Source organism: Cytobacillus sp., assembly GCF_032154635.1.
Lineage (GTDB): Bacteria > Bacillota > Bacilli > Bacillales > Cytobacillaceae > Cytobacillus.
This window is the reverse complement of sequence record NZ_JALDXW010000014.1, coordinates 55,650-113,320: the sequence shown is the minus strand read 5'-3', so window position 1 is coordinate 113,320 and position 57,671 is coordinate 55,650. Positions and strand designations below refer to the sequence as shown.

Genomic DNA, 57,671 nt, shown 5'->3' with positions numbered 1-57,671 from the left:
TTGAAGAATATTTAGAGCAGATTTCTTATTCATTGTCTCTTTTCTTAAAGGATTTAAACGGGATAACGTGGTTTGAAGAACATGATGGGGAAAGAACACTTGTGATTATGCCGCGAATGGTTGAAGATATTATGAGAGAAGAAGTCTTTTCGCAGAAGAAACCTTTCATTTTCTCTTCAGCTACCTTATCAGAAAATAAATCATTTGATTATATGGCAAAAAGCCTTGGGATTGACAATTACTTATCTTTTTCTGTTTCCTCTCCATTCGAATATGAGGAGAACATGGTCATTTCCATGCCAAGTTTTTCAGAAAATGATGCAGCAGCTAAAATGCAATATGTCCAGGAGCAAATTGAAAAATCAGAAGGAAGAGCATTGGTGTTATTTACAAATAAACAAGAGCTGCAAAGCTTTAAAAAGTATATAACTGGAAAGACAAAACTTTCTTTATACTTTGAAGGGGATGCAGAAATTAGCACATTAGTATCCAATTTTCAAAATGAGGAGCACTCTGTTCTTTGTTCTGTTCATCTATGGGAAGGGTTGGATATTCCAGGAAGATCACTAGAAAATGTGATTCTATTTGCATTGCCTTTTCCGCCTCATGATCCGGTTTTTACAGCAAAGCGAGAAAGTGTGAAAGATTCTTTTAAAGAAGTTGATTTGCCCTATATGCTCCTTCGCTTAAGACAAGGAATTGGCCGATTAATTCGAACGCATGAGGACAAAGGAACCGTTCATATTTTAATGAGGGACAATGAAAATCAAGAAGTAATTGAGTTAGTGAAAAGTGTTCTGCCTACTGCATTGTCGATGAAATAAGAAAATCCCCTCATTGTGAGGGGATTTTTAATTAACGTCCAATTTGTTTTAATCCATCCGGAGTCATTTTTTCAGGTGACCAGGCAGGATCCCATACGAGATTAACCTCTACCTTCAAGATTTCCTCCATCTCTTCAAGACAGTATCTTACACCGCTTGTAATGCTGTCATGCAAGGGACATCCAGGTGTTGTTAATGTCATTGTAATGTAAACAGAATCTTCTTCAGGAAACTCGATATCATAAATTAATCCTAAATCAACAACATTTATATTAAGTTCAGGATCCATTACTCTTTTTAAATTTTTTAGTACTTTTTCCTTTAATGTCATGATTAACCCTCCTATTTAGTAACTACTTTAGCAATAGCAAAACAGAATAAGAAGCAAGCGATTGTAAATAATAGCTGACCAGTAATGAATACTGCTTTGCTGCCGATGAAAAGAGAAAGAGCTACACCAAAGATTCCGACTACTAGACATACAAATACAGGTGTAGATGCACGATCATTAACCATATCCTTAAGTGCGGGAACATCCTTTTTTCCAATTTCCTTACTGTACTTTGCTGTCCACCATAAAAAGGGGACAATTTTATATAAGTAGCCAATGATACTAAAGGCAATCCAAAAGAAAAGATACATCATTAATAAAGGGCCAACCACTTTTGAGAAAACACCGGTTAGTGCTGTAATAAACGCAGCCAAGTGAATCAACCCGCCGCATAAAATGGCAGTCAGTGCAAAGGTAAACGAGCGGTCAAGCTTCTTTTTTACCCTTTTCTTTAGGATGATTGAAATATGATAAATAAATATCGCAAAACCAATAAGCTGCAGCAATAGACCAAATGTCAATGTAACATTAGACTCGGTAAAGAAGGAGACAATTGCAACAAGTAATCCTCCAGCATAAAACGGATAAACCAACTTCGCTGGCTTCATGCTATACCCATGGGATAGCGAGAACATCGGCACCATTTTATATGAAAAGCCAAAGATTAGCATCGTAAACCAGCCAGCCGTTCCAAGCAGTAAATGGCTTTTAAAGATCGCAAAATAATAATCGGCAGCTGCACCTGATTTCATACTATAAAGCATGGTGATACCGAGACCAATGGTTAAAAGCAGACAAACTAATGCGGTGCCAACATATAAGGTTAAAATAGTTGGCCTTGCTTGTTTACGCAAGGTCATAAACATCTGAAATAGGAACATGAGTATCCCAATTAATGTAATGATTCCCGGAATGAGCGCGTTTTGTGGATCATGAAACAAGAAATGCGCAAAAGCAAAAGTTCCGATTGCAGTCACACCAAATTGAATAAAGCCAAATGTTTCATTCCAAATGGGGGTCAGAAAAGCAACGGGAACGAGCTGGTACATGGCTCCCATCGCAATCATTAGCGCCCAGCCTAAAATGAACAAATGAGCTGCCGACCAGATGCCTGGGACACGGAATTGGCTATCCATTAAAAAATCACTTTGAAACAAGAGTAAAATCTGAGATGCCATCAAAGCGGCCATGCTGACAAAAATAAAAGAAAATGGGAGTTTGATATTTGTCTCATTGGCAGAAGCTGAGGGAACCATTTTCATCACCTTCTTTATTTAGTTATCTCAATTAAATAACTTCCATCTTCCCGTTCAGATGTTTTATGTTTGTATCCTTTTTCATCTAATTGTTCATATAAAAACATCGGTCTTCGGTCATTAATAATTGATAATGTCCCGCCGGCGGGCAAAGATTCCAGTGCATCAAGCGTCCTCATCATTGGCTGGGGGGGTTCTAGCCCTCGATTATCTAGAATCATAGTTACTACCCTCTCTTCGTAAAAGTAACTTTCCAATGTTTTTTCTCTATTTCTTCAGCTTCATGCTCAAACCCTTTTGCTTTCAAAACAGTAAATAGGGGAGCAGGCTTAAAGGGAGCGTGTAGGATAAAAACATCTCCTTTTTCCAATCCATTTATTGCCTGCATGATCTTTTGAAAAGGCTCTAATTTGTTTTTTATATCTTCCCTAACATCTAGTTCAATTACTTTATTTGCCATTTTCACTCTCTCCTTCACATATAAAATAGGTAATTATAAAATTTCTTGTTTAAGACCGTCTCGATTAACTAGAAAGAATCCCTCTTCGTCTGTTAACAAGAAATCCTTTTTCCTTAATTGGCTGATTGTTCGACTCACGGTTTCCCTTGAAGTTCCTATCATATTTGCTAGCTCACGATTGGTGAAATGAGTAGTGATTTTATATAAATCATCCAATTTCATTCCATTAGTTTTGCATAGCCTGAGAAACAACATAATAATTTGCTCATACGTATTATGAAGAATTTGTTCTTCCAGCCGATTTTGTAAATCGACAATCTTTTCCCCTAATACCTTGAATAACTTAATGCAAAGCAATGGGTTGGAAAGAAGGATTCTTTCAAAATCCTCAATGGGGATTGTTATTAATTGTGCTTCTTCTATCACTTCCGCATGTGCTGGATAGTTCCCTTGTCTAAAAAAGCCGGCGTGAGGGAACATTTCTCCGGCTTCTAAAACAGAAACAATTTGCTCTCTGCCTGATGTATCTGTTTTATAAATCTTTATTTTTCCTGAATGGATGAAGAACACGCGATCAAGCGGATCCCCCTGCATGAATACATACAATTTATGCTTGTATAGACGGGTTTGGGCTATATCTATAATATGTGAAAGCTCCTCTTTCTCTAAATCTTTAAATAGAGGAACAGCTTTGAGGCGTTTTTCAATATCCTCAATTCTCAATTAGTTCACCTTCTTACAATTTTCTATCTTAATATGAACCAAGTGTAGCATGATATTTTGGGAGAATAAGTGACCTGAATCATAGGAAATAAATATTTTGATTCTCATTCTCAACTAAGAATAAGCAAAAAAAGAAATCCACACTTAAGTGGATTCCTTTTCTTCCGCGCAATCAAAACAGAGTGTTTGTTGCTTTTCCGTATGGATACCATTGAAAAAACCATCGATACAATAGAGGTCCTTCCCGCATAAGTCACAATTACTTACGAGCTCTCTCAAAATGATCACTCCATTCGTTCTTGTAAAGCTGCTTTTCTTTTAAAATAAATGAACATCCAAATGCTGTTAGCAAATAATAGGCAGGCAGCAATAACAAATCCAGTACCAAATGAAACAGATAGAATGCCTGTTAATGATGACCCCGCAACAACACCTAGTGAGAAAAATGCGTAAAACAGCCCAAAAGCTTTTCCTCTTTTTTTCTCATCCGTTTGTTCAACAAGCATAGCGGATATAGAAGGAAATAAAAAGGCAAAGCCAGCACCGTATAAAATCATACAAATGAATAGAAATGGAAGGGAAGCCGCTTTGCTTAATAGAATAAGAGCAGCACCAATGATTGTCATACCTAGAACCATCGTATGGTGATGCTGATATTTATCAAATAGCCGATTGGTCGGCAACCCAAAAATTAATATGGCAGTAACTCCAAATGTACTTAGCAGCATCCCGCTAAAATGTGTCCCATAGTTGAGTGATTCAACCTGTAAAGGCAGCATGTAAGCTAAGACGCCTTGTGCGAACATTAGAGAAAAAGCACCAATGAAGCAAAAGACTATCGGAGTCTTCAAAATGGAAAACACCGTATGAAAAGAAGATTCGTCTTTTCTGTTTATTGACACAGATCGATTGGGCAAAACGAATGCTGAACAGATAGCAATCAGGAGCATCACACCGGCGATAATAATAAATACCCATTCAATATTGTATTTGGATGCGACAATTCCTCCAAAAGCTGGGCCGATAATAGCAGATACACCAACTGCAACACCAGAAACGGCCATTGATTTCCCTTGCTTTTTTTCCGTTCCTCTATTTGCAAGTACAGTAAATGCAGCTGGTACAAGAAATCCGCTAAACAAACCATGAAAGAATCTTACAATCATTAACTGGCCAGGTGTAGTAACGATTGTATAAAGAAGCAAAATGGCTGCAGTTAGGGAAAAGCCGAATAGTAAAACCCTCTTCCCTCCTTGCTTATCAATCCAATAACCGGCCAAAATATTACCAAACATATTTGAGAATGAGTACATACCGACAATTAAGCCAATGAAAGCGGGTGATGCACCTAAGCTTTTAGCAAAAGGACTCATGATCGGCAATTGGGAGAACATATCGAAAAAAGAAACCAATACAATAATTAAAATAAATTGTTTCATATAACTAATCTCTTCCTATTATATAAATTTCCTTATCTCTATTATAACTGTTTCAAAAAAATAATACGACGATTGTCCCTAACAAGCTAATATTTTAGCTGTGGGGGAAATATCATAGGCTAAATGTGACCCCTCTCACTAATAGATTTCCGGTAATTATATAAAATGAGGTTATTAAAAAAGATTAGGGGGAAAGAAACATGAAAGAATTTGCTCAAACAATCCATGCACCTGATTATCCGCCGAGAGAAAAACATCCAACGATTTTTAAAGCATTCGATTCATTGCAATCAGGCGAGTGTATGCAATTAATCAATGATCACGACCCTAGACCGTTACAATACCAATTTATGATGGAAAGAGAAGATCGATTTACTTGGGAGTATCTTGAAGAAGGTCCTGATACTTGGAGAGTAGCCATTGGAAAAAAATAAGCATATGATTCATTATATGGAACGAAAGAGGACAACAGATAAAAGGCTGTTGTCTTTTTCCATTTTTCAAAAGAATATGATAATATAAAAGAGCGTAAATGAAAATGAGGGGGAACATGAATGAGCGAGACTGTAAAACTAGTAGAAAAAGAGTTTTTGGATTACGTGAAAAAGATGGAAGCATATAAAGAAGCTCTCGGATTAATTTATTGGGATTTACGGACAGGGGCTCCAAAACAAGGGGTGGAACAACGCTCAGAAGTTATTGGCATGTTATCCACTGATGTCTTTAAAATGTCTACATCAGAAGAAATGGAATCATACATAGCAGAATTAAGCAGCAATGAATCAATTCTATCTGAGATTACAAAGAAAACATTGCTTGAATGTAAAAAGGAATATGATCTCAATAAGAAAATTCCTGCTGAAGAGTATAAGGAATATGTCATTCTTCAGTCAAAAGCCGAAAGTGTTTGGGAAGAAGCAAAAGCAATATCTGATTTTGATATGTTTCGCCCATATCTTGAGAAGCTTGTAGCAATGACAAAGCGTTTTATTCAGTACTGGGGCTATAAAGAAAATAAATACAATACATTATTAGATATGTATGAACCTGGTGTAACGGTGGAAGTGCTTGATAAGGTATTTGGACAATTAAGAGAAAAAATTGTACCGCTTGTACATAAAATTTCACAATCAGAGCATAAATTAGAAACAGATTTTTTATTTGAGCATTTTCCAAAAGAAAAACAGCGTGACTTTAGTTTGAAAATTCTTGAACAAATGGGCTACAACTTTAATGCTGGCCGCCTAGATGAAACAGTCCATCCATTTGCAACGGGGCTAAATCCTGGAGATGTCCGTGTAACAACCAAATATGACGAAAACGACTTCCGGACTGCCGTATTTGGTACGATTCATGAAGGCGGTCATGCATTATATGAACAGAATATCTCAACGGATTTAATTGGCACACCATTATGTGATGGAACCTCAATGGGAATCCATGAATCACAATCCCTATTCTATGAAAACTTCGTTGGACGGCATTACTCTTTCTGGAAAAAGAATTATGACTTACTAAAAGAGCACTCTACAGGGCAGTTTGATGAAGTTAGCCTAGATGATTTTTACAAGGCAATAAATGAATCGAAGCCTTCTCTCATTCGGATTGAAGCAGATGAATTAACCTATCCACTTCATATTATTATTCGTTATGAAATTGAAAAGGGCTTGTTTAATGATGAAATTGAAGTGAAGGATCTTCCTGAAATTTGGAATAAGAAATATGAACAATACTTAGGTATTAAGCCAGAAAATGATGGGCAGGGTGTTCTGCAGGATGTTCACTGGTCAGGCGGAAGCTTTGGATATTTCCCTTCCTATGCATTAGGGTATATGTATGCGGCACAGTTGAAGAATGCCATGCTGCAAGACATACCAAACTATGATCATCTTTTAGAAGAAGGAAATTTGCTGCCAATTAAAGAGTGGTTTACTGATCATATTCATAAATATGGAAAAATGAAAAAACCGCTTGATATTTTAAAAGAGGTGACCGGTGAAGAATTAAACGCAAACTATTTAATTGATTATTTGTATGAAAAATATAGCGATGTATATCAATTAAACTAACATCGATGAAGGGGATGACTTTTGTCATCCTCTTCCATCATATATGGAGAGAATGTCTTGAAGAAAATTTTGCCTTATATCATGATTGCAACTGGAGCAAGCCTTTGGGGAATGATTGCTGTCTTTGTTAAGGGATTGGGAGCATATAACTTTACAGCAATGGAAATTGTGGCCATTCGAGTGATCTTTGCTGCGTTTTTTTTGCTTATTATAGGTATGGTCCGCTATCCGAAGGAGATGAAACTGAAACAAATGAAAGATGTCAGGCTGTTTGTCGGGACTGGCATCTTGAGTATAGTCTTTTTTAATTTTTGTTATTTTACAACTATTAGTCAAATGAATATTTCTGTTGCAGTAATTCTTCTTTATACATCACCTGCCTTTGTAACAGTCCTTTCCTTTATTTTTCTAAAAGAAAGCTTAACTGTAACGAAGATTACCGCTGTGGCAGGGACCATTATTGGCTGTATTTTAATTGCGGGGATAACGATGGGAGAGAGCAATATTACTGTTATCGGAATTATCACTGGATTAGGGTCAGGACTTGGGTATGCATTGTACACGATATTTGGTAAGTTTGCCCTGAAAAAATACGAGCCATTCACGATCACACTTTATACGTTTCTTATCGCGGCAATTGCACTTATTCCGGTAACTAAGCTTTGGACTAAGCTTGATCTATTATTGGATATAAATGTTTTAATGTATGGGGTGGGCTTAGGGTTAATTCCCACTGTACTAGCTTATTTCTTATATACTTGGGGACTTGAGAAGACAGAGGGAAGCAAGGCAGCTATTATTGCCACAGTAGAACCAGTTGTTGCAACCATTTTAGGCGTATTCCTATATGGGGAAAAGCTTGGGATTTTTCAGATGATTGGTGCTCTATTAATTTTGGGATCTGTATTAATTGTTAATATCTCATTCAGAAAAAAGGGCTTGAATCAAAGTGGAAAAACGGATATGACACAGTAAAAAACACTCCGATCCATTAATCGGAGTGTTTGATTTTACCAAAGTTTAAAGCCTTTTGAACCCGGAGGTGCATTTTGAATTAAATCAATAAATGGAACTGTGTATGCAAATAAGATTAGAAGAACTGTAATGCCAATCCAAAGCTTCCAGTTTTCGAACACCATTGGTGCTTTTTCTGCAGGGTTTGCTGCTTCACCAACCGGGAACTCTTGTTCTCCTTTAGGAGCAAAGAATGCTAGATTGATAAAGATGTACAGCATGAGAATGATACCAATGAATAGGATAGATCCGCCAACTGCTTGGGCAATTTGGTAAGGAATCCATTCAGCAGCTTGTGCTGCCCCACCATATTCAGAGAAAGCAGAACGACGTGGTGCACCAAGTAAACCTGCAGCATGCATAGCTGAAGACATGAATGTCATCCCGACAGTCCATGTAATCCCTTGGATAATCGCTAATTTATTCATTTTTTTCGTTAAAACTCGACCGGTTAAATGCGGGATTAGCCAATAAGCTACACCAAAGAATGTTAACACAACAGCTGTTGCAACAGTTAAGTGGAAGTGTCCAGTTACCCAAATCGTATTATGAACAACTTGGTTCATTTGATGCGATGCGTTAACGATTCCACCTGCTCCAGCAGGAATGAATGCAAGCATCCCGATGAATGGTACGACAAAACGAGCGTCACCCCAAGGAAGTTTTTTTATCCATCCAAATAGACCTTTTGCTCCTTTAGAACGTCCAAAACTTTCAAAAGTAGCAAATAAAGAAAATGCAGTCATCAAGGAAGGAATAATAACTAAGAATGTTAAGATAACTTGGATAAATTTCCAAGCAGGATCAATTCCTGGTTCTAACAATTGGTGGTGAATTCCAACCGGAATTGAAAATAGCAGGAATAGGATGAATGACAAACGAGCTAATGAATCAGAGAAAATTTTCCCGCCGATAATCTTAGGAATAATCGCATACCAAGCCATATATGCTGGCAATAGCCAGAAGTAAACAAGCGGATGGCCAAAATACCAGAATAACGTACGACTTACACCAACATTGACAGTTTCAACGAGACCTAAAGACCAAGGCAATAATTGTAATAGAACAGTGGCAGCCACACCAATTGTTGCGACGATCCACATAAATGTATTAACAAGCGCCATAAATGTTAATAATGGACTTTGTTTGCCTGGGTTCTTTTTTCTCCATTCTACATATTTCATGATGATGACAGCACCGTCAATCCAGCTGCCAACAACCACTAGCGTTAATCCAATATAGTAAAGAGCGTGAGCTTGTAATGGAGCATAAAAAGTATAAAGGACAGAAGCTTCATTTAGAAGAATCATTACTGCAGCAATGACTGTACCAAGTGTCATTACCCAGAAACCAATCCAGCCGGTTACACGCTGTCGGTTCGTAAGTGTTCCTGATGTTTTGCTTACTGCAGAAATTTGGAATCCCATAATAAAGAAAGTAGTTAAAACAAGTCCTAAAACAACACCATGTACGGTTAGAATTTGATAATATCCGATTCCAGCAGGGAGTTCGAACTTTCCAGAACGAACTAAAACTTGTAAAAGTCCTGCAAGGCCACCTATTGCTAATGCAATGAAAGCAACATAAAAATGTGCCATTGCCAATTTGCCATCTCGGCGGTCAACTTTAAGTTTTATTGCATCGGTAAGCATTATTTAACCACCTCAATTTTCGAAGTCATCATATGGTGTCCGACACCGCAATATTCATTACATAATATGAGGTATTCTCCCTCTTTATCAAACGTCGCAATGTGTTCACTAATATAGCCTGGCTCTAACATCATATTAATATTTGTACCAGCTACTTCAAATCCATGGATGACATCCTTAGTTGTAGCAATAACCTTTACCTTAGCGCCAAGCGGAACTTCAACGGCTCCTGGACTATAAGAAAAAGCTGAAGCAACAAATACTAATTCATAATCCCAATCTTTACCTTCAACCTTTTTTAGTCCTGGCTCATTGAATGGTGCAGTAGTATCCACCTTCTCAGGATCAATGGTCGCTAAGCAGCTTGGCGGCTGATTGCCAAGATAGAATGCGCTGACACCAATTACGGTTAAAAATACAAGCAGCATCGCTACACCAAAAGTGAGCCAAATCTTTTCAAACTTATGCATATGCATGGCTTTTTTCTCCTTTCAGCTTCTTAAAACCGACTTAAGAATAATGAGTAAACGCCTACCCAAGTAATTACTAGGAATAATCCTAATAAGAAAACGGAAGTTAACGTTCCTTTTAATGAAGAGCTATCCTCTACCTCAGTTTTCGTTTCTGTTTTGTTACTAAGTTCCGTTTTCGCCATTTTCTTTCACTCCCTTCGGAAATTTGAAAAAAGTAAATGATTACAATTTCATAATACAAGACAATCGCAAAGAATCTACAGTGTTATTGGGATTTCACAAAATGTTCATTCCTAACTTAATTACTATGTTAATAGTGAAAAGTTGATTTTTCAGTGATAAATATCACGTCTAGAGTGTGATAAATGTGAAGAAATTGTGAAGCTTTTTATGGTAACTTGACAAGGTTTTTCAATGGACAGAATATTTCGTTTAGTCAACTAAGAGTCACTCTGCAAGGAGGAAACTGGAAAAAACGAACGTTTCCATTTTTTTTTGTAATATAGTTCGTTTTGTATTTTGCGAAACTATTGATTTTTTAATAGAGGGTGGTATAATAACTTTATTAATTTAATAGTCTTTCACTCATATAATCGCGGGGATATGGCCTGCAAGTTTCTACCGAGTTACCGTAAATAACTTGACTATGAGTGAGCAATGAAAAGAGATTTTATTGTCGCTTTCTCTCCATTCACTTTACTTTGTAAAGCCTGAAGGACATTGCTTCACTCATTTATGATGTGAATGCATAGTCCCTCAGGCTTTTTTTATATTCAAATAACCTGAAGGAATCATTAGAGGAGGAAACAAACAACATGGATTTACTTATTCAAACGATTAAAGAGGAAGGAATGGTCCTGTCAGATTCGGTATTAAAAGTGGATTCCTTTCTAAATCACCAAATTAACCCTCAACTAATGTTTGAGATCGGGAAGGAATTTGCAAACCGGTTTAAAAAGGATGGGATTACAAAAATCGTAACTCTTGAGTCTTCTGGGATCGCTCCATCCGTTATGACGGGCTTACAATTAGGCATTCCAGTCATCTTTGCTCGTAAAAAGAAATCACTAACATTAGTAAATGATTTATTAACAGCAGAAGTTTATTCATTTACAAAGCAGGAATCAAACGAAATATCCGTGTCGAAAAAATATTTAGATGAAAATGACCGTGTTCTTATCATTGATGATTTTCTTGCTAACGGCCAAGCTGCGATCGGATTAGCAGATATTGTAAAACAGGCAAATGCAAAAATTGCTGGAATTGGAATCGTTATTGAGAAAGGCTTCCAAGATGGCGGCACACTTTTACGGGAACAAGGATACAGAGTTGAATCGTTAGCAACCATTTATTCATTAAATGATGGGAAAGTGACTTTTAGCGTGGATAAAACAGAGGAGGCAGTAAGATGAAACAGCATCCATTTAAAATTGCTTCATTAGGTATCCAGCATGTATTAGCTATGTATGCAGGAGCTGTTATCGTTCCGTTAATTATTGGGGGAGCACTTGGATTGTCTGGGGAACAGCTGACTTACCTCGTTTCAATCGATATTATGACAAGTGGCTTGGCAACCATTCTTCAAGTGTGGAGAAATAAATATTTTGGCATCGGCCTTCCGATTGTTCTCGGATGTACCTTTACTGCGGTAGCTCCGATTATTGCGATTGGTAATTCTTACGGGATCTCAGCAATTTATGGGGCTATTATTGTATCAGGTATTTTTGTCGTTTTAATTGGAAAATACTTTGGAAAGCTTGTTCGATTTTTCCCTCCGGTTGTAACGGGTTCTGTTGTCACAATTATTGGGATCACGCTTGTTCCAGTTGCTATGAATAATATGGCAGGCGGCCAGGGAAGCTCAGACTTTGGTTCATTGTCTAACATCGGTCTTGCATTTGGCACGTTAGTATTCATCGTTCTTCTTTTCCGTTTTTCGAAAGGATTTATTCGTTCCATTTCAATATTAATTGGGTTAATTGCTGGTACAATTGTTGCTTTCTTTATGGGGAAGGTTGATTTTAGTGCTGTTGGAGATGCTTCATGGCTGCATGTGGCAAAGCCATTTTATTTCGGAATGCCTACTTTTGAAATTACACCAATCATTACAATGATTCTTGTAGCCATGGTAAGCTTAGTTGAGTCCTCTGGAGTGTATTTTGCACTAGGGGACATATGCGGAAAGAAAATTGAAGAAAAAGATCTTGTTAAAGGGTACCGTGCAGAAGGGTTAGCGAGTATTATTGGCGGGATATTCAACTCATTCCCTTACACAACCTATTCACAAAACGTGGGTCTTATCCAAATCTCAGGTGTAAGAACGAACAATGTCATTTATACTGCTGCTGGAATGTTAATATTGCTCGGGTTTGTTCCAAAGATCGGCGCTCTCACAACGGTTATTCCTCCGTCTGTTCTAGGTGGTGCAATGATCGCAATGTTTGGGATGGTTGTTGCTTCAGGGATTAAAATGCTGAGCAAGGTAGAATTTGCCTCACAGGAAAACTTATTAATTATTGCTTGTTCAGTAGGTATGGGGCTTGGGGTCTCTGTTGTACCTGGCTTATTTTCACAGCTTCCAGAAAACATTCGTATCTTAACGGAGAATGGAATCGTCGCAGGAAGTTTGACTGCTATCTTGTTAAATATCTTATTTAATGAATTAAAATTAAAACAAAAAAAGGCTGAAATCATTGAGGAGCCGAAAGCTTCTTAAATAAAGAATTAGTATTCACACATTCATAAAAAGAGAAATATGATAGCTAATAATTCTCATGCAGGATGTGGAATAACATGATGGAGAAATATTATTGTGATAACTGCAGGCTAATATATAATGAAAAAGGAAATTGCACCGCTTGCGGTACGCGAGTGAAAAACAAATTAGTCATTCAAGTGCATAATCAAAGCAACTCGAAATAATAATTAAGCACCGGAGTAATCCGGTGTTTTTTATAATTGGAATAATGACTGTTTGGGAGGAGGAAGCTCGTGTACTCTAAATAATCGGAAAACATTCTATATGAAAAATAATGTATGCTTTTTGAGTCAAAATAAAGTGGAAATATAAAGGGATTGTCGTATAGAAGAGATCTATGAGGCGAGAAGAGGTAGAAATGGAAGGAGATTGTCTCATAGAAAAAATCCGTACAGATAACGGTGAGGAAACCACACCGTTATCTGTACGGATTTTATTTTAGCTTCCTTCTATCATAAGGACAATCATTAGTTCTCCAACATTTTGAATTTGAACAGGTAACTTTAAGGCTTTTGAAAAGCCATAAACTTTCGCTCCGCCAACTAGTACAGTTGGTGGGGTAATATCCATTTCAAATCCTTTATCAGAAATAAAAGTAGAAAGATTGCCAGCGATCATATTTCCAAGTTCCCCTGAAAAAGATTCTAGCATTTCTCCCTCGAGTGCCATCCCAAACATTGCTTCGCCAATTTTACCAAAAATAAGTGAATCGCCATCAATAATAATTCTGCCTCTTACATCGCCTGTCATCCCGATCAATACGCCAATAGAATGCTGCGTGAAAGGTTGTGTAAATAAGGATGGTTTATCTACAGTGATTTCTAACGGCAATATAGATTTAACAGCTTGAATCGTGCCGTTCAAAATATCTGTTACACTTTTTGTATTTGTTGTCACACCGCATTCCTCCATCAAAGAGCTATTTTTTAATTTTAACATATTTGTCGAATGATAGATGCAAAGATTATTAAAAAATAATTCGGCTTTTGAGAAATAATGATAAGCATGACTGGAAGATATTTGTTAATGATGACATACTGAAAAAATCCTATAATGGATTATGCACAACAACTCCTTCAAAACAATCGGCTTCCTCCATAAAAGAGGAAGCTTTTTTTTGCATAAATTTTTAAAACGTGGAAAAAATATCCTTAACTATTAAAGGGAGAGGGTATTAATGCCATCAATTGTTTCGATAGGGGAGGCTATACCAAAGCATATCTTAAAACAGGATGAGGTTATGGATTTTGCCAAAGACCTATTTTCAAAAACCTTTAGAGATATCGATCGATTATTAACCGTGTTTCATAATGGTCAAATCGAAAAAAGGCATTTTGTAAAAGGGATGGAATGGTTTAGAAAAGATCGATCATTTAAAGAAAGAAATGATGCATACATACATGGGGCAGTCGAGTTAGGGATTGAAGCTATTGAGAATTGTTTAAAATGCAGTCGATTTCTTAAAAATGATATAGCTCCCAGTGAAATTGATGCGATCTTTTTTATATCAAGTTCAGGTTTGGCTACGCCAAGTATTGAAGCGAGAATTATGAATAAGCTTCCTTTTTTACCGCAAACAAAAAGAATTCCAATTTGGGGTTTAGGCTGTGCAGGTGGGGCATCGGGGCTTTCCCGAGCTTACGAATACTGCCTAGCCTTTCCCCAAGCAAAAGTATTAGTGCTTACTATAGAATTATGCAGCTTGACCTTTCAAAGAAATGACCGCTCCAAAAGTAATTTAATTGGTACGTCCCTTTTTGCGGATGGGGTGGCATGTGCACTTGTATTTGGTGATCATACGGACAAGGCTTCCATTCGAGTACTAGAATCTAGTCCTTCAATCATTGCCACGCAGTCGACGCTTTTGCCCAATTCCTTGGACATTATGGGGTGGGAAGTGAAGGATGAAGGGTTATATGTTGTATTTTCTAAAGACATCCCATCCGTAGTTAAAGGCTGGCTAAGGCCAAACGTTGAGTCCTTTTTATCCGAACAGATGATGAGGATCGAAGACATCCAGCATTTCATTGCCCATCCCGGGGGAAAGAAAGTGATTGAAGCATACATTCAATCATTAGGAATCGATCCTTCAATGGCCCATACATCACATGATGTCTTAAAAGAATACGGAAACATGTCTTCAACTACTATTCTATATGTATTGAAAAGATTTATGGAGAAGGGACGTGCTGGTGATTATGGTCTTGCCACAGCACTTGGACCAGGATTTAGCTCAGAGCTGCTCTTATTGAAATGGGAGGCATAATGGATGTTGTTTATAATTTTTGTTTTCCTTTTAATTGGCCAAAGGGGAATTGAATTATTGCTTGCTAAACGAAATGAGCACCGCATGAAACAAAAGGGGGCAATCGAGTTTGGGCAATCACATTATCCGTTTATTGTAGCTGTCCATAGTATATTTTTTGTTTCCTTGATTATAGAATGGGTACTTGTACCTGGTGATTTATCGCCATATTGGCCAATTTTTCTTTCTCTCTTTTTAATTGCTCAGTATGGAAGACTATGGGTTCTGATGTCGCTGGGGACATACTGGAATACGAAAATTATTGTCTTGCCAGAAGCAGATATTGTAAAAAAGGGACCTTACCGATATGTAAAGCATCCAAATTATATCATCGTTATGATTGAGCTGATTGTCATTCCACTCCTTTTTCAAGCCTATTGGACGGCCATATTATTTCCTATTCTTAATGCTGCTGTCCTATGTATCCGCATTCCAGCAGAGGAAAGGGCGTTAAAGTCATTAACTAAATATAAAGAGGCGTTTGCGAAAAACGCTCCTCAAGTTAATGATGTTAAAAAAGTGTGACAATTTAACGTTTATATTGATAATGATTATCGTTCGTGATAAAATCTAACTGAAGATAAAAATAGTTCTCATTTCTATTTTAAAAGGAAGGTGTTGTTACATATGATAGCGATATTTATTGCAGGCACAGTAACCGCCTACGCTCTAGTGATGAAACATGTATTGAATAATGTTGTGAAGCCGCATACTCGATAATTTGATAGGATAGATGAAAACCAGGTGCCCCCCTGGTTTTTTATTTTGATTAAATTGCCTAGCTTCAGATCACCTCTCGCTTTTCTAATTTCTAGCTTCAGTCGCCATCGGCTCGAGGTCACAAGCCAAACCGTCAAGGAGGTTAAAGAGCAACCTCCCTGCCGGTTCGTCTTGTGCTTGTCGCCGATAAGCAGGGCCTTTCACTTTTCTAATTAAACATAGGAATTATTAGAAAAATCATTTAAAATAGATAGTAAATTATATGAGCAAGGGGATACGATTTCATGGTTCAAAAGGTATTACAGCTAGATGCAACGGAACTTATGAGTAAAATAACAGCTTTATATGAGTATTTTGATAAAAATGGGGATAAAAAGACGGCAGAACGGGCAAGAGATTTAGCTTTGAAGCTCTATAAACAGGAATATTCGATTGCTTTTTGCGGACATTTTTCTGCGGGGAAATCAAGTATGATTAATCAAATCATTGGTGAAAATTTACTTCCATCCAGTCCGATTCCAACAAGTGCAAATCTAGTGAAAATCAAATCGGGCGACAGTTACGCAAAAGTGATTTTTAAAGATGGGAAGCCACGAATCTATCCGGCTCCATATGATTATGAACAAGTAAAATCTTATTGTAAGGACGGCGATCAAATACATTCAATTGAAATTAGCTATGCGAACACAAGTCTCCCGAAGGATGCCGTTATTATGGACACACCGGGCATTGATTCAACAGATGATGCACACCGAATTGCAACAGAGTCTGCCCTACACCTTGCGGATCTCGTATTTTATGTAATGGATTATAATCATGTTCAGTCTGAACTAAACTTTCTCTTTACAAAAGAATTAACTACGGCAGGGAAAGACGTTTATTTAATCATTAATCAGATTGATAAACATCGTGACGATGAATTAAGCTTTGATGAGTTTAAGGCAAGTGTACGTGATTCATTTGCTTCATGGGGAGTAAGCCCAGCAAGAATTTTTTACACCTCTTTAAAGGAACTTTCACATGATGAAAATGAGTTCACTAGCTTACAGCGCTTTATCGAAGAAACGATTGCGAAAAGAAAATTATTGCTTCCAGATTCTGTTATGCAGTCACTAAAAAAATTAACAGAAGAACATCTCATTTTTTTAGAGGAAAAACAATGGGAAAATAGGGATAAATACGAAGAAATTCTAGCTGAACTAACTTCTGAAGAAAGAAGCTTATTGCCAGAAAAATTGAAATCGCTTAGAAATACACTAGCTGAAATGACAGCAATGGTTTCAACTATTGAAAATGGTCTTAATAATAAGGTAGATGAAGTACTAAAGAATGCCTACTTAATGCCCTCCCAAACGAGAGAGCTCGCGAAAGCCTATATCGAATCACGTCAATCCAATTTTAAAGTTGGCCTTTTCTTTTCCAAACAAAAGACTGAACAGGAAAGAGAATCGCGTTTGAAGCAATTTCATAAAGGCTTTTTAGAAAATATCCAGTCACAGCTTGATTGGCATTTAAAAGAACTATATTTAAATGAAATGAAACAATTTAATATACATGATCCTGAACTATTGGCAAAAGCACAAAGCTTTCAGATAGACATACCAGAATCGTTGATGATTCTTGCCGTGAAGGACGGGGCTATGCTGTCGGGGGACTATGTTCTTCAGTATACAAATGAAGTGGCTGAGCTTGTTAAAAAGCTGGCAAAGGATAGCTTATTGCCATTGAAAGCATTATTTCTAGATGTTTTGCAGTCAAAACAAGAGCAAGGGAAGAAAAAGCTGGAAAAAGAATTCGAACAATTAAAAGTATATGCGGATGCATGGGAAGGTTTAACGAATATAAAGGAAATGCATAGAAAATCAAAGAAACAAATCTCTGATTTTCTAGCCGGCTATTTTCAAATGGAGCAACTGAAAGATAAAACAGAACAATTATTAACTAGAGAAACAGAAGAAGCGGAAATTGTTTATCAAATGAAGGAATCGGACGTAGATGCTGGAAATGATGAGAAGGTTAGTTATGAAGAGGCTGATGTATTAGTAAAAGATAAAAAAGAGCTGGAGCAATCTACTGTACATTCGTTAATAGAGAAACTAAACTTTACTGCAAATAAAGTCCAAACGGTTCCAGGCTTTAAAAAAATGGCAGAGGAGTTAGTGCAAAAAGCGGAAAGACTTCAGAATAAGCAATTTACAGTCGCTTTATTTGGAGCTTTTAGTGCAGGGAAATCTTCTTTTGCCAATGCGTTAATAGGTGAAAAGGTTCTTCCAGTTTCGCCAAATCCAACAACCGCAGCAATTAATAAAATTATGCCGATCAATGGGCAATATGGGCATGGAGCTGTGTTAGTAAAGGTAAAGGATTCACAAATCTTATTTGACGATGTGAGCCGATCACTTAAATTATTTGATATGGCTGCTATCGATTTTGATGATGCATTAAAAAAGATAGCTAAAGTTATGAATGGAAAAAAAGACTTTGAAGCAAATGAAAAGACACATTTTGCATTCTTACAAGCATTTTTGCGAGGGTTTGAAGCATTCCGTCACACACTTGGAACAACTGTAGAAACCGATCTAGACCAATTAAAGGATTATGTCGCAATCGAGGAAAAATCTTGTTTTGTAGAAATGATCGAAGTGTATTATGACTGTGCGCTCACTCGACAGGGAATCACGCTCGTAGACACACCTGGGGCAGATTCGATTAATGCCCGCCATACAGGCGTTGCTTTTGATTATATTAAAAATTCTGATGCGATCCTTTTTGTTACTTATTATAACCATGCATTTTCAAAGGCAGATCGTGAGTTTCTTATTCAGCTTGGACGGGTAAAGGATTCATTTGAGCTGGATAAAATGTTTTTCATTGTGAATGCGATTGATTTAGCTACTAATGAGGAAGAATGTGATTCGGTACTTGAGTATGTGAGAGAACAGCTTGTCCAATATGGAATTCGGCAGCCAAATCTTTTTGGCCTATCTAGTCTTCAAGCATTGTCAGAAAAGCTGAATCAAAAGGAAGCAGCCGAGTCGAAATTGGATATGTTTGAAGAAAGCTTTTATTCATTTATAACAAATGAATTGATGGAAATATCCGTAACTTCTGCTGAGATGGAATGGCAGCGTGTGGTAGATCAGCTTAGAAACTTTATCCAATCGTCCCAAGAAGATAATGAAAGTAAGATTCAGAAACGAAATCATTTAGAAAATGAGCAGAACAAGATTAAACATATGATTCGCAATCAAGATGAAACAATTCTTTCACAAAGGCTGACACAAGAAGCAGATGAACTCGTCTTTTATATTAGGCAGCGTGTTTTTTTACGATTTACTGATTTTGTCAAAGAAGCATTTAATCCAGCTCTTCTAAAAGAAGATGGAAGAAATTTAAAAAAAGCGCTGCAAACGGCACTCACTGATTTTCTGCAAAGCTTTGGTTTTGACTTTGCTCAAGAGCTAAGAGCTACTACTGTGCGAATGGAAGTATATATTGGAAAACTTCTAAAGGAGGCACAAGAAAGACTGATTTCCTCTATTGAGGAAATGAATCCGGAACTCAAGTTTAGTCCGTTTGAAGTGAAAAAGCTTGAGGGGATCGATTTTGAAACTGCTTTTCAAAATGAAGATCAAGCCCAATTTAAAAAAGCACTTGCTCACTTTAAAAATCCGAAGTCCTTTTTTGAAAAGAATGAACGCAAAATTTTAAGTGATGAACTAGAACAAAATATGCAGGAGCCATCAGCAGCTTATTTACAAACGCAAAGTACAAGATTAAAGGAATATTATCAGACAATGCTGAAGGAAGAATTTGCACGTTTTCTAGCTGTTCATATAGACCAGGCAGATGAATATTACAATGGTTTGTTAGCTGTTTTAAGGGATGACTTCCCAATTGATCAGCTAAAAGCAATGGAAAAGGATATTGTGGGCAAAGGGTGAGACAATGAATATTGAAGCCTTTCATGCATGTGCAACCTGTATTCACTTCCAAGCGGAAAAAACTAAAAAAGGAATGCGCTATTTTTGTAAGCGTTTAGGCTATGAAACACGGCCGAATTATCGATTTAATTGCTGGACACCGAAAAAAAATGTACAAGAATTAATCAAGAAGCGAATGGAGGAGAATAAGGAATGAATCCTTTTATTGAGAAAGAATGGCTGTTAGAGCACCTAGACGATAAAAATATTCGAATTGCCGATTGCCGCTATAATCTGGGAGTATCTGAGGAAGGGTATGACTCATACGTAATGGATCATATTCCGGGAGCAGTATACTTCCATTTATCAAAGGATTTATCGGGTCCTATTGCTGCACATGGCGGCAGACATCCTTTACCAGTAATAGAAGATTTAGAGGAAACATTTAGTCTCGCTGGAATTTCTGAAGAAACAACTGTCATCGCATACGATGGAGGGGAAAGTTCATATGCAGCTCGCCTATGGTGGCTGTTGCATTATCTTGGCCATGAAAAGGTGTATATTTTGAATGGAGGATATAAAGCCTGGAAAGATGCTGGCTTCCAAACAAATGATACGATTCCAACCTACAAAAAGACAGCGTTCAAGGTACGCTTGAATAATGAAATAATTGCTTCACAGGAAGAGGTAAGGAAAGCTGTCAAAGCAAAAAACCAAGAAACAGTAATTATTGACTCAAGAGAAAACAAACGCTATTTAGGCATTGAGGAGCCGATTGATAAAAAATGCGGTCATATTCCGGGAGCCATTAATAAATTCTGGATGGAAGGCTTTGAAGATGGGCGCATCAAATCAATTGATGAACAAGAGAAAAGATTTAAAGAAATAGATAAAGAGAAGCAAGTGATTGTTTATTGTGGTTCTGGAGTAACAGCAACACCAAATTTCATCGCACTAAAGATGGCAGGCTATAACAATGTTAAACTATACGCAGGAAGCTTCAGCGATTGGATCTCTTATGAAGAAAATGAAGTGGAAACCGGAGAGAATGATTAAATAAGACTTTTATCAGCAATCCAAAATGTAAAAGTTTACATTCTTAAACTAAGGATTCCCATGTTATAATAGGTCCATTGAAAATAAAGGACATGGGAGAGAAGAAATTGATTAATGAAAACAAACCTTCATTCATGCTTGTAGACGGAATGGCTTTATTATTTAGAGCTTATTTTGCCACTGCTGTTACAGGGCAGTTTATGATTAATTCAAAAGGGATCCCTACTAATGGGGTATACGGCTTTGTGAAACATTTTCTAACCGCCATTTCCACGTTCAACCCATCCCATGTTGCCGTTTGCTGGGATATGGGAAGTAAAACGTTTAGGACTGATATGTATGATGGATATAAAGCAAATCGTCCGGATGCTCCCGTTGAATTGATTCCGCAATTCGATCTTGTGAAGGAAATGGTTGACGCCTTCGACGTGCCTAATATCGGGCTGGCAGGCTATGAAGCAGATGATTGTATTGGAACGATTGCCAAAGGTGTAGCTGGAGATGCAAGTGTTAGAATCTTAACGGGAGACCAAGATATTTTGCAGCTGATTGACGAACATATTACCGTTGCTTTATTGCAAAAAGGCTATGGGAACTATTTAGTCCATACAAAAGATTCCTTTTTTGAAGCAAAGGGGATTTATCCCAGACAAATGATTGATTTAAAAGCATTTATGGGGGATTCAAGCGATAATTATCCAGGAGTGAAAGGCATCGGAGAAAAAACAGCTCTGAAGCTTTTACAGGAATACGAGCATATAGAAGGAGTTCTGGCCAATCTAGAACTACTGACTAAGGGGCAAAGGCAGAAAATCGAACAGGATCTTGATATGCTGCATTTAAGTCGTCAACTTGCAGAAATTAAATGCGATGTTCCTATTCAATATGATATAAATGATGCCATTTTCCAATTTAATCGCGATAAAGTAGTAGGTAAATTTGAGGAAATTGAATTCCGTGGACTTCATCGTTTTCTTGATATGAAAGAATATGCATAAAAAATTTCTGTGCTGTCTCAATTTGAGACAGCACTTTTTCGCTTAGTATTTTTCTTTTTTGCTGCATTTTCCAGTTTGCTTTTTGGTTCTTCAGCAAATTCAGCATCCTGCCCATAACCTTGAGGGGTCACTCCTGGTGCCTTTGTTCCACGATTTCTGTTTTTGCGATTACTCATTCGTTATCCCTCCTAATTTTTTTCCTGCAAGTAATAGTATTTCCTAACAGAATAATATCACTCCATTTTCTTCACACTAAAAGCAGAGGTGAAGTGATTATGAATAAAGGGGTTTACATTGCTTTATTTAGTATAGGATTGGCTCAAGGGTTAAAAATTCCAATCCACTTTATTAAGAAAAAAGAATTTCGCCCAGAATTGTTTTTTCAGACAGGAGGGATGCCGAGCTCTCACTCTGCGGGAGTAGCTTCATTAACTATATTTATAGCATTAAAACGTGGATTGCCGACGATTGATTTTGCTCTTTCACTTATTTACGGATTAATTGTCATGTATGATGCACAGGGAATTAGAAGACAAACAGGAGAATTAACATTAAAAGTGAACAGCATGGGCGAATTAATAGAGAAAATCCATAAAGATGAGGCAGTTGAATTTAAAGAAGAAAAGCCAAAAAAGCTGAAAGAAATGCTTGGTCACCAGCCGGCAGAAGTAATAGGCGGAGCCTTGCTAGGAGTTGTATCGGGAATAATCGGCCATAAATTAACAAAAAATAATAGATAATTGACAAAATTTACGATAAAATAAATAGGGCTTTGGGAGTAAGGGGAGAGGGATGATATGTCTTTACGAACAGTGGAAGAATATATACAGTTTTTGCATGGAAAAGGATTTCAGCTTCAAGAAGATGCAATTGGGTTTATTCAATTTGGCAAACAATACACAAATGCTTCGGACGAACTAACTAATACAGCGATTGAATTAACATTAAAGGCACAAAAAACGTTTGATGGAAGCTTCTATGTTTCGTTGCTTGAAATGCTTGTATCTAATCAGATTAAAACTCGGCCCGAAGCAATACGATATGTTAGAGAAAAAGAATTGATTTCTATTTAAAAAGGCGTGCTGATCACACGCCTTCTTTTATATAGCTTCATTCTGCTTCTTTTTTAAAAGCTGCTGTGTCTTTTTTAATGGGACTTCTGCAAAAATCATTCCTGAGAAGATGAGAAGACAGCCAATGATAGCACTATATGAAAGTCGTTCATTTGCCCAAAGAAAAGCTATTCCAGCTGCAAAAACAGGTTCCATTGCAAAAATAAGGGCAACTCTCGTCGGTGTTGTGAACTTTTGGAATCTTGTTTGTGCAAAAAACGCAAGCGCTGTTGCAAAAACAGAAGTAATTATTAATGCAGTCAATACTTTCCCTTGAAAAATCACATCAGGATTCATTGCCTGTCTCCAGTCTTCGGTAAAAAAAGCAGACATAATCGACAGGAAGGAAACCGTTGTAATTTGAATGACTGTTAATAGCAGTGATGGGAAATTGCTGCTGTATTTCCCAGTAAAGATGATATGCATGGCAAATCCAATCGCACAAATAAATACAAGTCCATCACCAATATTTAATCCAACCCGATCGGTCATCGTTAGTAAATATAAACCAATTGTAGCAATGGATACACCGATTACTGCATTCATTCCCGGCTTACTTTTTAATAAAAGGTATGAAAATAATGGGACTAAAACTACGCTAAGTCCTGTGATAAAGCCAGCTTTAGATGATGTAGTATGCAAAAGCCCCATTGTTTGAAAAGCATAGCCGATAAAAAGCCAGATCCCTATAATAATTCCAGAAATCACTATTTTCCAGTTTAATTGTTTTAGCTGCTCTTTTTCAAAAATGAGAAGCCAAGTGAGGAGTAAAATGGCAGCAATTAAAAATCTTAATCCATTAAAAGAATGAGGCTCTAAAAAGGCAATAGCGTTTTGGACAATGACAAATGTGGCTCCCCAAATAAAAGCAACAAGCAATAGGCTTGCATCTGCAAAAAAAACGTTTTTTTTCAAATCTAGTATTCTCCTTCTGTCTAGTTTAATCGTATGGCGGCTCTAGCAAGTTCATCAGCTTTATTTTCGCTGCTAGGAACCCATTTAATGAAAAATAAATCCAATTGCTTGCTTAAGTCTAAAGCTTTTTCTAAAAGAGGGGCATATATTTTATTTTTTACATATTCCCTTTCAATTGCTTGGTTCACAGCTTGGGAATCCGTTCGTAACGAAACAACCTTATAATTATTTTTTACACAGATTTCTAGCGCTAAAATTAAGGCATGAAATTCTGCAGCATGATTTTCCATTTCTCCAAGTGGAAAGGAGAATTTTTCTGCTTTGCCATCATATTTTATAAAAATGCCAGCACCGCTTGGGCCAGGATTGCCAGCACTTGCTCCATCGATATATACCTCAACCAATAGGGACTCCTCCAATAATTAATTTAGGTTCATCTTTCCTTTTATCATAAGGCATATCAGGGTAAGATAAAAACAGTTTATCATAAGAAAGGCTGAAAAAAATGAAATATAAAATAGAATGGAAATATAAACTAAAAGGAACAGAAGGAACAATTTTTACATCTGAGTGGCTTGAAGGTGAGCTGGCTATACAAATAGGCGAAGATCTTGAAAAAAGCGGAAAGGCAGCCCAGTTAATCTATCATGATGAGCGTGGCACAACCTGGATTACAAAGGAAATGAAAAAGCTGTTAGAGGAAATTGAAGAGGATCCACATGACTTAACCGTTTACTTTGATGGCGGATTTAATAAAAAGACTTTCCAAGCGGGGTTAGGAGCAGTCATTTATTATAAGCAAGGAAAAAAGAAATACCGTATTCGCGCAAATGAGCTATTTGATGAAATTGAAAATAATAGTGAAGCAGAGTATGCTGCTATGTATTATACTGTTAACTTGCTTGAAGAAATGGGTGTCCACCATATGACTTGTGAATTCAAAGGGGATGCACAAGGTGTTTTAATGCAGCTAAAAGGAGATTGGCCATGCTATGAAGAGAACTTAAATCGCTGGCTTGATCGAATTGAGGAAAAGTTGAAAGTACTCAAGGTAGATGCGAAGTTTACCCCCATCCCAAGAACAGAAAATAAAGAAGCGGATAAGCTTGCTACCCAGGCACTTGAAGGAAAAGTGATTAATAGTAAAATGCAAATTATTTAAGCGGGTGAGAAGTGAAAGGATGGTGTCACAAATTGAAACGAAAGCAATTATTTAATGAAGTTGAGGAAATGTTGAACAATTATTGTAATGGGTGTTTTCTTTATAAGCATCATAAGACCGATAAAGGGCGTTTGTACGCACATAGATTCTGCATTACAAAATGTACAGTTGGAGAGAAGATTAAGGAAATTGGCAGTAAGCTGTCTTGAAAATAAATAAAGGCTGGCAAGGATGCCAGCCTGATTATTTATTAGATTAAAGTTTTACAACGTTTGCAGCTTGTGGTCCGCGGTTGCCTTCAACGATTTCGAAAGAAACTTCTTGACCTTCTTCTAAAGATTTGAAGCCTTCACCAGTAATAGCTGTGAAGTGTACGAATACATCGTCTCCGCCTTCAACTTCGATAAAACCAAAACCTTTTTCGTTATTGAACCATTTTACTTTACCGTTTTGCATGTAACTTTTCCTCCTAAACCTTTCAAGACACGTTAAAGGTGTCTTAGATGAATATTATCACTCAACATCCTACACAACAGATATTTTCTAGAAATAGCGGAAATATATTCTGTTAAATGATGCCTTTAATATACACGATACTTTACTATCAGTCAAGGAGTTTCACATGATTTTCACAAAAAACTATTAAAAATTCTAAATATTATAAATTTAATTTCTTCACTCGATTTATTTATTGTTCATAATTATTAAATTTTTTCATAACTATTATTAATTATACTCTTTTAAATCAAGAGGGTGAAGCAATGTATCGATTTTCTATTGGCAGTCAGGAATGGATTTTGAGATTTTCACCGCATATTGAAATTGAGCCAGAAATAAAACAGGCAATTATAAGTACAATTCTCCAGCTTGGAAGTGAGCTTCAAACTTACTCACACGGCGAATCTTTTGTAATCATAAATGATTACGTTGGCATTATTGTCTTTAATGTAGAAAAAATCCCTTCTTTCATATTAACAGTCTCCAATATTGTCAATGAGGAAAATTGGTACATTCAAAAAAAACTAACGCTAAAAAAATATAAGAGCTAGAATGTTAAAATCGGCAAATTGCCGATTTTTTTATTTTAGAATAATCCCCTTTTTTAAGGACATGATTTTATATGTGGATATTGTTTTGGAATAAGGGGCTGATTAACTTATAGGGGTGTGAAAAATTGGGTTTTTTAAATAAATTTTTTGGCGGAACAAATAACAAGGAGGAACAAACAATGACAAATGTAAAGCTAGCAGTAATCTACTATAGTTCAGGGGGAACAAATCATCAATTAGCAAAATGGGCTGAGGAAGGTGCGAAAGAAGCAGGTACAGATGTCAAAGTATTAAAAATTCCTGAAACTGCACCACTAGCTGCTATTGAATCCAATCCTGCCTGGAAAGCTCATTCGGAAGCGACTAAGGATGTGCCGGAAGTAACTTTGAATGATCTAGAGTGGGCAGATGCGATTATCTTCAGTGTTCCGACCCGTTTTGGGAATATAGCTTCTCAAGTTCAAGCTTTTATAGATACTACTGGCGGCTTATGGTTCCATGGGAAGCTTGCTAATAAAGTAGTAAGTGCGATGAGCTCAGCTCAAAACCCGCATGGAGGTCAAGAGGCTACGATTTTATCGCTTTATACTACCATGTATCATTGGGGGGCAATTGTTGCTGCACCAGGTTTTACAGATCCAGTCACATTTGCTGCTGGCGGGAATCCTTATGGAACAAGTGTAACAGTAGGGCAGGACGGAAAGATGATTGAAGATGTTCAGGCAGCAGTCAAACATCAGGCAAGGCGCACAGTCACCGTTGCAGAATGGGTGAAAAAAGGGAATCAATAATTGAAAATAATTAAATATGTAATAAACAAAAAATCGGTGAAAACCGATTTTTTTAGTTTGTCTAATCTTAAAGTGTTGCATTAGGTAAACTTTTATAGTTTAATATAAAACAAATGGATATATATAAAATATGTGCACTTATGTAAAAAACGTGCATACACTCATCTAAGAAGCTGAAACAAAATCTTAAAAAAGGGAGAGGGAAAGGATGAAAAAAATAGTAGGAATTTTTCTTGTTATCTCTTTGATCTTTGTTAGCGCTTGTGCGAAACAAAATGTTAATAAAGGCAATGATGACGGGAAAATTATTGTAACAACTACGATTGGGCAAATTGCTGATGCGGTTAAAAATATCGGCGGAGAGAAGGTGATCGTAAATAGCTTGATGGGACCAGGTACGGACCCACATTTATATAAAGCTACGCAAGGCGATATTGCTAAGCTAGAGAAGGCCGATATTATTTTCTACAGCGGGTTATATCTTGAAGGAAAAATGTTGGATGTATTGGAGCGAATAAACACAACGAAACCAACGTATGCCATTGCAGAAGCAATTGATAAAGAAAAATTATTGTCTGCCAGTGGAGGCAGCTATGCATATGACCCGCACGTATGGTTTGATATTAACTTATGGAAAGAAGCGTTAGAGGTAGTAAAAACGAGTTTAATTGAGAGGGACCCAGATAATAAAGACTATTATGAGGAAAATACGAAAAAGTATTTTAAACAGCTTGATGAGTTAAGGGCATATGCTGTAGAAGAAATGGCGCAAATTCCCGATGAGCAAAGAGTGCTTGTCACAGCCCATGATGCATTTGGATACTTTGGCAAAGCTTTTGATATGGAAGTAATGGGGCTGCAAGGTTTAAGTACGGATTCAGAATATGGACTTGGTGATGTCCAGAATTTAGTAGATACATTGGTTAAGAGAAATATTAAGGCTGTGTTTATTGAATCAAGTATTTCTGAACGATCAATCAATGCAGTTATTGAAGGGGCAAAGCAGAAAGGGCATGAAGTGAAAATCGGCGGGGAATTATTCTCAGATGCAATGGGCGAAGAAGGGACGGAAGAAGGGACTTATATTGGGATGTATAAACATAATGTGAAGACCATATCAGACGCAATAAAATAGGAGGGGTTCATAATGAAGCCTGTTGTTGTAGAGAATTTGACAGTTGCTTATCAAAAAAAACCAGTATTATCAAATGTCAGCTTTGCAGTGCCAGAAGGTCAGTTAATTGGAATTATTGGACCGAATGGTGCTGGGAAATCCACTCTAATTAAAGCGATTCTTGGACTAATTCCTAAAGCGGCAGGGGCTGTAAAGATTTATGAAAAAAAATACCGTGCAAAAGATAGAGTTGTTGGCTATGTTCCGCAAAGAGGTTCTGTAGACTGGGATTTTCCAACGAATGCACTTGATGTTGTCCTGATGGGAAGATATGGCCATATCGGCTGGTTTAAGCGGCCTGGAAAGAAGGATATAGCAATTGCGCTAGAATGCTTAAGAAAGGTAGGAATGGAGGAGTTTGCAGGCAGACAAATTAGCCAATTATCTGGGGGGCAGCAGCAACGGGTCTTTCTTGCGCGGGCACTTGCCCAGGATGCAAAGGTATACTTCATGGATGAACCGTTCGTAGGGGTAGATGCAGCTACAGAAAGAGCCATTATAGAATTATTAAATGAGTTGAAAAGGCAAGGGAAAACCGTTCTTGTAGTTCATCATGATTTGCAGACGGTAAAAGAATATTTTGATCATGTTATTTTGTTGAATGTTAATACCATTGCTGCTGGAGCAACCGAGAAAGTGTTTACTCTTGAAAATCTGCATCGTACGTATGGCGGAAAATTGTCTTTTTTGGAAAAAGACCAATTGGTCGTAGAACAAAAATGAGGTGTTTATGATGAACGACCTTTTAAAAATGATTATGTTTGATGCAAATACGCAATGGGTTCTACTAGGAACAGTGCTGCTGGGAGTGGCGAGTGGGGTTCTTGGCAGTATTGCTCTCCTCCGAAAACAGAGCTTAATTGGAGATGCCGTGGCACATGCTGCATTGCCAGGAATATGCATGGCTTTCTTGCTTACGGGGGAAAAATCGTTACTTGTCCTTTTATTAGGAGCAACGATAACAGGGCTTTTAGCCGCTTATTGTATTCAATATATTATTTCATCTTCTATTATAAAAGAAGATGCTGCTATATGCTTAGTATTATCAGTATTTTTTGGCTTCGGGATTGTCTTGTTGACAAGGGTAGCGCAATCATCTTCCGGCAATAAAAGTGGGTTAAATGATTTTATATTTGGTCAGGCAGCTTCGCTTGTCGGAAATGATGTCAAACTAATGGCAGGTGCAGCAGCTGTTTTGATATTTGTAACAGCCTTGATTTTTAAGGAATTGAAAGTCCTAACTTTTGACCCAGCATTTGCAAAAGGACTTGGCTTACCAACGGGTTTTCTTAATTTTCTTTTCTTATCCTTATTAGTTGCTGCTGTTGTCATTGGTATTCAAGCTGTTGGGGTTATTCTAATGGCTGCCCTTTTAATCACACCAGCGATTGCTGCACGTTATTGGACGAATTCATTGAGTAAAATGATTGTCATATCTGGTATTTTTGGAGCTGTATCGGGAATGTCAGGAACATTCCTAAGTACACTAGGTCAAGGGCTGCCAACAGGTCCGTTTATAGTTGTAACAGCAACTGCATTATTTCTTATATCCATGCTATTTGCTCCCGAAAGAGGATTAGTAACAAAGTGGATAAAAAGAATGGTGAATAATAAGCAGCTTAGAAATAATAAGTTATTGCATAGTGAAAAAAGGAGCGGTTATCATGAGCTATGAGGCATGGATACTAATTGTTGGTTCCTTGGCAGGTATTACGTGCGGAATTACCGGCTGCTTTTTGATTTTGCGCAAGCTTTCTATGCTAGCCGATGCAATTAGCCACACAGTTTTGCTTGGAATTGTTCTCGCATTTATTGTCAGTCAAAGTATGAGCGGGATTTATATGCTAGTCGGTGCAGCTATTGTAGGTCTGCTAACTGCTGTATGCGTACAGATGCTTCATCATGCTGGAATACAGGAGGATGCTTCAATTGGGGTGGTGTTCACCTTTCTGTTTGCAGTTGGGGTTATCCTAATAACCATGTTCGCTGATGATGTTCACCTTGATGTAGACCATGCACTAATGGGGGAAATAACTTTTGTTCCTTGGGATTTAGTTCAATGGGGCTTCCTTCCAGAGCTCCCAAAGGCTTTTCTTATGCTATCAACTGTTCTAATTATTAATTTAGTTGTGATTGGATTTTTTTATAAAGAATTGAAGCTGACTTCATTTGATCCGCAAATGGCTGCGGCAATCGGAATACCTGTCTTGTTTATCCATTACTTGTTAATGGGCTTGGTATCTATTACAACAGTGGCATCCTTTGATAGTGTAGGAGCCATTCTAGTTGTCGCGATGCTGATTGCACCTGGTGCATCTGCTTATTTACTTACTGACAGATTAAGTATAATGCTCCTTTTAAGTGCATTATTAGGAGTTGCAGCAGCTGTGATCGGCTATTATCTTGCCAGCTGGCTCGACGTCTCCATATCAGGTAGTATGGCAACAATTAATGGAATCATCTTTGCTCTAGTATTCTTTTTCTCTCCAACTAAAGGGCTTATATCAAAGAAATTTTCAATGAAAAGGTTAAAAGTGGATTAAGTGTTAGCTCCTCGTTATGTTAATGGGGAGCTTTATTTTTTACGCTATATTTTTCCTAGTCCTTTCCTGATAAATTGAGTAGAATTAAAATAAGTATGTAATCTAGTAAACTGGAAGTGAGCAAAACAATGAAACTCATTATTGCAGAGAAGCCTGACCAGGGGCTGACTCTTGCTTCTATTTTTAAAATAAAGAAGCATCAAGGGTTTGTTGAAATTTTCCCCAATGATGTATTTCCTGAAGGTGCTTATGTCACATGGGCTGTAGGTCATCTTTGTCAGCTTGTTGCACCGGAAAATTATAATTCCCAGTGGAAAAAGTGGTCGTTGTCTACTTTACCGATTATTCCATCTCAATTTGAATATGAAGTCACGAAAGATAAAACGAAGCAATTTGCAGTCATTAAAAAGCTTATAGACAATCCCTCTCTGACAGAAGTCATTCATGCAGGGGATGCAGGGCGAGAAGGAGAGCTGATTATTCGTAATATCCTTCGAATGACGAAATCAAGGCTGCCAATGAAAAGATTATGGATATCTTCATTAACACCGAAGGCAATCAAGGAAGGATTTCTTTCCTTATTAAATGAATCAGATACTCGAAACCTCTATTATGAGGCGTATACGAGAGCTTGCGCTGATTGGGTTGTCGGAATGAATGCGTCAAGACTGTACAGTCTTCTTCTTCAGCAGCAAGGCTTCTCTGATGTTTTTTCAGTAGGAAGAGTGCAGACACCGACTCTTGCCCTAATTGTCAAACGAGAATTGGAGATTCAAAGCTTTATTTCTGAGCCTTTCTGGGAGGTACAAGCTAGATTTAATATTGATGGGAAGAAATATATAGGAAAATGGGAAAAGGATGGGGAAACAAGAATTAAGACGAAGGAGCTTGCCGAAAAGATTGCGCACTTTTGTGAGAAAAAAGCAGCAGAGGTCACAGATGTAAAGGCAGAGAAAAAAGAATTTCTCCCACCGATGCTATATAACTTATCTGCACTCCAAGCTGAGGCAAATCGCCGTTTCAAACTCCCGCCCAAGAAAACGCTTGATGTATTGCAAAAGCTATACCAAAAAGGAATAGTTTCTTATCCCCGTTCTGATTCCAGGCATGTAACCCAGGGTGAGGCAGAAATGTTTCCTGAAACATTAAATAAAATAGCCGCGATCGATGAATACAAAACACTCTTTCCTTTGCCGAGTCCCTCTCTGATGGATAATAAGCGATATGTGAATGACAAGAAAGTGACGGATCACTACGCAATCATCCCAACAGAACAAGTGCCTAATCTGAATAAGCTTTCACCAGATGAGAAGATTCTTTATGACCTCATTGTAAGGAGCCTTATTGCTGCTCATTATGGAAAGGCAGTAACCGAGTATACGACTGTCACCACTCTTGTGGATGGGAGGGCAGGATTTTTATCTAAAGGAAAAGTTCAGCTTGAAGAAGGCTGGCGTAAGGTGATCCCACCGTTTGAAAAGGACAAGGAGCCAACTCTTCCTGCGGTACAAGTAGGAGAAACCGGAAATGTCCTGAAGGCGGAAGTGAAAGAAAGCAAGACACAGCCGCCAAAAAGGTATACAGAAGGTCAGCTTATTACACTGATGAAAACGGCAGGAAAACATATAGAGGATAAAGAGTTGGAAAAGGTGCTAATGAAAACAGAGGGGCTTGGTACTGAAGCAACACGGGCAGGAATTATAACGATGTTAAAGGATCGCAAGTATATTGATATAAAAAAGAATCTTGTGTATGCTACACCGAAAGCAAAAATATTAATTGGAGCAATTGGATCAGAGATCCTTGCTTCCCCTGAAATGACTGCAAAATGGGAGAAGCGGCTAAAAGATATTTCTGAAGGAGAAGCATCACCGAAACAATTTATGGAACAAACGAATAAAATGATATCACATCTCATTGAAGTATCTGTGAAAAATGCAGGGGCTTGGGCTTTTGATGAGGAGGATAAAAACAGTTTTACCCCTGCGAAATCTAAATTTAAACGGCCAGCTCAATTAGGGAAATGTAAGCAATGTGATGGACAGGTTGTTGACAAAGGCAGCTTTTATGGCTGTTCACATTACAGTAAAACAAAATGTAGCTTTACAATCTCCAAAAAAATTCTGGGTAAATCAATTACTCAAAAAATTGTCAAACAGCTTTTAAAAGAAAATGAGACAGATATGATTGAGGGTTTTTCAAATAAGGATAAATCATTTTCAGCGAAATTAACTTGGGATGATCATGAGCAGAAACTAAAGTTTATTTTCCCAAATAAATAGACACCCTTCCTTCTATAATAGATAACCTTGTCTCGCTTACTCTTATATAGTAAACTTTTACTTGACTGTCTTCATAAAATGGAATGATTGATAAAAATGGAACTAACAGAGACCTTCAGCACGGTTCCTATGGGAGGGTTTGGGATGCCAACACCTAGTATGGAAGATTATATTGAACAAATATATATATTGATTGAAGAGAAAGGGTATGCCCGTGTATCTGATATCGCAGAAAACCTTTCCGTTCATCCCTCCTCTGTAACGAAAATGGTTCAAAAGCTCGATAAAGATGAATATCTAGTTTATGAAAAATACAGAGGATTGATTTTGACTCCAAAAGGAAAGAAAATTGGCAAGCGTCTTGTATATCGCCATGAATTGCTTGAGCAGCTTCTTCGCTTAATTGGGGTGAAGGAAGAAAATATATATGAAGATGTAGAAGGAATTGAGCATCATTTAAGCTGGGATGCAATAGATCGAGTAGGGGATCTCGTTCAATTTTTCGAAGAGGATGAAAGCAGGATTGATGCCTTAAGAGAAGTTCAAAGAAATAATGAAGAAATAGAAGAGGGTCCATAAAATGGACCCTCTTAGTATACATTTGGCAATTCATCAAATGAGGATGTGAAGTTTGGCGTAAGATAGGGAGTGCCATCCTGTCCTTCTTCTATAGTTACTCCGGTTATTATCCCATCTTCTGCTTCTTTCAATGCTTTTCGGTAAGAAATCATTCTCCCCTCTGAAGTTTGAAAAGAAATGATTTCTCCTAGATAGTTGCGATGAACAGCGACTAATTGTTCCCCAAACATATGATCACTCCTTTCTTAGTCATGTTTAAGTTTCTGATCTTTCAATCTACATTTTCATTGTTGCACCATCTTCTTCTCTTTAATCAAAGGGATATTGACTTTTCTTGGCGAAAATATATAACCTGAAACTTTCTAGGCGAGTACACGTATTATTAATGGTGAAAGAAAAGCGAGGGATAGAATGAGCGAATTTAATTGGAGTGAAGAAGCAGAAAAACAATGGGATGAGCGTTCATCTGGTTGGAATTCAATGAGTAAGGAAATGTGGGAATCAGGAAGCCGGAAAGAGATCGCTCCGTTTTTCGCAAAGCATGTAGCGCCTAATGGAGTGGTTTGTGATCTTGGCTGTGGAGATGGGTATGGATCCTTTAAACTGGCAGAATTAGGTTATTTAGTAACCGGGATGGATGTTTCAGAGGAAATGATACATAAAGCGAGAGGAACAAATGAAGGGAATACAGCTCGATTTATTAAGGGAGATATGTCAAATTTGCCCTTTGAGAAAGACTCTTTTGATGCGATATTAGCCATTAATTCACTTGAATGGACAGAAGATCCGCTTAAGGTGTTAAAGGAAATTCAGCGGATTGTGAGGCCTGGGGGATTTGCTTGTATTGGCATACTTGGTCCTACTGCAGCCCCTAGAATAAATAGTTACCGACGTCTATATAATGAAAAAGTAATTTGCAATACGATGATGCCATGGGAATTAGTTAAGCTTGCTGAAGAAAATGGCTGGGGAAATGTTGATAGCTTAGGGGTATATAAGCGGGGGACAGACCAGATGCCTATTGGATCATTATCTACAGAACTAAGGCAAGCCCTCTCATTTATGTGGGTTTCCATGCTAAGAAATAATAAATAAGAAAGGTTGGAATAAGATGAGTCGTTATTCGATTGGAGATTTTGTAAATCAAACACAGCAGCAAGATAAAGGAGAAGGGCTATTTGAACTAGAATCTCCGCGGATTCTTGAAATCAATTTAACGAACCAAATATGGACAAAAGCTGGCGCGATGATTTCTTACCGTGGAAATATTAAATTTGAACGAGAAGGTATTCTCGAACACGGCTTAGGAAAATTATTTAAAAAAGCATTAACAGGCGAAGGAACAGCATTAATGAAAGCAACAGGCAATGGAAAGCTTTATGTTGCCGACCAAGGGAAAAAAATATCGATCTTAAATCTGCAGGGAGAATCCATATTTGTTAATGGCAATGACTTACTTGCTTTTGAACCATCGATTAATTGGGATATTAAGCTTATGAGAAAGGTGGCTGGCATGCTTTCTGGCGGATTATTTAACGTGCGTCTTGAGGGAAGAGGGATGATTGCCATCACATCCCACTATGAACCGCTTACTCTGCTAGTTACACCAGACAACCCGGTGTTTACAGATCCAAATGCTACTGTCGCATGGTCTGGAAATCTGCAGCCTGAATTCGTGACAGATATCTCTTTTAAAACCTTCCTAGGAAGAGGCAGCGGCGAATCTGTACAAATGAAATTCTCCGGGAATGGATTTGTTGTTGTCCAGCCATTTGAGGAAGTATATTATTCCGAACAATCATAAATGGTTAATCGCAGCAGTCTGGTCCATGAAAGTTAAGGCCAGTTATTGGGTATAAACCTTAAAGCAGGAACCGTCTACTAAAGAAAACGGAGAATTATATAGTTATAGAATGGCTCATAGTCTGCAATGAGCCATTTTTTTGTTTTGAGTAGCTAGTTATAAGCAATCCTGCTAGCACACTAAGAATTGACCGCCTAGCAATTTTTCAAGAGTAAACGAGTCCGAATTGCTTTCGCGTTCTTTTCCTTCCTTATCTCGTGTCAACATAGGTCTTGAACCCCGCTAGCATTAACCTTAATTATTTTCACTCATCTGGATACCTTTGTATAGTTAATCTCCAATATTATATCCAAATAAAAAACACACGAGATTTCTAAAGTGAAATGACGTGTGTTCCAAAACAATTTTAATAGTTAACCTTTGTTGTAAACTAATTTAGCAGTTTTTCTAGCTTTTTTTCGGGGTCTTAATCCCATTCAAACGGCGTTTCTTGGTATACGTAATAATTCAGCCAATTCGAGAATAAAAGGTGGGCGTGTGATCGCCATTTATTCGAAGGCTTTTTCGTAGGATCATCATTCGGAAAATAATGCTGTGGAAGAATGTTTAGTCCTTTTTCCAAATCTCGTCTATATTCTTCTGCTAATGTACTAGCTTCATATTCTAAATGCCCAGTGATCATTATTTGCTTGCCATCATTCGCACTCATTATAAATGGGCCTGCTTCTTCAGAAGAAGAAAGTAATTTGACAGTTGGATTCGCTTTCAGCTGCTCGATAAAAATATCTGTGTTTCTTGAATGAGGGGCTAAATAGACATCATCAAACCCTCTTAATAGTTTTTCTGACCTGTCGTCAATATGGTGCCAGAAAACACCTGTGCATTTTTGCGGAAGTTCATATTTCATTATGCCGAAGTGATGATACAACGCTGCTTGCGCCCCCCAGCAAATATGAAGAGTCGATGTTACATTGTTTTTCGTCCAATCCATAATTTCGGTAAGCTCTTTCCAATAATCCACCTCTTCAAATTTAAGCAGTTCGATCGGTGCTCCAGTGATGATCATTCCATCATATTTCCGTTGCTTTATCTCAGCGAAGGTTGTGTAGAATTGATCTAAATGCAGTGAGCTTGTATTTTTCGATTCATGAGAAGCTGCTTTCAGAAACGAGATATTTACTTGCAGAGGGGTATTTCCTAACAGTCTTAATAGATGTGCCTCAGTCTTCTCCTTCTCCGGCATTAAATTTAAGATAAGGATATTGAGCGGGCGAATATCTTGTGTTAATGCACGATCCTCATCCATAACGAATATATTTTCTTTTTCTAATATTTCTCTTGCTGGAAGCAGCTTTGGAATTTTTATTGGCAATTCATCATCCCCTTTTAGAAAATTCAATTAAATTCATTATAAAGACGATTAATCCTTGCCGCAATCATATGTTTAAAAAATCACAAAATTGACTATCTACTAATATGGGATGGAATGGTACAATGTAGAAGTAGGGAAAACGTTTTCAATAATTGAATGCTTAGGGGGATATTTATGAATGTAAAACCTGTTGTTAAATCAGACATTGAAATCGCTCAACAATCATTTATGAAACCAATTACGGAGGTCGCAGAAAAAATCGGCCTTCATGAGGATGATCTCGAATTATTTGGAAAATATAAAGCAAAATTATCAACAGAAGCTTTGAAAAAGCTTGAAACAAAAAAGAGCGGGAAAATTATCCTTGTAACTTCAATTAATCCGACACCAGCTGGAGAAGGAAAATCAACCGTAACCGTTGGATTAGGAGATGCCTTTACGAAAATCGGCAAGAAAGCAATTATTGCTATGCGTGAACCATCACTTGGACCAACGATGGGTGTGAAAGGCGGTGCAACAGGTGGGGGATACTCGCAAGTTCTGCCGATGGAGGATATTAATTTACATTTCACAGGAGACCTTCATGCGATAACGACTGCCAATAATGCACTTGCAGCTTTCATTGATAATCATTTTCAGCAGGGAAACGAACTTGGAATTGATCAGCGCCGGATAGTATGGAAGCGTGCCCTTGATATGAACGATCGTGCATTAAGAAAGGTAGTCATCGGCTTAGGCGGACCAATGCAAGGGGTTCCTCGTGAAGACGGTTTCGATATTACGGTAGCTTCCGAAATTATGGCCGTATTATGTTTATCAACCGATCTTCAAGATTTGAAAAAGCGTCTTGGCCAAATGGTCATTGCTTACAACTACAATAAGCAGCCTGTTACAGTAGAAGATCTAGGTGTTCAAGGGGCATTAACCATGCTGTTAAAAGAGGCAGTTAAACCGAACTTAGTACAAACCATTGAACACACGCCTGCATTCATTCATGGAGGTCCATTTGCAAATATTGCCCATGGATGTAACAGTGTTATTGCTACAAAAACAGCTTCAAAGCTTGCTGATTTTGTTGTAACTGAAGGCGGCTTCGGCGCTGATTTAGGAGCGGAAAAGTTCCTCCATATTAAAGCTAGAAGTGCAGGGATTAAACCAGAAGCGGTTGTCATTGTTGCAACCATTCGTGCATTAAAAATGCATGGTGGCGTCCCGAAAACCGAGCTTGGCCGAGAAGATGTACAAGCTCTTTCAATAGGATTTGCCAACTTAAAGAAGCATATTGAAACAATTGAAAGCTTCGGCTTGCCATTTGTTGTTGCTGTTAATAAGTTCATTACAGATACAGACCAGGAGGTTCGCACATTAATGGATCTTTGCGACCAAGGAAATATTCCTGTATCTTTAACTGAAGTTTGGGAAAAAGGCGGGGAAGGCGGAGTGGATCTCGCAAACAAGCTGCTTGAGGTGATTGATAAGAAAAAGTCAAACTTCCAGCCGTTATATGATCTTTCCGATTCACTAGAAAATAAAATTCTTATGATTGCCCAAAAGGTTTATGGAGCAGAAAAAGTCGAATTCTCATCAAAAGCGAAAAAACAGCTCAAGGATTTCGATAGCTTTGGCTGGAGCCACTTACCAATCTGTATGGCTAAAACGCAGTATTCTTTATCTGACGACCCGACAAAGCTTGGCCGGCCAACAGGATTTACCATTACGATTCGCGAATTTAAGCCTTCCATTGGAGCTGGATTCATCGTTGCTCTAACTGGAGATGTTATGACAATGCCCGGCTTGCCTAAATTGCCAGCAGCACTAAGGATGGATGTGGATGAAAACGGCAATGCTATTGGATTATTTTAATAGGTTTTCTTGAATGTTTGATCCAACTGCATTTGAAAATATGAAGGTCGTTGTTGATGGTGCGATATATGATGAGGATTTATCCGGTGGGATCAAAATTATTGATCGAAATGATTTTTTGAACACAGCAAAGCTTTCTCGAAAATATGAAGTTTCATTTACTTCACAAGCGGACAACAGTGTTGTTTGCACATTTATTATGGAGGCAGGATTAGAGAATTTGGCCGCAGAGCTTTTGCCAACTGCTCATTCGGAGTTTCTTTCAGGGTGTCAACTGTTTGTGAAGTTTTCTTTTATACATCCGAATGAACGCTCATACTTTCAAGCGATTGAAAGATGTCTTAAAAATATTTGGGGTCCGGAACGGACAATTAGTCAGTCTGCCTGTTTTAATCCTTTTGATGAGGGAAATACGATAAAGAATGAGACAATTATTTTATTTAACCGCTTAGTTTACGAAGATCAAATGGATGATATTCTAACCATGGTTGAGTACATGATTGTTAGTTTAGAAAAATTAAGAACAATAATATAACTATGTAAAACTCTGTCTATACACGATATCAGGCAGAGTTTTTTTATAAATAGTGATGAAGATTCAAAATTATCTTTACATTCAAACGAACAGCTTTTACGATATAGAAGAATGTGGAAAACATTCAAATAAATTAAAGGAGGAGAAGGAAATGGGCAAAGTGAAAACAAAAGGTAAGGGTATCGATAGGAAAAGGAATGAAGTAACCTAGTTAAGGAGGAACAAAAGGATGAGCGGAATGACGAATACAATTATCATCGAGGAATACCGGGAGGAATATGCACTCGCAATTGCGAAAATGTGGAACCTTAGCCGTGACAGCTGGGGTGGGGATACAAGGGTTCATACGGAGGAATCGGTCAAAACAAAGGAAGCGAATGCAGGGAATATTGCTTTATATTTAGCTATTGATGGGGAAGAGATTGTGGGCTATTGCAGCTTGTCTGAATATAAGGAGGATGTAGGCTCCTTGTACATCCCGTTGCTAAATGTCAGACCTGATTATCACGGCAAGAAGATCGGTAAAATGCTTGTTATGAAAGCGGTTGAAAAAACAATTGAGCTTGGCTGGCCAAGGGTTGACCTCTACACATGGCCGGGGAATGTAAAAGCTGTACCTCTGTATAAGAAATGCGGATTTTTTTGGGAGGATCGCGATGATACAACCCATTTGATGAACTTTATTCCAGCGGTTATCAATACCCCCCTATTAAAGCCAGTTTTTGCAAAAATAGATTGGTATGATGCAAGTATAAGAGAAATAGAAGTTAAACCGGACGGATTGAAGGAAAATGGCTTTACCTTTTATGAATACGAATGGAAAGATCAACAGAAGAATGTACGTGTTAGGTTTGAACGTAGTGGAAGGGGAATTAGCCTCATTGAAACAGATGATTATCTTCTCGAGCTAAAAATGGCTGACCATGAAGTAATCGAAGAAATGCCCCAAAAAGTTGAATTGCTATTCGTAAACAAAACGGCTAATCCAGTCATGCTAAAAGTCGACGGGAACGATCATGAGCGTACGGTGTCTGCTTTTAAGGATGAACTATTAGTAGAGAAGCGGGCAGTGCTCACAGATCAAGTGATTTTTAAAACAGGGGAAGAACCAAGTGAGTGGAAAACACACCCGTTTTTCTCTGTAAATGTATCAATTAACGGCGAAGAATGTGAATTAAGGCTTGGTGTGAAACCAAAACAGCCAGCTAAGCTGAATGTAAAAACGGATGGGAATTTGAGCTTCCTAGGCGAGAAAAAAGTGATTGAGCTAGAAGTAGAAAACAGTCTAAAGCAAGATGCTGTTTTTGAAATAGTTTTTTCCCGGGATGAACATGTCGAATTAGAAAAGAGAATTTTCTCTGTTTCTTTAGAAGCAAATGAAAGAAAACTTGTTGCGACTCCATTGGTTGTGAAGAAATTAGGTTATTACCAGCCTCATATAGCAATTACAGCAAAAATAGAGAATGGTTCAGAGTATACCTTCGAAAATAACTTAGTTGGAATTGCTCTGAAAGGCTTTGGTGAAAAATTTGGCGGGGAAACGAAGGATTTTTGGCATATTTATAATGGCGGCTACCAAGTGAATATACGAAAACGAGATTATTTAATAACTGCTGGAAGAAATCAACAAATGAACCAGCCATTTGCATTTTTTGTGCCCAAGCTCGGCAAGCCTTATTCAACAGAATTTTCTAAGCAAAAACCGGTAGCGGTGAAGTGGTATTTCAATGATGCTGCGATGATCTTTAAAATGGTCTTTCACTCTACTGAATTTACTGGAGTCACTCTCACTCTCTATACAGCCCTCTATGGGGATGGAATTGTGAAGAAGTGGGTTGAGGTGGAGAATGACAGCAAAGAAACGATCCACCAGCTTTACTTAAATCAATCACTCTATCACGAGAAAAGTCATGCGTATTTCCCGCTTGAAAAAGATGTCATTGAGTTCTCTGAAATTAAAGCTGTCGATTTCGGCGATATTCATTCTCATTGTTTAACAGGGAATTGGTATTTTACAGAGGATCATGGAGAGCCGATTGGTTTATGCTGGCCAACAGAATGTAAGGCGAATTTCGAAGGCTGGCAATTTTACTTAGAGTTTGAACTTGGGCCCATACAGCCAAATGAGTGTAAACGACTGGAACCATGTTATTTATCTATTGGAGCGTTTCGAACATGGCAAGAGCAAAAGGCATTTGCAAATAAGCTGTCGAATGTGGAGCATTCCCAATCTATTAGCGAAAAATCATTAAAATTAGAGAATAATAATCCAGTTGTGTACACAGATCAGCTAGCTTTAGAACTTCAGACCTCACGTACAAGTTTCATTAACGGACCTATTGAGCTGTTCATAAATGGCGAATCGAAACTATCTGCGCAAATTTCATCAGCGGATGAGAGAACAACATATCAAGCTTTGATCCCGGTAATTGATGCTCAGCCAATCTCGATAGTAACGGGGAACATACAAAGTGATAGTACAACAACAAACTTAAATCAATTAATAATTGTTCCGAGAGGGAAAGTGGAAGCCTATACTGAAGCAGGACAAGGCATCAATTCCTATATTTTAGATAATGGCATTATTCGTATCAAAGCGGCACCAGAATTTTATCCAGGCTTATATTCACTCGTCTATCATGAGAATGAATGGTTTGATACTTCCTTTCCTGAGAAAGTCGCAAAGGGATGGTGGAATCCTTGGGCAGGCGGAATGAAAACATCCCCTGCACAGCTAAATACGTTTTCTTTAATGAAAGAATACACAACAGCTGAATTTATGGATATTGAAGATAAGCATGGGAATCAGTGGAGGACTATTGCCCTGCACACGAAAATAAACAATCATCCGATCTGGAAGGGACTCCAATATACACAGTATTTTGCTCTCCTTCCTGGTGTGCCAGTTCTTGCCTACTTTGTTAAAATTGTTGAATCTGGCGGCAAGTCATTGTTGTCAGAGACATTGGAAACGGACCTTTTTCTAACTGGAGAGTCTTTAAAGGATTTATCTGTCATTTCTAATTTCAACGACAAAAAAATAAATGTAGGGATAGAAGAACAAGGCATAAATATGAAAAATGTAAGCTTTATCTCCTCAGAAAAAAGAAGAGAAAAACTTTATCATATTGAGGGAGAAGAAAATGATATCTTTGAAGGATATATGAATAAAGATGCGTTCGAAATCATTCTCACCCAGGAAATAAAGGAAACAACAAAACCGGGGTATATCTTATTTGATCAACGAGAGATTTCGAAATCGACCCTTATAAATCTAAGGCGGATTGTATTTTAAAGGAGACAATATGAAGATTATCGATGCACATGTCCATTTTTCGAACATCCAATCCTTTCACCAAACTGCTAAAGAGCTTTCATTTGTCGACTATTCTTTCGATGGATTTGTAAAGGAATATAACGAGGCAAATGTTGCTTTAAGCATAGCGATGGGGGTAACGGAAACGAGTGGAATGGGCTTTCCAGATTATGATGCAGCAACACCGATGGGGATTGACCTGGCTCGCGCCATTCCAGAAAAAATGGTCTATTGTCCCGGGATCAATCCTTATGATTTAAATGAACGGACATTTGAAAAGCTCGAGCTTGAAATTCAAAATCCACGTGCTGTTGGGATTAAAATTTATTTAGGCTATTACCCTTTTTATGCGTATGATGAGGTTTACGAGCCTGTTTATGCACTAGCGCAAAAATATCAGCTGCCTATTGTATTCCATACAGGAGATACGTATTCAGAAAGAGGCCTGTTGAAATATGCACATCCATTAACGATTGATGAGGTAGCAGTGAAGCATCGCAAGATAAAGTTTATGATGGCTCATTTTGGTGATCCATGGACACTTACAGGAGCTGAGCTTATATATAAAAACTCCAATGTGTATGCAGACCTTTCGGGATTAATCGTTGGAACAGAAAAGGAATTGAAAAAACATAGTGAAAGCAGGTTTTTAGATCATTTAAGGCATGCACTTGTTTTTTCTGATTCATATGATAAGCTGCTTTTCGGTACGGATTGGCCGCTGGCACCAATTGGTCCATACATTCAATTTATTAAAGCGCTAATACCTGAACAGTATCATGAGGATGTTTTTTACAATACTGCAATAAAGGTATTCCCAAAGATTAAGCCGTTTTTATCATAAGCAATATATGCTGGAGACTGGCATTTTTTCGCCAGTCTCCAGATGTTTAAATAGCGATTCATACATATTAATTAAACAGAAAAGAGGTAAAGATTTTGACAAAAATCGCATGGGTTATAGATAGTACAGCATTTATTGATGAGGAATTAATCAACCACCCTCATGTGTATCCCATTCCAATTACGATTTTACTTGATGAAAAGGAGTATACAGAAGGAGTAGATATTACACCATCTGAGCTCTATGAAAAATTGAAAACGTTAAAAACTCCACCGAAAACATCGCAGCCATCGATTGGCGCGTTTCATGAATTATTTGAGCGAATGAAAGAGAAATACGAGATTGTTATTGCCGTGTTGCTTTCAAGTAAATTAAGTGGAACCGTCTCTTCAAGCGAGCAGGCTGCACAGCTGGTTGATATCCCAGTTCTAACCATTGATTCAAAAATATTAACTTACCCACTAACAAGAATTTTGAAAAAAGGATTGGAGCTGGCAGATTCAGGTTTTGAACCAGGTGAGATCAAACGCAAGTTAGAAGAGTTAAGTGATACAAGTGAAACGTACGTATTGATAGGCAGCTTAGAACAGCTGCATAGAAGCGGAAGAATGTCGGGGGTGCAATTCTTCCTTGGAAGTATGCTCAATGTAAAGCCGATAATTTCTATTGAAGATGGTGCTTTGAGTGTGAAAGAAAAAACAAGAAGTGAACGAAAGGCGAAGGATAAAATTATTCAGCTTCTCCGTCATGCTCATGAAAAAAAGCCATTGAAGGAAGCATACATTTTATATGGATTACATGAGGAGGAAGCGCTAAAGTGGAAGGAGGAACTCGTACAGGAATTTCCTGCTATTAAATTTGGGCACTATCCACTCGGTGCCGCAATCGGGGTACATGCTGGAGAAAATACATTGGGGATCAATTGGTTTAATGGGTTGGATTAAGATGGAAAATTACTCGTAGTTTTGTCGAAAAATCGATAGATTTAGATTTTCGTAGATATATCACTGAATTTCGTAGATATAATATAAATTTCGAAGATAAATTAGTTGTTTTCGCAGAAAAATGTAAAAGGTGCTGATAAAGCACTTTTTCTTTTGCTTATTTTTCTTACAGTCCTTCTCTTCATGGTAAAATAAATCTGGACTGAAAAAGGATGGTGCTTATAATGAAAAAAGAAATGATTAATAAAACGGAAAGTTTTGTGAAAGAAGTACTTGGAGAAGACAGTACCGGACATGATTGGTATCATATAGAACGCGTAAGAAAAAATGCTTTATATATAGCGGAAAAAGAAAACAAGGGAGACCGATTTATTATTGAAATGGCAGCACTGTTGCATGATATTCCTGATGAAAAGCTGAACGAATCGAAAAAAGCTGGCGAAAAGAAACTAATGGATTTCCTCGAATTATTGACACTCGAAAAAGATTCTCAAGAGAAAATTGTTGAAATCATACATTCCATCTCTTTTAAAGGCGGAAGAAAAGCGGAATTATTAAGTGTGGAAGCCGAAATTGTTCAGGATGCAGACCGATTAGATGCAATAGGAGCGATTGGGATTGGACGGACCTTCGCTTACGGTGGAAAAAAAGGTCATCTTCTTTACGATCCATTGATTAAAGTTAGAGAAGAAATGACTGAAAAAGAATACCGCATTGGAAAGTCATCAACAATCCATCACTTTTATGAGAAGCTGCTAAAGCTAAAAGATCTCCTTAATACGGATACAGCTAGGGAAATGGCTTCGAGCCGGCATCAATTTATGGAGCAATTTCTTGAGCAATTTTATAGAGAATGGAATGGTCAGATATGAAAATGCTTTCAGTTGAACATGTTACAAAAACATATGGTGAAAAAGAACTTTTTAATGATATTTCCTTTACGATTTCTGAAAAGGACAGGGTAGGACTTATCGGTGTAAATGGAACAGGTAAGTCCTCCTTATTAAAGATAGTTGCTGGCGTAGATCTTCCGGACATGGGTGAAATTATTTCTCCAAAAGACTACACAATCGCCTACTCAGCCCAGCAGCCGGATTTAAATCCTGAATTAACTGTTTTGGCACAGGTATTTGCAGGGGATGCACCAGTTCTTGTTTTGCTTCGAGAATATGAAGAGACGCTGCTGGAATTAAATAAAACACCTGATAATCAAATGATACAAGAGAAGCTTTTCGAGCAGCAAAAGAAAATGGATGCTTTGAACGCTTGGGATGCAAGCACAAATGCAAAATCGATTTTAACGAAGCTGGGCATTGAAAGTTTTGATAAAAAAATTGGGGAGCTTTCAGGTGGACAAAAGAAAAGAGTCGCCCTTGCTCAATCGCTTATCCAGTCACCTGATTTGCTGATCCTTGATGAGCCGACAAACCATCTTGATTATGAATCCGTTAAGTGGCTTGAAGAATACTTAGGTCGTTATCAAGGCGCCCTCTTACTTGTTACCCATGATCGTTATTTCCTTGACCGTGTAACCAATCGGATGTTTGAACTGGATGGTGGGAACTTGTATAGCTATAAAGGAAACTACGGTGCCTTCCTTGAAGCAAAAGCAATCCGTGAAGAAAACGAGGCGGCAACGATTGAAAAAAGAAAAAATCTCTATCGAAGAGAGCTAGAGTGGATTCGCAGAGGTGCGAAAGCAAGAACGACAAAACAAAAAGCGCGAATCCAGCGCTTCGATCAATTAGATGATCAGCTTGCATCTGTGAAACAATCAGAAAAGCTGGATATGTCATTAAACGCCAGCCGGCTTGGGAAGCAAGTTTTTGAATTAAAGGATGCCTCGAAGAAATATGAGGATCAGATCATTTTAAATTCATTCAGTCTCCTAGTGAAGCCAGGAGATCGAATCGGCATAATTGGAAAAAACGGAACAGGAAAGTCTACTCTTCTAAATATTCTTGCTGGAAAAATCCCATTAGATTCTGGAGAACGAATCATCGGTCAGACAGTGAAGATCGCTTACTACACACAAGAAAGCGAAGATATGGATGAGAATAAGCGGATGATTGAGTATTTGAAGGAAACTGCACAGGTTGTTGAAACCTCAGACGGGAAAACGATTTCCGCTGCCCAAATGCTTGAACGCTTTTTATTTCCTTCCTTTACGCATGGAACCCCGATCCGTAAGCTTTCAGGCGGGGAGCAGCGCCGCCTGTATTTATTAAAAATATTAATGACAGAACCAAATGTTCTCCTGTTTGATGAACCAACAAATAATCTGGATACACAAACATTGACTGTGCTTGAGGATTATCTTGAAGATTTCCCTGGAGTAGTCATTACTGTATCTCATGATCGCTATTTCCTAGATAAGGTGGCTGATCAGCTCCTTGTCTTGCAAGGGCAGGGACAAATTGACTCGTTCTTTGGCAATTACAGCGAATATCTTGAAAAAGAAAATGAAAAACCTATCGTGCAAATAAAGACCACTGCCCCTGCAAAGAAAGAACAGGAAAAACCAAAGAAAAAAAAGCTAAGCTATAACGAACAGCGAGAATGGGAAGGAATTGAAGATAATATAGCAAATACAGAAACACGGCTTGAGGAAATTGCTGCAGAAATGAACAATACAGGCAGTGATTTCGAAAAAGCAAGAGCGTTGATGGAGGAAGAAGCCGCTCTAAATGAACAATTGGAACATTTGATTGAGAGATGGAGCTATCTTTCAGAAATAGCTGAGCAATGAATTTTCCGTAGCCTGCCCTTTATGGGCAGGCTATTTTTATACTGGAAGCGCATCTTATGATTCAAAACATCTATTATGTTAAAATGATTTTAGTTATTACTGTGACAATATTGTAAAGGGTGAAAAACTGTGAAGATAAATGCAATTGAGCCAACTCCAAGTCCAAATACGATGAAGGTTATTTTGAATGAAGAGCTGCCAATGGGAAAAAGCAATAATTATAAAAAAGAAAATCGGGAAGATGCACCTAAAGTTATTCAAGATATTCTTGAAATAGAAGGGGTGAAGGGTGTTTACCATGTAGCGGATTTCTTAGCAGTAGAAAGAAATGCAAAATATGATTGGAAGGATCTTCTGCCACAAGTGAGAAATGCTTTCGGCGAAGACGCGGAGACAGCAAATGAAAGTCATTCCGCAGTCAATGAACACTTTGGTGAAATCAAAGTGTTTGTCCAAAAGTATAAAAACATTCCAATGCAAGTGAAACTGACTGATGGGATTGAGGAACGGCGCTTCGGATTGCCTGAAGCCTTTATGAAGGCATTGGCAGCAGCCCAGCTTGAAGGAGATAACGTGGTTTTAGTTCGAAAATGGGTTGAGGTTGGCGTTCGGTATGGCGACTTTGAACAAATTGGTCATGATGTAGTTGAAGAATTAATTGCAGCCTATCCTGAAAGCAGATTACAACTGCTTATAGATCAGGCAATCAATCCAGATCATAAACAGGAGAAACAAAGCAGGCAGCTTCTGAAACTTACACTTGAGGATTTAGATCAATCGGATTGGCGGGATCGCTATCAAAAACTTGAACAAATGGATGATCCAGAACTTGAGGATTTACCTGTTTTAGCAAAAGCATTAGAAGATGAAAAAGCATCAATAAGAAGACTGGCAACCGTATACTTAGGCATGATTGAAGATCCAAAAGTTCTCCCATTGTTATATAAAGCTTTGAAGGATAAGACGGTTACTGTAAGAAGAACAGCCGGTGATTGCTTATCAGATCTTGGCTTTAAAGAAGCGATGCCTGCCATGATAGAGGCTTTGAAGGATACGAGCAAGCTAGTGCGCTGGCGGGCGGCGATGTTCCTCTATGAAGTAGGAGATGATGATGCCATCCCTGCATTAAAAGCAGCAGAAAATGACTCTGAATTTGAGGTAAGCATGCAAATTAAGCTTGCGATTGAAAGAATTGAGCAAGGAGAGGAAGCAAAAGGCTCCGTTTGGAAGCAAATGACGGAATCTAGAAAGAAATAAGCGCTATTTTTTGTGATAAAATAAATAATCTTGCAAAAACTGAACTTAAATTTGAATATCTACACTTTTATCTAACGAATAGGCGCTATCGCTCAAAATGCAGCATAGCGTCTTTCTTATTTTAAAAATAAAATAATTTTATGAAAATTATTGCAATTCAAACGAAAAAGGACTATATTGGAAAGAAATTATTTTTGGGGGGAATCATCGATGTCGAAAGATTTAAGAATTCGCAGTCATGTAATCAGTGATGATGAGAAAAGAGCGCCTAACCGGGCAATGCTCCGGGCGGTAGGATTTACAGATGAGGATTTTCAAAAGCCAATGATCGGAATTGCGAGCACTTGGAGTGAGGTAACACCATGTAATATACATATTGATGAACTGGCGGTACAAGCAAAGAAAGGAGCAAGGGAGGCTGGGGGTGCCCCATTAATTTTTAATACCATTACAGTTTCAGACGGAATTTCAATGGGGACCGAGGGAATGCGGTATTCCCTTCCTAGCCGTGATTTAATTGCGGATTCAATTGAAACGGTTGTAGGCGGTGAATCATTGGATGGATTTGTAGCAATCGGGGGCTGTGACAAAAACATGCCAGGCTGTATGATGGCAATTGCAAGAATGAACTTGCCTGCTGTTTTCGTTTATGGTGGCACGATTAAACCTGGGAAGCTGCATGACAAAGACATCGACATCGTTTCCGTCTTTGAGGGAGTTGGGCAATTCAATGGGGGCGCAATCAATAAAGATGAGCTAACAAAAATTGAATGCCATGCTTGTCCAGGTTCAGGCTCTTGTGGCGGAATGTATACGGCAAACACGATGGCAAGTGCCATAGAAGCACTTGGGATGAGCTTACCAGGCAGCTCATCGAATCCAGCCGAAACAGATGAAAAGCGAAATGATTGCGTAAAAGCTGGTAAAGCAGTTTATAAACTGCTAGAAAATGATATTCGCCCGCGTGATATTCTAACGAAAAAAGCGTTTGAAAACGCAATAACAGTCGTAATGGCACTTGGCGGCTCAACAAATGCGATTCTTCATTTAATGGCGATTGCCCATGCGGCAGAGGTTGATCTGTCGCTGGATGATTTCAACCGATTGCAGAAAACCGTTCCGCATATTGCTGATTTAAAACCGAGCGGCAAATATGTGATGCAGGATCTCTTCGAAGTTGGCGGGGTACAAGCAGTCATGAAGCTGCTATTAAGAGAAGGCTTGCTTCATGGGGATTGCTTGACGGTTACAGGCAAGACTTTAGCTGAAAACCTTGCAGGTGCTGCTGATTTAAACGAAGGTCAAAAGGTTATCTACCCGCTTCACAAGCCATTAAGAGAAAATGGACCGTTAGTTGTTCTTAAGGGGAATCTTGCACCATCTGGGGCGGTTGCTAAAGTTTCGGGATTAAAAGTAACGCGCATGACTGGTCCAGCAAAAGTTTTTGATGATGAGGAATCAGCCACTGCTGCAGTTATGAACGGTGAGATTCATGCTGGAGATGTGCTCGTTATCCGTTATGAAGGACCAAAGGGCGGACCGGGCATGCCGGAAATGCTATCGATTTCAGGGATTTTAGTAGGAAAAGGATTAGGAGAAAGCGTTGCTTTATTAACGGATGGCCGTTTCTCTGGGGGGTCACATGGGTTTGTAATTGGTCATATTGCGCCAGAAGCACAAGTTGGCGGACCGATTGCATTAATCGAGAATGGAGATTTAATAACAATTGATAGCGAGTCTCAGGAACTATCTGTTGATTTAACTGAGGAAGAACTTGCTAGAAGAAAAGAAAACTGGATGGCTCCTCCTTTACTCTCTAGAGGAACCTTGGCAAAATATGCGAGACTTGTTTCCTGTGCATCGAGAGGTGCGGTGACAGATTACTTTGAAGAAGCAGAAGAGAAAACAAAACAGAATGTTTAATCGCTTCCTTTTGCAAAATAGCCATAGATTATAGTATGCTTACAATACCAATGTTGTAATGGAGGCTGATTGAATATGTCTATGGCATATGAGGAATATATGAAGCAAATGGTCCAACCGATGAGACAAGAGCTTGTGAATGCAGGATTTAATGAATTACTCACTGCAGACGAAGTAGAAGAATTTATGGAAAAAGCTGAGGGTACGACGCTTGTCGTTGTTAACTCTGTCTGCGGCTGTGCAGCAGGACTTGCACGTCCAGCAGCAACGCAAGCTGTTTTAAGAACAGAAAAGAAACCAGATCATTTAGTCACTGTATTTGCAGGGCAAGATAAAGAAGCTACTGCGAAAATGAGAGAGTACTTCGTTGGTTATGAGCCATCTTCTCCGTCTATGGCTTTATTAAAAGGGAAGGAAGTCGTCCATTTTATCCACCGTCATGATATTGAAGATCATCCGATGGAAGCTATTATGGAAAACTTGCTTGCTGCATTTGAAGCACATAATGAATGAGAATAAGAAAAGCGCATGCGCCCTGGTCACCGCCGTGCAATCTGGAAGGACAGGTTCTTCGATAAAGGAAATACGGTGAGCGAGAGTGAACCGATGATGGCGCAATCGTTGCGGAGGTGGCCTGAAGTTGATAGGCAATAGGATGCTTGCGCTAGGCAATTCTCTAACTCTAAAGTTATACTTTCTTGTCTTTGAACCAAAGGATGTCTGATGACGTCCTTTGGTTTTTTCGTAATGCGAAGGAAAAGGAGAAAACATTACTATGATTATTACGACAGCAGGCAGAACAAATGAAGAAATGACCAGGGCAGCAATCAAAGTGGCTCAAGATTTAGGTGGCCGATTTGTTCAAAGAAAGAAGCGTTCTGTTCAATTGATTCAGCAAGTTGAGGAGGAAGATTGTATCGTTGTAGGGAAAGAGAGGCTTGAGCTCTATCCGATGGAAGATTCAGAACCTTTCTTTTTCCATCCTAATTCTGCCATGTTTAGGGTGAAGCGACTGATGAAGGGGGAGAATGATCCGTTTGTGGATGCAGCTGGCCTATATGCGGGCAAAACACTTCTTGACTGTACGTTAGGGCTTGCGTCTGACAGCATTGTTGCGAGCTTTATCGTTGGAAAGAAAGGAAAAGTGACCGGTATAGAAGGGAATCCGTATTTAGGGTATATCGTGAAAAACGGGCTGCATTCATGGACGTCTGGGATCTCGGAATTGGATCTGGCTATGAAAAGAATACGAGTAATAAATAAATTATCCTTGCCATTCTTAAAGAGTATTCCTGACCAATCCTATGACTGTGTATACTTTGATCCGATGTTTGAGGACAATACTCTTGAATCGGATGGCATAAAAGCATTAAAACGTTTTGCTATATACGAGGATTTGACTGACCAACTGATTAAAGAAGCCAAGAGAGTAGCTAAGGAGAGGGTTGTTCTAAAAGATCATTACCTAAGTTCTCGGTTTGAAAGATTCAATTTTCATGAGCATAAGAGAAAAACAGCAAAATTTCATTATGGGGTCATTGAAAAATAAAAAAAGCACAAGCGCCTTGGTCATGGCCTGAAGTTTGATAGGCGATAGGCGCTGGAGCTGGATGCAGACAACCTGACATACGGTATCCACAACGTTCTATATTATATTTTCGAGACGATAAAAAACGGAATAGAGAATCTGTCCGTATTCCATCGTGCTTATTCTGCAATAGCTAAATAAACAAAGTAACCAAGCATGATAAATGAAATAATAACGATGAGTACATTCCAGTCCATGAAGGGAGTCTCCTTTCTATCTGGTTTAATTTAGATATATGGCATTTTTTTCTTACTATTCCCCAAATAAAAATATCTATTCATAGATTATATTTTTTTGCGAAAAGTTAATCTGATTTTTCCATTTTTCTGTAGAACAAAGTATAATAATAGAGTGAGAGAGATTACTATTTTTATAATTGAAAAAATTCGACAAGAATAATAGTAAAAATGGAAGGGAGAGACTGAAATCATGCCAAATTGGCTTCGTAAATCGTTCGTTGTCATGGTAACTATCTTAACATTTGGACTAGTTACCCCTTCACATGCTATATTTTATGATAATTCCAGTACAGATAAGAACCCTAAAAGGGACATTGTTGAACCTACAAATGAGGAAAGCAGTTCAGTAAATGCGCTGTCTTCTAGTTCCGAAGAAATTGGGCATATTAATAAAGAAGAGTTTATAAGGAAAATGATACATGAAGCAGAGAATCAGTCATATGCAAAGTTCGGACCAAAAATAAAACCAGTTATTGCAAACGAATTTTCTGAAATGGTACTCCCTAATATTGAAAAAGCTATTCAAAACGTGGCTGAACAGTATCCTGAAGAGGAACTGATTAATTTAGCAGTGACTGAACGTCCGGGCGGCGGCCAATCAGAGAAGATATTTCATATTAAAAATGAAGCAACAAATGAAGACATTATTCGTTTTCATGTTAGAAGAGACCAGCCGCCTCAGCAAGGCTATTGGTTTAATTTTCATTACCATACGTATCATGATCAATTCCAGACACATCATGAGCTTGGAACGATTTATTGGGATAAAAATACCCCGCCAAAATGGATGAGTTAAATTTTGGCAAGGGATTTTTTTATATTTTTTTGAAACCTTTTTGAACACCCAGCGTATTAAAAAGTATTCTATTAAATGGAGGTAAAAACAATGGCAGTTAGCTTATCAAAAGGACAAAAGGTAGATTTAACAAAAGCAAATCCAGGGCTAACAAAAGTAGTAGTAGGTGTTGGTTGGGATGTTAATAAATATGATGGCGGACATGATTTTGATCTTGATTCATCCGTTTTCCTTTTGGGGGATAATGGGAAGGTAACATCTGATAGGGACTTCGTATTTTATAATAATACAAATGGCGGAAATGGTTCGGTAGTACATACAGGAGACAACCGTACGGGTGAAGGTGAAGGAGACGATGAGCAAGTAAAGGTTGACTTAGCAAATGTTCCCGCCGATATTCAACGTATTACGTTCACAATTACAATACACGAAGGGGAAGCTCGCAATCAAAACTTTGGCCAAGTTTCAAATTCATACGTCCGAATTATGAGTGAAGATTCTGGAGAAGAACTAATTCGCTATGATTTAGGAGAAGATTTCTCTATTGAAACAGCCATTGTTGTTGGTGAATTATACCGACACAATGCAGAATGGAAATTCAGTGCAATTGGAAGCGGCTACCAAGGTGGTCTTGCTGCACTCGCGAAAGATTTCGGATTGCAAATCGGCTAAATTGTTGAAAGGCAAAAATAATTTGGTCTTTTCAACCTAAAAATCATAGATATATAACCAGGAGGAACATACAAGGATGGCGATTTTAGAAGGTATATTAAATACCTATGCCCAATTTTTTAATTGGGAAATGTGGGTAGAGGTTTTAACAAATCCAGTAAGCTGGGGATTAATTGGAACACTTGTTATCATGGAAGGACTTTTATCAGCAGATAATGCACTCGTTCTTGCCGTTATGGTGAAGCATTTACCAGAGAAACAGCGGAAAAAAGCATTGTTTTATGGATTACTAGGTGCTTATATTTTCCGTTTTATCGCGATTGGAATTGGTGTCTTCCTAATCGAGCTTTGGTGGGTAAAAGTATTAGGCGCAGGATACCTTGCATGGCTTGCAATTAAATATTTCATTGATAAGAAAAAAGAAGCAGATAGTGAAGATGAGGAAGAGGTGCAAGGAATCAACAAAGGCGGCCTCCTCATTCGACTATTTGGAACATTTTGGGGAACCGTTGCGGCTGTTGAGCTTATGGATATCGCTTTTTCTGTTGATAGTGTTCTTGCAGCCTTTGGGATCAGCCAAGAAGTATGGGTCTTGTTACTTGGAGGTATGCTTGGCGTATTAATGATGCGTGGGGTTGCAGGTGTCTTCTTAAAATTAATTGATGCAGTACCAGAACTGGAAACTTCTGCGTATGTTCTGATCTTGATTATTTCTATTAAAATGCTATTGGGTGTTTTCGGCATCCATATTGAACATGTGTATTTCTTCATCCTATTACTTGTTGTATTTGCAGCTACTTTCATTATCCACTTCATAAATAAAAAGAAAACAGCAACAAGCGGAGAATAAAACAAGATGTATATTTGATATACCTAAAGGGAACAGACAATTGTCCGCTCCCTTTCTTTTTACCTTTTTGTGGGAAGTGTGAAAAATTTTACGCTTTCCTATCTTTTATCATGTATAATCAATGACCAATTTATTTTTTGAAACGGAGTTAGTGGGATGAGATTATTTTCAGATCTTCATGAAGAAGAATATGACCGAATTTTCTATAAAAAACCTTATCATTTCTCGAAAAATTCTCAAAGGGAAGTTCTTGCTTATGCACTTGGAGCGACTCTTTATATGCCGGCGACCCGGCCAAACATTCATCAAGATTTACTATCGAAGAAACATGCTGGACTGACTTCAATGGTTATTGATTTAGAGGATGCGATTGGGGATGAAGAAGTACAGGTAGCTGAGACCCGTCTTATTGAGGAACTGAATAACCTTAGTGAAGAAATGGAGAAAGGTCTGCTGAATGAGGATGACCTTCCATTAATTTTTATTCGGATAAGGGATATTGGTCAATTCATACGGTTAAAAAAGCAAATACAGAAAGGACTCAACCTGCTAACCGGCATTGTTATCCCAAAATTCTCTCCAAAGCACTGCAAACCAATTTTACAAGAAATTAAACTACTGAATGATAGAGGTCATAAACTATATGCTTTACCTATTTTAGAAACAAAAAAAGTAATTGAAAAAGAAACGAGGCTAGATGAGCTTCTATCTATTAAAACTCTTGTTGATCAGTATGAGGATTATATTTTAAATATTCGTATTGGCGCAACTGATTTTTGTGGTCTTTATGGTATCAGGAGGAATTCAGATACGACCGTTTATGATATTGCCGTTATCAGGGATTGTATATCAGATATTATCAATGTATTTTTACGATCTGACCATCCGTATGTTATCTCAGGTCCTGTATGGGAGTATTTTTCTTCGAAGGAAAGAATGCTCAAGCCGCAATTAAGACAAACCCCTTTCCGTGAGCGCTTCGGACAGGATGGAATAGATTTAAGGTCGAAGCTAATTGACAAGCATATGGATGGCCTTATTAGGGAAATCCTTATGGATATTACGAATGGATTAACAGGAAAGACAATTATTCACCCGACACATATTCGTCCGGTTCAGGCATTAAATACAGTGACATATGAAGAGTATTTAGATGCGAAAAGCATTGTCAGCCAAGCGAATGGGGAAATCGGGGTAATGAAAAGCGCGTTCCAAAATAAAATGAATGAAATAAAGCCGCATTTTTATTGGGCGAAAAAAGTACTTTTGAAGTCAGAAATATACGGGGTGCTAAATGAAGAATACACATACATTGACCTGCTTACCAATGAAATTAACACTTCCAGTCCTGAACCAGTTAACAGTTGATGTCCAAATTACAGAAAATCCTTATGGTCTAACACCAGATGATCTTTTTCAGATGGCCGCAAGAATGAATAAGAAACGGTCGTTTCTATTTGTTAGTAAAGTATTGGGAAAGCATATTCCGATCAATCCTAGAATGGGGCTACTAACGGGTGCATTACTGGCAAACCGCTATATGGAAAGTGTGAAAGGGATTGAGACAGGATGCAGGGAAGAATTGCTTTTCTCTTTCTTAAATGATTCAAAATACTATGTAGATGAACCATTTATTGATGATCGAGTGAATCCTGTGATCATTGGCTTTGCTGAAACTGCCACTGCACTTGGACATGCATTCTACCATTCTTTTAAACAGGCCGATTTCTTTCATACAACAAGGGAAGAATTAATGGGGATCGCCCCGGTTTTTACTTTTGAGGAAGAGCACTCACATGCGACATCTCATCGCTGCTATGTAGATGAATCGATTTTAAATAACGATCGTGAAATTATTCTTGTCGATGATGAAATGACAACAGGAAAAACAAATATTAATATTATTCGCTCCATTCATGCAAGGTTTCCAAGAAAGATGTATACAGTTGTCTCCATTTTGGATTGGCGTTCGGAAGAACATATGCAATTGTATAAAAATCTTGAACAAGAGCTAGGAGTTACCATTCAATCTGTTAGTTTGCTCAAAGGGAACATACAATTATCAGGTGCTCTAAAGAGTGGCGAACAATTAGCTGAAGAAACAGAAAGTATATGTTGTACGGCAGCAGTGTCTACTATAAATCTAAATGGACGATTTTCTTATGAATTAACATCCATTAATTATCCTTCTATTTCTCAAGATGGTGAAATAAATCATATTCCATTCTCAAATGAAACGGGTCGCTTTGGGATAAGCGCCGCTTTTAACAAGAGGATCGATCAATCGTTAAAAGAAGCGGGTCAATTTTTAGCATCACTTCGAACGGGAAAGAAAGTTCTCTGTCTTGGGACTGGTGAATTTATGTATGTGCCAATGAAGCTTGCTTCCTATATGGGACAAGAGGTCAGCTATCAGTCAACAACTCGCAGCCCGATCTATATAGAAAATCGAGAAGATTATGGTGCGCAGTATGGGATTACCTTTCCAAACCCTGAAGATTGGAGAGTACAGCATTTTGTTTACAATATCCCCCCAAATGAATATGATCAGTTATTTGTATTTTTTGAAAGAGCCGTTTCAATGGGAAGGCTGCAGCCTATGCTAAATGAGCTTAAAAAAACAAATATTCCTGATATAAAAGTAGTTTTCTATAATGGGAGTTGTTTAAATGAGTAAAATACTAGACACAAAACGCCAGTTTGGTTCATATGATAAGAACGATGTTATTTTTTTATTAAAGGATTTGAGCAGCTACGAGCTTGAAGGCACTACTGAGGATCGCGAGAAGAATATTCAGTCTGGACAGCATTATAGTGAGACTTTGCCAATTGAATATCAGCCTCCTGACCATTACATGCAAGTTTTTAGGGAAACACTTGCAGAGTACAAGCAGAAGGTTGCATTATGTGCAGGGATCGTTGCTGAGCAAATTTTTCACCAAAAAGGACAAAATACTGTTCTTGTTTCTTTAGCCCGTGCAGGGACACCAGTCGGAATTCTTATTAAACGATATATTCAATTAAAATATCGAACAGATCTTCCGCATTACAGCATCTCGATTATTCGGGATAAGGGAATCGATGAAAATGCGATTCATCATATTCTTAAGAATCACCCTGGAAAAAAACTTCAATTCGTTGATGGATGGACTGGAAAAGGTGCAATATCGATAGAATTAACAAAAGCTTGCAAGGCATTTGAAAAGAGGTACGGAATGGTTCTCGATGATACGCTGGCAGTTTTAGCTGATCCGGGACAATGTACAAGTCTTTATGGAACAAGGGAAGACTTTCTCATTCCAAGCGCATGC

The 57,671-nt window shown here is 38.0% G+C and carries 59 protein-coding genes and 1 riboswitch (2 of these 60 cut by a window edge); of the genes, 43 read left to right on the top strand and 16 right to left on the bottom strand.

The annotated features are described in order from the left end of the window. Positions 1-824: the 3' portion of an ATP-dependent DNA helicase gene (locus RUH74_RS12115; RefSeq protein ID WP_313800565.1), read on the top strand. The gene continues 1,102 nt to the left of window position 1, outside the view; only the last 824 of its 1,926 coding nucleotides appear in the window; its start codon lies off the left edge, out of view; the stop codon is at positions 822-824. Positions 825-855: 31 nt separating this feature from the next. On the opposite strand, the gene RUH74_RS12110 is transcribed toward RUH74_RS12115, so the two are convergent. From RUH74_RS12110 to RUH74_RS12085, 6 genes are all read right to left on the bottom strand, one after another. Beyond that, positions 856-1,155, bottom strand: a complete 300-nt coding sequence (locus tag RUH74_RS12110; RefSeq protein WP_313800564.1) for a metal-sulfur cluster assembly factor — start codon at positions 1,153-1,155, stop codon at positions 856-858. A gap of 11 nt (positions 1,156-1,166) precedes the next feature. After that, on the bottom strand, positions 1,167-2,411 hold the full coding sequence (locus RUH74_RS12105) for a hypothetical protein (RefSeq protein ID WP_313800563.1): 1,245 nt from the start codon (positions 2,409-2,411) through the stop codon (positions 1,167-1,169). Between the two features lie 14 nt (positions 2,412-2,425). Continuing rightward, on the bottom strand, positions 2,426-2,632 hold the full coding sequence (locus RUH74_RS12100; protein ID WP_313800562.1) for a DUF2249 domain-containing protein: 207 nt from the start codon (positions 2,630-2,632) through the stop codon (positions 2,426-2,428). Between the two features lie 5 nt (positions 2,633-2,637). Beyond that, entirely contained in the window at positions 2,638-2,871 is a 234-nt protein-coding gene (locus tag RUH74_RS12095) for a DUF2249 domain-containing protein (protein ID WP_313800561.1), read from the bottom strand. Positions 2,872-2,904: 33 nt separating this feature from the next. Beyond that, a complete protein-coding gene (locus tag RUH74_RS12090; RefSeq protein ID WP_313800560.1) occupies positions 2,905-3,594 on the bottom strand; it encodes a Crp/Fnr family transcriptional regulator in 690 nt (229 codons plus the stop codon). Between the two features lie 284 nt (positions 3,595-3,878). Further along, positions 3,879-5,033 carry an MFS transporter gene (locus tag RUH74_RS12085; RefSeq protein ID WP_313800559.1) on the bottom strand — a complete coding sequence of 385 codons (1,155 nt, stop codon included), beginning with the start codon at positions 5,031-5,033 and terminating at the stop codon, positions 3,879-3,881. A 200-nt stretch (positions 5,034-5,233) separates the two neighbouring features. Between RUH74_RS12085 and RUH74_RS12080 the strand changes: the two genes are divergently transcribed. From RUH74_RS12080 to RUH74_RS12070, 3 genes are all read left to right on the top strand, one after another. Then, entirely contained in the window at positions 5,234-5,467 is a 234-nt protein-coding gene (locus RUH74_RS12080) for a DUF2249 domain-containing protein (RefSeq protein ID WP_313800558.1), read from the top strand. Positions 5,468-5,587: 120 nt separating this feature from the next. Next, a complete protein-coding gene (locus tag RUH74_RS12075; RefSeq protein WP_313800557.1) occupies positions 5,588-7,102 on the top strand; it encodes a carboxypeptidase M32 in 1,515 nt (504 codons plus the stop codon). 57 nt (positions 7,103-7,159) lie between these two features. Further along, positions 7,160-8,077: a DMT family transporter gene (locus RUH74_RS12070; RefSeq protein WP_313800556.1), complete on the top strand. Its 918-nt coding sequence runs from the start codon at positions 7,160-7,162 to the stop codon at positions 8,075-8,077. A 35-nt stretch (positions 8,078-8,112) separates the two neighbouring features. Here the strand turns inward: RUH74_RS12070 and RUH74_RS12065 are convergent, their stop codons facing one another. From RUH74_RS12065 to RUH74_RS12055, 3 genes are read right to left on the bottom strand one after another with little or no spacing between them, the layout of a single operon-like run. Beyond that, on the bottom strand, positions 8,113-9,768 hold the full coding sequence (locus RUH74_RS12065) for a b(o/a)3-type cytochrome-c oxidase subunit 1 (RefSeq protein ID WP_313800555.1): 1,656 nt from the start codon (positions 9,766-9,768) through the stop codon (positions 8,113-8,115). Further along, on the bottom strand, positions 9,768-10,244 hold the full coding sequence (locus RUH74_RS12060) for a cytochrome c oxidase subunit II (RefSeq protein ID WP_313800554.1): 477 nt from the start codon (positions 10,242-10,244) through the stop codon (positions 9,768-9,770). Before RUH74_RS12060 ends, RUH74_RS12065 begins: the two co-directional genes overlap by 1 nt. Before the next feature lie 23 nt (positions 10,245-10,267). Further along, complete coding sequence (locus RUH74_RS12055) at positions 10,268-10,423, bottom strand: cytochrome c oxidase subunit 2A (protein WP_313800553.1); 156 nt, start codon at positions 10,421-10,423, stop codon at positions 10,268-10,270. 383 nt (positions 10,424-10,806) lie between these two features. Next, positions 10,807-10,908: riboswitch (purine riboswitch) on the top strand. Positions 10,909-11,056: 148 nt separating this feature from the next. On the opposite strand from RUH74_RS12055, the gene RUH74_RS12050 reads away from it, so the two are divergent. Both RUH74_RS12050 and RUH74_RS12045 read left to right on the top strand, forming a co-directional pair. Continuing rightward, positions 11,057-11,653, top strand: coding sequence for a xanthine phosphoribosyltransferase (locus RUH74_RS12050; protein ID WP_313800552.1), 597 nt, complete (start codon positions 11,057-11,059; stop codon positions 11,651-11,653). After that, positions 11,650-12,957 carry a nucleobase:cation symporter-2 family protein gene (locus tag RUH74_RS12045; RefSeq protein ID WP_313800551.1) on the top strand — a complete coding sequence of 436 codons (1,308 nt, stop codon included), beginning with the start codon at positions 11,650-11,652 and terminating at the stop codon, positions 12,955-12,957. Before RUH74_RS12050 ends, RUH74_RS12045 begins: the two co-directional genes overlap by 4 nt. A 480-nt stretch (positions 12,958-13,437) precedes the next feature. Here RUH74_RS12045 and RUH74_RS12040 read toward each other — a convergent pair whose 3' ends face one another. After that, positions 13,438-13,911 (bottom strand): chemotaxis protein CheX, encoded by a 474-nt coding sequence (locus RUH74_RS12040; protein WP_313800572.1) that lies wholly within the window; start codon positions 13,909-13,911, stop codon positions 13,438-13,440. A 265-nt stretch (positions 13,912-14,176) separates the two neighbouring features. Here RUH74_RS12040 and RUH74_RS12035 point away from each other — a divergent pair, with 265 nt between their 5' ends. The 6 genes from RUH74_RS12035 (at position 14,177) to RUH74_RS12010 (ending at position 22,001) form a co-directional block, all read left to right on the top strand. Further along, complete coding sequence (locus tag RUH74_RS12035; RefSeq protein ID WP_313800550.1) at positions 14,177-15,265, top strand: type III polyketide synthase; 1,089 nt, start codon at positions 14,177-14,179, stop codon at positions 15,263-15,265. A 3-nt stretch (positions 15,266-15,268) separates the two neighbouring features. Next, positions 15,269-15,829, top strand: coding sequence for an isoprenylcysteine carboxyl methyltransferase family protein (locus RUH74_RS12030; protein ID WP_313800549.1), 561 nt, complete (start codon positions 15,269-15,271; stop codon positions 15,827-15,829). Positions 15,830-16,308: 479 nt separating this feature from the next. Then, positions 16,309-19,968, top strand: coding sequence for a dynamin family protein (locus RUH74_RS12025; RefSeq protein WP_313800548.1), 3,660 nt, complete (start codon positions 16,309-16,311; stop codon positions 19,966-19,968). A gap of 10 nt (positions 19,969-19,978) precedes the next feature. Beyond that, entirely contained in the window at positions 19,979-20,164 is a 186-nt protein-coding gene (locus RUH74_RS12020; protein ID WP_313800571.1) for a hypothetical protein, read from the top strand. After that, complete coding sequence (locus tag RUH74_RS12015; protein WP_313800547.1) at positions 20,161-21,003, top strand: sulfurtransferase; 843 nt, start codon at positions 20,161-20,163, stop codon at positions 21,001-21,003. The genes RUH74_RS12020 and RUH74_RS12015 overlap by 4 nt, the downstream gene beginning before the upstream one ends. 110 nt (positions 21,004-21,113) lie before the next feature. Then, complete coding sequence (locus tag RUH74_RS12010; protein ID WP_313800570.1) at positions 21,114-22,001, top strand: 5'-3' exonuclease; 888 nt, start codon at positions 21,114-21,116, stop codon at positions 21,999-22,001. 17 nt (positions 22,002-22,018) lie between these two features. Here the strand turns inward: RUH74_RS12010 and sspL are convergent, their stop codons facing one another. After that, complete coding sequence (gene sspL / locus RUH74_RS12005) at positions 22,019-22,177, bottom strand: small, acid-soluble spore protein L (protein ID WP_313800546.1); 159 nt, start codon at positions 22,175-22,177, stop codon at positions 22,019-22,021. Between the two features lie 99 nt (positions 22,178-22,276). Here sspL and RUH74_RS12000 point away from each other — a divergent pair, with 99 nt between their 5' ends. Together RUH74_RS12000 and RUH74_RS11995 are read left to right on the top strand one after the other, a co-directional pair. Further along, positions 22,277-22,741 (top strand): divergent PAP2 family protein, encoded by a 465-nt coding sequence (locus RUH74_RS12000; protein ID WP_313800545.1) that lies wholly within the window; start codon positions 22,277-22,279, stop codon positions 22,739-22,741. A gap of 57 nt (positions 22,742-22,798) precedes the next feature. Further along, the gene (locus RUH74_RS11995) at positions 22,799-23,074 is read left to right on the top strand and encodes a DUF6123 family protein (protein WP_313800544.1); all 276 of its coding nucleotides are present in this window, start codon (positions 22,799-22,801) and stop codon (positions 23,072-23,074) included. Between the two features lie 27 nt (positions 23,075-23,101). Here RUH74_RS11995 and RUH74_RS11990 read toward each other — a convergent pair whose 3' ends face one another. Together RUH74_RS11990 and RUH74_RS11985 are read right to left on the bottom strand one after the other, a co-directional pair. Next, positions 23,102-24,028 carry a DMT family transporter gene (locus RUH74_RS11990; RefSeq protein ID WP_313800543.1) on the bottom strand — a complete coding sequence of 309 codons (927 nt, stop codon included), beginning with the start codon at positions 24,026-24,028 and terminating at the stop codon, positions 23,102-23,104. A gap of 20 nt (positions 24,029-24,048) precedes the next feature. Beyond that, complete coding sequence (locus RUH74_RS11985) at positions 24,049-24,432, bottom strand: RNase H family protein (protein WP_313800542.1); 384 nt, start codon at positions 24,430-24,432, stop codon at positions 24,049-24,051. Positions 24,433-24,533: 101 nt separating this feature from the next. Here RUH74_RS11985 and RUH74_RS11980 point away from each other — a divergent pair, with 101 nt between their 5' ends. Together RUH74_RS11980 and RUH74_RS11975 are read left to right on the top strand one after the other, a co-directional pair. Further along, on the top strand, positions 24,534-25,190 hold the full coding sequence (locus tag RUH74_RS11980; protein WP_313800541.1) for a reverse transcriptase-like protein: 657 nt from the start codon (positions 24,534-24,536) through the stop codon (positions 25,188-25,190). 11 nt (positions 25,191-25,201) lie between these two features. Continuing rightward, entirely contained in the window at positions 25,202-25,399 is a 198-nt protein-coding gene (locus RUH74_RS11975; protein ID WP_396230015.1) for a zinc-finger domain-containing protein, read from the top strand. A 46-nt stretch (positions 25,400-25,445) separates the two neighbouring features. Here RUH74_RS11975 and cspD read toward each other — a convergent pair whose 3' ends face one another. Continuing rightward, positions 25,446-25,646, bottom strand: coding sequence for a cold-shock protein CspD (gene cspD / locus RUH74_RS11970; RefSeq protein ID WP_053476725.1), 201 nt, complete (start codon positions 25,644-25,646; stop codon positions 25,446-25,448). A 305-nt stretch (positions 25,647-25,951) separates the two neighbouring features. Here cspD and RUH74_RS11965 point away from each other — a divergent pair, with 305 nt between their 5' ends. From RUH74_RS11965 to mntR, 8 genes are all read left to right on the top strand, one after another. Then, on the top strand, positions 25,952-26,239 hold the full coding sequence (locus tag RUH74_RS11965; protein ID WP_313800539.1) for a hypothetical protein: 288 nt from the start codon (positions 25,952-25,954) through the stop codon (positions 26,237-26,239). 179 nt (positions 26,240-26,418) lie between these two features. Continuing rightward, entirely contained in the window at positions 26,419-27,030 is a 612-nt protein-coding gene (gene wrbA, locus RUH74_RS11960; protein ID WP_313800538.1) for an NAD(P)H:quinone oxidoreductase, read from the top strand. Positions 27,031-27,238: 208 nt separating this feature from the next. Beyond that, positions 27,239-28,165: a metal ABC transporter solute-binding protein, Zn/Mn family gene (locus RUH74_RS11955; RefSeq protein WP_313800537.1), complete on the top strand. Its 927-nt coding sequence runs from the start codon at positions 27,239-27,241 to the stop codon at positions 28,163-28,165. Positions 28,166-28,177: 12 nt separating this feature from the next. Then, positions 28,178-28,927 (top strand): metal ABC transporter ATP-binding protein, encoded by a 750-nt coding sequence (locus RUH74_RS11950; RefSeq protein WP_313800536.1) that lies wholly within the window; start codon positions 28,178-28,180, stop codon positions 28,925-28,927. A gap of 7 nt (positions 28,928-28,934) precedes the next feature. Then, entirely contained in the window at positions 28,935-29,879 is a 945-nt protein-coding gene (locus RUH74_RS11945) for a metal ABC transporter permease (protein ID WP_313800535.1), read from the top strand. Continuing rightward, entirely contained in the window at positions 29,869-30,747 is an 879-nt protein-coding gene (locus RUH74_RS11940) for a metal ABC transporter permease (RefSeq protein WP_313800534.1), read from the top strand. Before RUH74_RS11945 ends, RUH74_RS11940 begins: the two co-directional genes overlap by 11 nt. A gap of 128 nt (positions 30,748-30,875) precedes the next feature. Continuing rightward, positions 30,876-33,029 carry a DNA topoisomerase III gene (locus tag RUH74_RS11935; protein WP_313800533.1) on the top strand — a complete coding sequence of 718 codons (2,154 nt, stop codon included), beginning with the start codon at positions 30,876-30,878 and terminating at the stop codon, positions 33,027-33,029. 144 nt (positions 33,030-33,173) lie between these two features. Continuing rightward, entirely contained in the window at positions 33,174-33,608 is a 435-nt protein-coding gene (gene mntR / locus RUH74_RS11930) for a transcriptional regulator MntR (protein WP_313800532.1), read from the top strand. 11 nt (positions 33,609-33,619) lie between these two features. On the opposite strand, the gene RUH74_RS11925 is transcribed toward mntR, so the two are convergent. After that, positions 33,620-33,838 carry a DUF3892 domain-containing protein gene (locus RUH74_RS11925; RefSeq protein ID WP_313800531.1) on the bottom strand — a complete coding sequence of 73 codons (219 nt, stop codon included), beginning with the start codon at positions 33,836-33,838 and terminating at the stop codon, positions 33,620-33,622. Between the two features lie 181 nt (positions 33,839-34,019). Between RUH74_RS11925 and RUH74_RS11920 the strand changes: the two genes are divergently transcribed. Then, on the top strand, positions 34,020-34,703 hold the full coding sequence (locus RUH74_RS11920) for a class I SAM-dependent methyltransferase (RefSeq protein WP_313800530.1): 684 nt from the start codon (positions 34,020-34,022) through the stop codon (positions 34,701-34,703). Positions 34,704-34,719: 16 nt separating this feature from the next. Continuing rightward, positions 34,720-35,412: an AIM24 family protein gene (locus tag RUH74_RS11915; RefSeq protein ID WP_313800529.1), complete on the top strand. Its 693-nt coding sequence runs from the start codon at positions 34,720-34,722 to the stop codon at positions 35,410-35,412. A 466-nt stretch (positions 35,413-35,878) separates the two neighbouring features. Here RUH74_RS11915 and metA read toward each other — a convergent pair whose 3' ends face one another. Continuing rightward, entirely contained in the window at positions 35,879-36,784 is a 906-nt protein-coding gene (gene metA / locus RUH74_RS11910) for a homoserine O-acetyltransferase MetA (protein ID WP_313800528.1), read from the bottom strand. Between the two features lie 174 nt (positions 36,785-36,958). Here metA and RUH74_RS11905 point away from each other — a divergent pair, with 174 nt between their 5' ends. The 17 genes from RUH74_RS11905 to RUH74_RS11825 form a co-directional block, all read left to right on the top strand. Then, positions 36,959-38,647 carry a formate--tetrahydrofolate ligase gene (locus RUH74_RS11905; protein ID WP_313800527.1) on the top strand — a complete coding sequence of 563 codons (1,689 nt, stop codon included), beginning with the start codon at positions 36,959-36,961 and terminating at the stop codon, positions 38,645-38,647. A gap of 13 nt (positions 38,648-38,660) precedes the next feature. After that, complete coding sequence (locus RUH74_RS11900; protein WP_313800526.1) at positions 38,661-39,182, top strand: hypothetical protein; 522 nt, start codon at positions 38,661-38,663, stop codon at positions 39,180-39,182. Positions 39,183-39,411: 229 nt separating this feature from the next. Further along, entirely contained in the window at positions 39,412-42,477 is a 3,066-nt protein-coding gene (locus RUH74_RS11895) for a GNAT family N-acetyltransferase (RefSeq protein WP_313800525.1), read from the top strand. Between the two features lie 10 nt (positions 42,478-42,487). Then, positions 42,488-43,342 carry an amidohydrolase family protein gene (locus tag RUH74_RS11890; protein WP_313800524.1) on the top strand — a complete coding sequence of 285 codons (855 nt, stop codon included), beginning with the start codon at positions 42,488-42,490 and terminating at the stop codon, positions 43,340-43,342. A gap of 95 nt (positions 43,343-43,437) precedes the next feature. After that, entirely contained in the window at positions 43,438-44,286 is an 849-nt protein-coding gene (locus tag RUH74_RS11885) for a DegV family protein (RefSeq protein WP_313800523.1), read from the top strand. A 221-nt stretch (positions 44,287-44,507) separates the two neighbouring features. Continuing rightward, positions 44,508-45,158, top strand: coding sequence for an HD domain-containing protein (locus RUH74_RS11880; protein ID WP_313800569.1), 651 nt, complete (start codon positions 44,508-44,510; stop codon positions 45,156-45,158). Further along, complete coding sequence (locus tag RUH74_RS11875) at positions 45,155-47,035, top strand: ABC-F family ATP-binding cassette domain-containing protein (RefSeq protein WP_313800522.1); 1,881 nt, start codon at positions 45,155-45,157, stop codon at positions 47,033-47,035. The genes RUH74_RS11880 and RUH74_RS11875 overlap by 4 nt, the downstream gene beginning before the upstream one ends. A gap of 129 nt (positions 47,036-47,164) precedes the next feature. Continuing rightward, positions 47,165-48,292 (top strand): conserved virulence factor C family protein, encoded by a 1,128-nt coding sequence (locus RUH74_RS11870; RefSeq protein WP_313800521.1) that lies wholly within the window; start codon positions 47,165-47,167, stop codon positions 48,290-48,292. A 210-nt stretch (positions 48,293-48,502) separates the two neighbouring features. After that, positions 48,503-50,215, top strand: coding sequence for a dihydroxy-acid dehydratase (gene ilvD, locus RUH74_RS11865; RefSeq protein ID WP_313800520.1), 1,713 nt, complete (start codon positions 48,503-48,505; stop codon positions 50,213-50,215). A 75-nt stretch (positions 50,216-50,290) separates the two neighbouring features. Further along, positions 50,291-50,728, top strand: a complete 438-nt coding sequence (locus RUH74_RS11860) for a BrxA/BrxB family bacilliredoxin (RefSeq protein WP_313800519.1) — start codon at positions 50,291-50,293, stop codon at positions 50,726-50,728. Between the two features lie 262 nt (positions 50,729-50,990). After that, positions 50,991-51,764 (top strand): class I SAM-dependent methyltransferase, encoded by a 774-nt coding sequence (locus RUH74_RS11855; RefSeq protein ID WP_313800518.1) that lies wholly within the window; start codon positions 50,991-50,993, stop codon positions 51,762-51,764. Between the two features lie 468 nt (positions 51,765-52,232). Beyond that, on the top strand, positions 52,233-52,838 hold the full coding sequence (locus tag RUH74_RS11850) for a YpjP family protein (protein WP_313800517.1): 606 nt from the start codon (positions 52,233-52,235) through the stop codon (positions 52,836-52,838). Positions 52,839-52,928: 90 nt separating this feature from the next. Beyond that, positions 52,929-53,510, top strand: coding sequence for a TerD family protein (locus RUH74_RS11845; RefSeq protein WP_313800516.1), 582 nt, complete (start codon positions 52,929-52,931; stop codon positions 53,508-53,510). 76 nt (positions 53,511-53,586) lie between these two features. Beyond that, positions 53,587-54,360 (top strand): TerC family protein, encoded by a 774-nt coding sequence (locus RUH74_RS11840; protein WP_313800515.1) that lies wholly within the window; start codon positions 53,587-53,589, stop codon positions 54,358-54,360. Positions 54,361-54,516: 156 nt separating this feature from the next. Beyond that, positions 54,517-55,728 carry an HpcH/HpaI aldolase/citrate lyase family protein gene (locus RUH74_RS11835; RefSeq protein ID WP_313800514.1) on the top strand — a complete coding sequence of 404 codons (1,212 nt, stop codon included), beginning with the start codon at positions 54,517-54,519 and terminating at the stop codon, positions 55,726-55,728. Then, complete coding sequence (locus tag RUH74_RS11830; protein ID WP_313800513.1) at positions 55,655-57,037, top strand: phosphoribosyltransferase family protein; 1,383 nt, start codon at positions 55,655-55,657, stop codon at positions 57,035-57,037. Before RUH74_RS11835 ends, RUH74_RS11830 begins: the two co-directional genes overlap by 74 nt. Continuing rightward, positions 57,030-57,671 carry the 5' portion of a cysteine protease StiP family protein gene (locus RUH74_RS11825; RefSeq protein ID WP_313800512.1) on the top strand. 477 nt of this gene lie beyond the right edge of the window, so only the first 642 of its 1,119 coding nucleotides appear in the window; the start codon lies at positions 57,030-57,032; the stop codon falls past the right edge of the window. The genes RUH74_RS11830 and RUH74_RS11825 overlap by 8 nt, the downstream gene beginning before the upstream one ends.

Bases quoted from the DNA above. Each gene is read 5' to 3' on its own strand.
- RUH74_RS11915 (WP_313800529.1), top strand. From the start codon at position 34,720: ATGAGTCGTTATTCGATTGGAGATTTTGTAAATCAAACACAGCAGCAA.
- RUH74_RS12045 (WP_313800551.1), top strand. From the start codon at position 11,650: ATGAAACAGCATCCATTTAAAATTGCTTCATTAGGTATCCAGCATGTA.
- RUH74_RS12030 (WP_313800549.1), top strand. From the start codon at position 15,269: ATGTTGTTTATAATTTTTGTTTTCCTTTTAATTGGCCAAAGGGGAATT.
- RUH74_RS11860 (WP_313800519.1), top strand. From the start codon at position 50,291: ATGTCTATGGCATATGAGGAATATATGAAGCAAATGGTCCAACCGATG.
- cspD (WP_053476725.1), bottom strand. From the start codon at position 25,646: ATGCAAAACGGTAAAGTAAAATGGTTCAATAACGAAAAAGGTTTTGGT.
- ilvD (WP_313800520.1), top strand. From the start codon at position 48,503: ATGTCGAAAGATTTAAGAATTCGCAGTCATGTAATCAGTGATGATGAG.
- RUH74_RS11950 (WP_313800536.1), top strand. From the start codon at position 28,178: ATGAAGCCTGTTGTTGTAGAGAATTTGACAGTTGCTTATCAAAAAAAA.
- RUH74_RS11855 (WP_313800518.1), top strand. From the start codon at position 50,991: ATGATTATTACGACAGCAGGCAGAACAAATGAAGAAATGACCAGGGCA.
- RUH74_RS11965 (WP_313800539.1), top strand. From the start codon at position 25,952: ATGTATCGATTTTCTATTGGCAGTCAGGAATGGATTTTGAGATTTTCA.
- RUH74_RS11840 (WP_313800515.1), top strand. From the start codon at position 53,587: ATGGCGATTTTAGAAGGTATATTAAATACCTATGCCCAATTTTTTAAT.
- RUH74_RS12015 (WP_313800547.1), top strand. From the start codon at position 20,161: ATGAATCCTTTTATTGAGAAAGAATGGCTGTTAGAGCACCTAGACGAT.
- RUH74_RS11925 (WP_313800531.1), bottom strand. From the start codon at position 33,838: ATGTTTGGGGAACAATTAGTCGCTGTTCATCGCAACTATCTAGGAGAA.
- RUH74_RS11995 (WP_313800544.1), top strand. From the start codon at position 22,799: ATGTCTTTACGAACAGTGGAAGAATATATACAGTTTTTGCATGGAAAA.
- RUH74_RS11945 (WP_313800535.1), top strand. From the start codon at position 28,935: ATGATGAACGACCTTTTAAAAATGATTATGTTTGATGCAAATACGCAA.
- RUH74_RS12105 (WP_313800563.1), bottom strand. From the start codon at position 2,411: ATGGTTCCCTCAGCTTCTGCCAATGAGACAAATATCAAACTCCCATTT.
- RUH74_RS12100 (WP_313800562.1), bottom strand. From the start codon at position 2,632: ATGATTCTAGATAATCGAGGGCTAGAACCCCCCCAGCCAATGATGAGG.
- RUH74_RS12085 (WP_313800559.1), bottom strand. From the start codon at position 5,033: ATGAAACAATTTATTTTAATTATTGTATTGGTTTCTTTTTTCGATATG.
- RUH74_RS11955 (WP_313800537.1), top strand. From the start codon at position 27,239: ATGAAAAAAATAGTAGGAATTTTTCTTGTTATCTCTTTGATCTTTGTT.
- RUH74_RS12080 (WP_313800558.1), top strand. From the start codon at position 5,234: ATGAAAGAATTTGCTCAAACAATCCATGCACCTGATTATCCGCCGAGA.
- RUH74_RS12055 (WP_313800553.1), bottom strand. From the start codon at position 10,423: ATGGCGAAAACGGAACTTAGTAACAAAACAGAAACGAAAACTGAGGTA.
- RUH74_RS11850 (WP_313800517.1), top strand. From the start codon at position 52,233: ATGCCAAATTGGCTTCGTAAATCGTTCGTTGTCATGGTAACTATCTTA.
- RUH74_RS12025 (WP_313800548.1), top strand. From the start codon at position 16,309: ATGGTTCAAAAGGTATTACAGCTAGATGCAACGGAACTTATGAGTAAA.
- RUH74_RS12110 (WP_313800564.1), bottom strand. From the start codon at position 1,155: ATGACATTAAAGGAAAAAGTACTAAAAAATTTAAAAAGAGTAATGGAT.
- RUH74_RS12035 (WP_313800550.1), top strand. From the start codon at position 14,177: ATGCCATCAATTGTTTCGATAGGGGAGGCTATACCAAAGCATATCTTA.
- RUH74_RS11900 (WP_313800526.1), top strand. From the start codon at position 38,661: ATGTTTGATCCAACTGCATTTGAAAATATGAAGGTCGTTGTTGATGGT.
- sspL (WP_313800546.1), bottom strand. From the start codon at position 22,177: ATGAGTAATCGCAAAAACAGAAATCGTGGAACAAAGGCACCAGGAGTG.
- RUH74_RS11940 (WP_313800534.1), top strand. From the start codon at position 29,869: ATGAGCTATGAGGCATGGATACTAATTGTTGGTTCCTTGGCAGGTATT.
- RUH74_RS11845 (WP_313800516.1), top strand. From the start codon at position 52,929: ATGGCAGTTAGCTTATCAAAAGGACAAAAGGTAGATTTAACAAAAGCA.
- RUH74_RS11875 (WP_313800522.1), top strand. From the start codon at position 45,155: ATGAAAATGCTTTCAGTTGAACATGTTACAAAAACATATGGTGAAAAA.
- RUH74_RS12000 (WP_313800545.1), top strand. From the start codon at position 22,277: ATGAATAAAGGGGTTTACATTGCTTTATTTAGTATAGGATTGGCTCAA.
- RUH74_RS11920 (WP_313800530.1), top strand. From the start codon at position 34,020: ATGAGCGAATTTAATTGGAGTGAAGAAGCAGAAAAACAATGGGATGAG.
- RUH74_RS11830 (WP_313800513.1), top strand. From the start codon at position 55,655: ATGAAGAATACACATACATTGACCTGCTTACCAATGAAATTAACACTT.
- RUH74_RS11835 (WP_313800514.1), top strand. From the start codon at position 54,517: ATGAGATTATTTTCAGATCTTCATGAAGAAGAATATGACCGAATTTTC.
- RUH74_RS11905 (WP_313800527.1), top strand. From the start codon at position 36,959: ATGAATGTAAAACCTGTTGTTAAATCAGACATTGAAATCGCTCAACAA.
- mntR (WP_313800532.1), top strand. From the start codon at position 33,174: ATGCCAACACCTAGTATGGAAGATTATATTGAACAAATATATATATTG.
- RUH74_RS12050 (WP_313800552.1), top strand. From the start codon at position 11,057: ATGGATTTACTTATTCAAACGATTAAAGAGGAAGGAATGGTCCTGTCA.
- RUH74_RS11890 (WP_313800524.1), top strand. From the start codon at position 42,488: ATGAAGATTATCGATGCACATGTCCATTTTTCGAACATCCAATCCTTT.
- RUH74_RS11980 (WP_313800541.1), top strand. From the start codon at position 24,534: ATGAAATATAAAATAGAATGGAAATATAAACTAAAAGGAACAGAAGGA.
- RUH74_RS12065 (WP_313800555.1), bottom strand. From the start codon at position 9,768: ATGCTTACCGATGCAATAAAACTTAAAGTTGACCGCCGAGATGGCAAA.
- RUH74_RS12060 (WP_313800554.1), bottom strand. From the start codon at position 10,244: ATGCATATGCATAAGTTTGAAAAGATTTGGCTCACTTTTGGTGTAGCG.
- RUH74_RS12075 (WP_313800557.1), top strand. From the start codon at position 5,588: ATGAGCGAGACTGTAAAACTAGTAGAAAAAGAGTTTTTGGATTACGTG.
- RUH74_RS11935 (WP_313800533.1), top strand. From the start codon at position 30,876: ATGAAACTCATTATTGCAGAGAAGCCTGACCAGGGGCTGACTCTTGCT.
- RUH74_RS12095 (WP_313800561.1), bottom strand. From the start codon at position 2,871: ATGGCAAATAAAGTAATTGAACTAGATGTTAGGGAAGATATAAAAAAC.
- wrbA (WP_313800538.1), top strand. From the start codon at position 26,419: ATGACAAATGTAAAGCTAGCAGTAATCTACTATAGTTCAGGGGGAACA.
- RUH74_RS11895 (WP_313800525.1), top strand. From the start codon at position 39,412: ATGAGCGGAATGACGAATACAATTATCATCGAGGAATACCGGGAGGAA.
- RUH74_RS12040 (WP_313800572.1), bottom strand. From the start codon at position 13,911: ATGGAGGAATGCGGTGTGACAACAAATACAAAAAGTGTAACAGATATT.